This is a genomic window from Fructilactobacillus sp. X7R4C1 (assembly GCF_059901115.1).
Window position 1 is genome coordinate 57,672 of sequence record NZ_JBWXVD010000001.1, and the last position, 57,671, is coordinate 115,342.

58 protein-coding genes, 9 tRNA genes and 3 riboswitches (2 of these 70 cut by a window edge) are annotated in these 57,671 nt (G+C 39.5%); of the genes, 8 read left to right on the forward strand and 59 right to left on the reverse strand.

Features of this window, described 5'->3' with window-relative positions; genetic code table 11:
- From rpsE to rpsL, 22 genes are all read right to left on the reverse strand, one after another.
- Nucleotides 1-371 carry the 5' portion of a 30S ribosomal protein S5 gene (rpsE, locus tag AC6UC9_RS00290; RefSeq protein ID WP_500693554.1) on the reverse strand. The gene continues 133 nt to the left of window position 1, outside the view, so the window shows 371 of its 504 coding nt (coding positions 1-371); it begins with the start codon at nucleotides 369-371; its stop codon lies off the left edge, out of view.
- A 21-nt stretch (nucleotides 372-392) separates the two neighbouring features.
- A complete protein-coding gene (gene rplR, locus AC6UC9_RS00295) occupies nucleotides 393-749 on the reverse strand; it encodes a 50S ribosomal protein L18 (RefSeq protein WP_500693553.1) in 357 nt (118 codons plus the stop codon).
- 32 nt (nucleotides 750-781) lie between these two features.
- Nucleotides 782-1,321: a 50S ribosomal protein L6 gene (gene rplF / locus AC6UC9_RS00300; protein ID WP_500693552.1), complete on the reverse strand. Its 540-nt coding sequence runs from the start codon at nucleotides 1,319-1,321 to the stop codon at nucleotides 782-784.
- Nucleotides 1,322-1,349: 28 nt separating this feature from the next.
- Nucleotides 1,350-1,748: a 30S ribosomal protein S8 gene (gene rpsH, locus AC6UC9_RS00305; RefSeq protein WP_010022729.1), complete on the reverse strand. Its 399-nt coding sequence runs from the start codon at nucleotides 1,746-1,748 to the stop codon at nucleotides 1,350-1,352.
- A gap of 32 nt (nucleotides 1,749-1,780) precedes the next feature.
- On the reverse strand, nucleotides 1,781-1,966 hold the full coding sequence (locus AC6UC9_RS00310) for a type Z 30S ribosomal protein S14 (protein WP_010022727.1): 186 nt from the start codon (nucleotides 1,964-1,966) through the stop codon (nucleotides 1,781-1,783).
- Between the two features lie 11 nt (nucleotides 1,967-1,977).
- Nucleotides 1,978-2,520 (reverse strand): 50S ribosomal protein L5, encoded by a 543-nt coding sequence (rplE, locus tag AC6UC9_RS00315; RefSeq protein WP_500693551.1) that lies wholly within the window; start codon nucleotides 2,518-2,520, stop codon nucleotides 1,978-1,980.
- A gap of 30 nt (nucleotides 2,521-2,550) precedes the next feature.
- Nucleotides 2,551-2,859, reverse strand: a complete 309-nt coding sequence (rplX, locus tag AC6UC9_RS00320) for a 50S ribosomal protein L24 (protein ID WP_500693550.1) — start codon at nucleotides 2,857-2,859, stop codon at nucleotides 2,551-2,553.
- Between the two features lie 31 nt (nucleotides 2,860-2,890).
- On the reverse strand, nucleotides 2,891-3,259 hold the full coding sequence (rplN, locus tag AC6UC9_RS00325; protein ID WP_039144780.1) for a 50S ribosomal protein L14: 369 nt from the start codon (nucleotides 3,257-3,259) through the stop codon (nucleotides 2,891-2,893).
- Nucleotides 3,260-3,309: 50 nt separating this feature from the next.
- A complete protein-coding gene (gene rpsQ / locus AC6UC9_RS00330) occupies nucleotides 3,310-3,576 on the reverse strand; it encodes a 30S ribosomal protein S17 (protein WP_039144781.1) in 267 nt (88 codons plus the stop codon).
- 29 nt (nucleotides 3,577-3,605) lie between these two features.
- Nucleotides 3,606-3,800 carry a 50S ribosomal protein L29 gene (rpmC, locus tag AC6UC9_RS00335; RefSeq protein WP_010022719.1) on the reverse strand — a complete coding sequence of 65 codons (195 nt, stop codon included), beginning with the start codon at nucleotides 3,798-3,800 and terminating at the stop codon, nucleotides 3,606-3,608.
- Nucleotides 3,790-4,224, reverse strand: coding sequence for a 50S ribosomal protein L16 (rplP, locus tag AC6UC9_RS00340; RefSeq protein WP_500693549.1), 435 nt, complete (start codon nucleotides 4,222-4,224; stop codon nucleotides 3,790-3,792). Before rplP ends, rpmC begins: the two co-directional genes overlap by 11 nt.
- Before the next feature lie 2 nt (nucleotides 4,225-4,226).
- Nucleotides 4,227-4,892, reverse strand: coding sequence for a 30S ribosomal protein S3 (rpsC, locus tag AC6UC9_RS00345; RefSeq protein WP_500700797.1), 666 nt, complete (start codon nucleotides 4,890-4,892; stop codon nucleotides 4,227-4,229).
- Between the two features lie 11 nt (nucleotides 4,893-4,903).
- Nucleotides 4,904-5,254: a 50S ribosomal protein L22 gene (rplV, locus tag AC6UC9_RS00350; RefSeq protein ID WP_500700798.1), complete on the reverse strand. Its 351-nt coding sequence runs from the start codon at nucleotides 5,252-5,254 to the stop codon at nucleotides 4,904-4,906.
- A 16-nt stretch (nucleotides 5,255-5,270) separates the two neighbouring features.
- Nucleotides 5,271-5,552 carry a 30S ribosomal protein S19 gene (rpsS, locus tag AC6UC9_RS00355; RefSeq protein ID WP_010022714.1) on the reverse strand — a complete coding sequence of 94 codons (282 nt, stop codon included), beginning with the start codon at nucleotides 5,550-5,552 and terminating at the stop codon, nucleotides 5,271-5,273.
- Between the two features lie 44 nt (nucleotides 5,553-5,596).
- Nucleotides 5,597-6,436, reverse strand: coding sequence for a 50S ribosomal protein L2 (rplB, locus tag AC6UC9_RS00360; RefSeq protein ID WP_500693547.1), 840 nt, complete (start codon nucleotides 6,434-6,436; stop codon nucleotides 5,597-5,599).
- Between the two features lie 23 nt (nucleotides 6,437-6,459).
- The gene (rplW, locus tag AC6UC9_RS00365; protein ID WP_500693546.1) at nucleotides 6,460-6,747 is read right to left on the reverse strand and encodes a 50S ribosomal protein L23; all 288 of its coding nucleotides are present in this window, start codon (nucleotides 6,745-6,747) and stop codon (nucleotides 6,460-6,462) included.
- Nucleotides 6,747-7,370: a 50S ribosomal protein L4 gene (gene rplD, locus AC6UC9_RS00370; RefSeq protein ID WP_500693545.1), complete on the reverse strand. Its 624-nt coding sequence runs from the start codon at nucleotides 7,368-7,370 to the stop codon at nucleotides 6,747-6,749. Before rplD ends, rplW begins: the two co-directional genes overlap by 1 nt.
- Nucleotides 7,371-7,387: 17 nt before the next feature.
- The gene (rplC, locus tag AC6UC9_RS00375) at nucleotides 7,388-8,023 is read right to left on the reverse strand and encodes a 50S ribosomal protein L3 (RefSeq protein ID WP_500693544.1); all 636 of its coding nucleotides are present in this window, start codon (nucleotides 8,021-8,023) and stop codon (nucleotides 7,388-7,390) included.
- Nucleotides 8,024-8,050: 27 nt separating this feature from the next.
- Nucleotides 8,051-8,359 carry a 30S ribosomal protein S10 gene (rpsJ, locus tag AC6UC9_RS00380; protein WP_500693543.1) on the reverse strand — a complete coding sequence of 103 codons (309 nt, stop codon included), beginning with the start codon at nucleotides 8,357-8,359 and terminating at the stop codon, nucleotides 8,051-8,053.
- A 263-nt stretch (nucleotides 8,360-8,622) separates the two neighbouring features.
- On the reverse strand, nucleotides 8,623-10,728 hold the full coding sequence (gene fusA / locus AC6UC9_RS00385; protein ID WP_500693542.1) for an elongation factor G: 2,106 nt from the start codon (nucleotides 10,726-10,728) through the stop codon (nucleotides 8,623-8,625).
- Between the two features lie 95 nt (nucleotides 10,729-10,823).
- On the reverse strand, nucleotides 10,824-11,294 hold the full coding sequence (gene rpsG / locus AC6UC9_RS00390; RefSeq protein ID WP_500693541.1) for a 30S ribosomal protein S7: 471 nt from the start codon (nucleotides 11,292-11,294) through the stop codon (nucleotides 10,824-10,826).
- A 36-nt stretch (nucleotides 11,295-11,330) separates the two neighbouring features.
- Nucleotides 11,331-11,744, reverse strand: coding sequence for a 30S ribosomal protein S12 (rpsL, locus tag AC6UC9_RS00395; RefSeq protein ID WP_010022704.1), 414 nt, complete (start codon nucleotides 11,742-11,744; stop codon nucleotides 11,331-11,333).
- A 183-nt stretch (nucleotides 11,745-11,927) separates the two neighbouring features.
- Here rpsL and AC6UC9_RS00400 point away from each other — a divergent pair, with 183 nt between their 5' ends.
- Together AC6UC9_RS00400 and AC6UC9_RS00405 are read left to right on the forward strand one after the other, a co-directional pair.
- On the forward strand, nucleotides 11,928-12,590 hold the full coding sequence (locus AC6UC9_RS00400) for a prepilin peptidase (RefSeq protein WP_500700799.1): 663 nt from the start codon (nucleotides 11,928-11,930) through the stop codon (nucleotides 12,588-12,590).
- A gap of 21 nt (nucleotides 12,591-12,611) precedes the next feature.
- A riboswitch (purine riboswitch) is annotated at nucleotides 12,612-12,707 on the forward strand.
- A 40-nt stretch (nucleotides 12,708-12,747) separates the two neighbouring features.
- Nucleotides 12,748-13,323, forward strand: a complete 576-nt coding sequence (locus tag AC6UC9_RS00405; protein WP_500700800.1) for a xanthine phosphoribosyltransferase — start codon at nucleotides 12,748-12,750, stop codon at nucleotides 13,321-13,323.
- Nucleotides 13,324-13,382: 59 nt separating this feature from the next.
- On the opposite strand, the gene rpoC is transcribed toward AC6UC9_RS00405, so the two are convergent.
- The 19 genes from rpoC to AC6UC9_RS00500 form a co-directional block, all read right to left on the reverse strand.
- Nucleotides 13,383-17,033: a DNA-directed RNA polymerase subunit beta' gene (gene rpoC / locus AC6UC9_RS00410; protein ID WP_500700801.1), complete on the reverse strand. Its 3,651-nt coding sequence runs from the start codon at nucleotides 17,031-17,033 to the stop codon at nucleotides 13,383-13,385.
- Nucleotides 17,034-17,050: 17 nt separating this feature from the next.
- Nucleotides 17,051-20,689, reverse strand: coding sequence for a DNA-directed RNA polymerase subunit beta (rpoB, locus tag AC6UC9_RS00415; RefSeq protein ID WP_500699272.1), 3,639 nt, complete (start codon nucleotides 20,687-20,689; stop codon nucleotides 17,051-17,053).
- Between the two features lie 258 nt (nucleotides 20,690-20,947).
- Complete coding sequence (locus AC6UC9_RS00420) at nucleotides 20,948-23,446, reverse strand: ATP-dependent Clp protease ATP-binding subunit (protein ID WP_500693536.1); 2,499 nt, start codon at nucleotides 23,444-23,446, stop codon at nucleotides 20,948-20,950.
- A 47-nt stretch (nucleotides 23,447-23,493) separates the two neighbouring features.
- Complete coding sequence (locus AC6UC9_RS00425; RefSeq protein ID WP_500693535.1) at nucleotides 23,494-23,967, reverse strand: CtsR family transcriptional regulator; 474 nt, start codon at nucleotides 23,965-23,967, stop codon at nucleotides 23,494-23,496.
- A 97-nt stretch (nucleotides 23,968-24,064) separates the two neighbouring features.
- Nucleotides 24,065-24,138: transfer RNA gene (locus tag AC6UC9_RS00430), tRNA-Pro, on the reverse strand.
- Between the two features lie 29 nt (nucleotides 24,139-24,167).
- Nucleotides 24,168-24,241, reverse strand: a tRNA-Pro gene (locus AC6UC9_RS00435).
- 5 nt (nucleotides 24,242-24,246) lie between these two features.
- Nucleotides 24,247-24,320 (reverse strand) — tRNA-Arg (locus tag AC6UC9_RS00440).
- Between the two features lie 109 nt (nucleotides 24,321-24,429).
- Nucleotides 24,430-26,634: a polyphosphate kinase 1 gene (gene ppk1 / locus AC6UC9_RS00445; RefSeq protein WP_500700802.1), complete on the reverse strand. Its 2,205-nt coding sequence runs from the start codon at nucleotides 26,632-26,634 to the stop codon at nucleotides 24,430-24,432.
- A 1-nt stretch (nucleotide 26,635) separates the two neighbouring features.
- Nucleotides 26,636-28,030 carry a DUF2252 domain-containing protein gene (locus tag AC6UC9_RS00450; protein ID WP_500693533.1) on the reverse strand — a complete coding sequence of 465 codons (1,395 nt, stop codon included), beginning with the start codon at nucleotides 28,028-28,030 and terminating at the stop codon, nucleotides 26,636-26,638.
- A gap of 204 nt (nucleotides 28,031-28,234) precedes the next feature.
- Nucleotides 28,235-28,320, reverse strand: a tRNA-Leu gene (locus tag AC6UC9_RS00455).
- A 17-nt stretch (nucleotides 28,321-28,337) separates the two neighbouring features.
- A tRNA-Gly gene (locus AC6UC9_RS00460) sits at nucleotides 28,338-28,409 on the reverse strand.
- Between the two features lie 3 nt (nucleotides 28,410-28,412).
- Nucleotides 28,413-28,486: transfer RNA gene (locus AC6UC9_RS00465), tRNA-Thr, on the reverse strand.
- A gap of 10 nt (nucleotides 28,487-28,496) precedes the next feature.
- A tRNA-Leu gene (locus tag AC6UC9_RS00470) sits at nucleotides 28,497-28,578 on the reverse strand.
- A gap of 21 nt (nucleotides 28,579-28,599) precedes the next feature.
- Nucleotides 28,600-28,672, reverse strand: a tRNA-Lys gene (locus tag AC6UC9_RS00475).
- Between the two features lie 3 nt (nucleotides 28,673-28,675).
- A tRNA-Val gene (locus tag AC6UC9_RS00480) sits at nucleotides 28,676-28,748 on the reverse strand.
- A 170-nt stretch (nucleotides 28,749-28,918) separates the two neighbouring features.
- Nucleotides 28,919-30,208 carry a serine--tRNA ligase gene (gene serS / locus AC6UC9_RS00485; RefSeq protein WP_500693532.1) on the reverse strand — a complete coding sequence of 430 codons (1,290 nt, stop codon included), beginning with the start codon at nucleotides 30,206-30,208 and terminating at the stop codon, nucleotides 28,919-28,921.
- A 252-nt stretch (nucleotides 30,209-30,460) separates the two neighbouring features.
- A complete protein-coding gene (locus tag AC6UC9_RS00490; RefSeq protein WP_500700803.1) occupies nucleotides 30,461-31,099 on the reverse strand; it encodes a deoxynucleoside kinase in 639 nt (212 codons plus the stop codon).
- Between the two features lie 74 nt (nucleotides 31,100-31,173).
- Entirely contained in the window at nucleotides 31,174-32,649 is a 1,476-nt protein-coding gene (locus tag AC6UC9_RS00495) for an amino acid permease (protein ID WP_500693530.1), read from the reverse strand.
- 106 nt (nucleotides 32,650-32,755) lie between these two features.
- Nucleotides 32,756-32,925, reverse strand: a riboswitch (Lysine riboswitch).
- 63 nt (nucleotides 32,926-32,988) lie between these two features.
- The gene (locus tag AC6UC9_RS00500) at nucleotides 32,989-33,654 is read right to left on the reverse strand and encodes a phosphatase PAP2 family protein (protein WP_500695236.1); all 666 of its coding nucleotides are present in this window, start codon (nucleotides 33,652-33,654) and stop codon (nucleotides 32,989-32,991) included.
- 135 nt (nucleotides 33,655-33,789) lie between these two features.
- Between AC6UC9_RS00500 and AC6UC9_RS00505 the strand changes: the two genes are divergently transcribed.
- Together AC6UC9_RS00505 and AC6UC9_RS00510 are read left to right on the forward strand one after the other, a co-directional pair.
- Entirely contained in the window at nucleotides 33,790-34,641 is an 852-nt protein-coding gene (locus AC6UC9_RS00505; RefSeq protein ID WP_500700804.1) for a sulfite exporter TauE/SafE family protein, read from the forward strand.
- Nucleotides 34,638-35,039, forward strand: a complete 402-nt coding sequence (locus AC6UC9_RS00510; protein WP_500693527.1) for a DUF1634 domain-containing protein — start codon at nucleotides 34,638-34,640, stop codon at nucleotides 35,037-35,039. Before AC6UC9_RS00505 ends, AC6UC9_RS00510 begins: the two co-directional genes overlap by 4 nt.
- Nucleotides 35,040-35,099: 60 nt before the next feature.
- Here the strand turns inward: AC6UC9_RS00510 and AC6UC9_RS00515 are convergent, their stop codons facing one another.
- From AC6UC9_RS00515 to lysA, 7 genes are read right to left on the reverse strand one after another with little or no spacing between them, the layout of a single operon-like run.
- Nucleotides 35,100-36,272 (reverse strand): aminotransferase class I/II-fold pyridoxal phosphate-dependent enzyme, encoded by a 1,173-nt coding sequence (locus AC6UC9_RS00515; RefSeq protein WP_500700805.1) that lies wholly within the window; start codon nucleotides 36,270-36,272, stop codon nucleotides 35,100-35,102.
- A 39-nt stretch (nucleotides 36,273-36,311) separates the two neighbouring features.
- A complete protein-coding gene (locus tag AC6UC9_RS00520; protein ID WP_500700806.1) occupies nucleotides 36,312-37,364 on the reverse strand; it encodes an aspartate-semialdehyde dehydrogenase in 1,053 nt (350 codons plus the stop codon).
- Between the two features lie 14 nt (nucleotides 37,365-37,378).
- Nucleotides 37,379-38,158: a 4-hydroxy-tetrahydrodipicolinate reductase gene (gene dapB / locus AC6UC9_RS00525; RefSeq protein WP_500693524.1), complete on the reverse strand. Its 780-nt coding sequence runs from the start codon at nucleotides 38,156-38,158 to the stop codon at nucleotides 37,379-37,381.
- Nucleotides 38,151-39,047: a 4-hydroxy-tetrahydrodipicolinate synthase gene (gene dapA / locus AC6UC9_RS00530; RefSeq protein WP_500700807.1), complete on the reverse strand. Its 897-nt coding sequence runs from the start codon at nucleotides 39,045-39,047 to the stop codon at nucleotides 38,151-38,153. The genes dapB and dapA overlap by 8 nt, the downstream gene beginning before the upstream one ends.
- 14 nt (nucleotides 39,048-39,061) lie before the next feature.
- Nucleotides 39,062-40,246: an N-acetyldiaminopimelate deacetylase gene (locus AC6UC9_RS00535; RefSeq protein WP_500700808.1), complete on the reverse strand. Its 1,185-nt coding sequence runs from the start codon at nucleotides 40,244-40,246 to the stop codon at nucleotides 39,062-39,064.
- A complete protein-coding gene (gene dapD / locus AC6UC9_RS00540) occupies nucleotides 40,246-40,953 on the reverse strand; it encodes a 2,3,4,5-tetrahydropyridine-2,6-dicarboxylate N-acetyltransferase (protein WP_500693521.1) in 708 nt (235 codons plus the stop codon). The genes AC6UC9_RS00535 and dapD overlap by 1 nt, the downstream gene beginning before the upstream one ends.
- A gap of 3 nt (nucleotides 40,954-40,956) precedes the next feature.
- Nucleotides 40,957-42,267, reverse strand: coding sequence for a diaminopimelate decarboxylase (gene lysA / locus AC6UC9_RS00545; protein ID WP_500700809.1), 1,311 nt, complete (start codon nucleotides 42,265-42,267; stop codon nucleotides 40,957-40,959).
- A 98-nt stretch (nucleotides 42,268-42,365) separates the two neighbouring features.
- Nucleotides 42,366-42,539, reverse strand: a riboswitch (Lysine riboswitch).
- A 147-nt stretch (nucleotides 42,540-42,686) separates the two neighbouring features.
- On the opposite strand from lysA, the gene AC6UC9_RS00550 reads away from it, so the two are divergent.
- Together AC6UC9_RS00550 and dapF are read left to right on the forward strand one after the other, a co-directional pair.
- A complete protein-coding gene (locus AC6UC9_RS00550) occupies nucleotides 42,687-44,057 on the forward strand; it encodes an aspartate kinase (RefSeq protein WP_500700810.1) in 1,371 nt (456 codons plus the stop codon).
- Nucleotides 44,058-44,068: 11 nt separating this feature from the next.
- Complete coding sequence (gene dapF / locus AC6UC9_RS00555; protein ID WP_500700811.1) at nucleotides 44,069-45,046, forward strand: diaminopimelate epimerase; 978 nt, start codon at nucleotides 44,069-44,071, stop codon at nucleotides 45,044-45,046.
- 41 nt (nucleotides 45,047-45,087) lie between these two features.
- On the opposite strand, the gene AC6UC9_RS00560 is transcribed toward dapF, so the two are convergent.
- Together AC6UC9_RS00560 and AC6UC9_RS00565 are read right to left on the reverse strand one after the other, a co-directional pair.
- Complete coding sequence (locus AC6UC9_RS00560; RefSeq protein ID WP_500693517.1) at nucleotides 45,088-45,543, reverse strand: threonine/serine exporter family protein; 456 nt, start codon at nucleotides 45,541-45,543, stop codon at nucleotides 45,088-45,090.
- A gap of 8 nt (nucleotides 45,544-45,551) precedes the next feature.
- Complete coding sequence (locus AC6UC9_RS00565) at nucleotides 45,552-46,337, reverse strand: threonine/serine exporter family protein (protein WP_500693516.1); 786 nt, start codon at nucleotides 46,335-46,337, stop codon at nucleotides 45,552-45,554.
- A gap of 152 nt (nucleotides 46,338-46,489) precedes the next feature.
- Between AC6UC9_RS00565 and AC6UC9_RS00570 the strand changes: the two genes are divergently transcribed.
- Entirely contained in the window at nucleotides 46,490-46,840 is a 351-nt protein-coding gene (locus AC6UC9_RS00570; RefSeq protein WP_500695246.1) for a hypothetical protein, read from the forward strand.
- Between the two features lie 57 nt (nucleotides 46,841-46,897).
- On the opposite strand, the gene AC6UC9_RS00575 is transcribed toward AC6UC9_RS00570, so the two are convergent.
- The 9 genes from AC6UC9_RS00575 to helD all read right to left on the reverse strand — a co-directional run bounded on the left by AC6UC9_RS00575 (nucleotide 46,898) and on the right by helD (nucleotide 56,958).
- Complete coding sequence (locus AC6UC9_RS00575; RefSeq protein ID WP_500693514.1) at nucleotides 46,898-47,791, reverse strand: cation diffusion facilitator family transporter; 894 nt, start codon at nucleotides 47,789-47,791, stop codon at nucleotides 46,898-46,900.
- 22 nt (nucleotides 47,792-47,813) lie between these two features.
- The gene (locus AC6UC9_RS00580) at nucleotides 47,814-48,254 is read right to left on the reverse strand and encodes a nucleoside 2-deoxyribosyltransferase (RefSeq protein ID WP_500693513.1); all 441 of its coding nucleotides are present in this window, start codon (nucleotides 48,252-48,254) and stop codon (nucleotides 47,814-47,816) included.
- 21 nt (nucleotides 48,255-48,275) lie between these two features.
- Nucleotides 48,276-48,677, reverse strand: coding sequence for a hypothetical protein (locus tag AC6UC9_RS00585; RefSeq protein WP_500693512.1), 402 nt, complete (start codon nucleotides 48,675-48,677; stop codon nucleotides 48,276-48,278).
- A 57-nt stretch (nucleotides 48,678-48,734) separates the two neighbouring features.
- Nucleotides 48,735-49,619, reverse strand: a complete 885-nt coding sequence (locus tag AC6UC9_RS00590) for an RluA family pseudouridine synthase (protein ID WP_500700812.1) — start codon at nucleotides 49,617-49,619, stop codon at nucleotides 48,735-48,737.
- Between the two features lie 54 nt (nucleotides 49,620-49,673).
- Complete coding sequence (locus AC6UC9_RS00595; protein WP_500693510.1) at nucleotides 49,674-50,861, reverse strand: MFS transporter; 1,188 nt, start codon at nucleotides 50,859-50,861, stop codon at nucleotides 49,674-49,676.
- A gap of 106 nt (nucleotides 50,862-50,967) precedes the next feature.
- The gene (locus tag AC6UC9_RS00600) at nucleotides 50,968-53,130 is read right to left on the reverse strand and encodes a heavy metal translocating P-type ATPase (protein WP_500700813.1); all 2,163 of its coding nucleotides are present in this window, start codon (nucleotides 53,128-53,130) and stop codon (nucleotides 50,968-50,970) included.
- A gap of 14 nt (nucleotides 53,131-53,144) precedes the next feature.
- Nucleotides 53,145-53,588: a CopY/TcrY family copper transport repressor gene (locus AC6UC9_RS00605; protein WP_500700814.1), complete on the reverse strand. Its 444-nt coding sequence runs from the start codon at nucleotides 53,586-53,588 to the stop codon at nucleotides 53,145-53,147.
- Between the two features lie 144 nt (nucleotides 53,589-53,732).
- Nucleotides 53,733-54,647, reverse strand: a complete 915-nt coding sequence (gene coaA / locus AC6UC9_RS00610) for a type I pantothenate kinase (RefSeq protein ID WP_500693508.1) — start codon at nucleotides 54,645-54,647, stop codon at nucleotides 53,733-53,735.
- 10 nt (nucleotides 54,648-54,657) lie between these two features.
- Nucleotides 54,658-56,958, reverse strand: a complete 2,301-nt coding sequence (gene helD / locus AC6UC9_RS00615; RefSeq protein ID WP_500700815.1) for an RNA polymerase recycling motor HelD — start codon at nucleotides 56,956-56,958, stop codon at nucleotides 54,658-54,660.
- Nucleotides 56,959-57,048: 90 nt separating this feature from the next.
- Between helD and AC6UC9_RS00620 the strand changes: the two genes are divergently transcribed.
- Nucleotides 57,049-57,671, forward strand: partial view of a cation:proton antiporter domain-containing protein gene (locus AC6UC9_RS00620; RefSeq protein ID WP_500693506.1) — the beginning only. 1,243 nt of this gene lie beyond the right edge of the window; only the first 623 of its 1,866 coding nucleotides appear in the window; the start codon lies at nucleotides 57,049-57,051; the stop codon falls past the right edge of the window.

Here is a 57,671-nt window from a genome sequence, read left to right on the forward strand (position 1 = left end):
ACATCGTTTACACCAGCTAATTCCATAACTGAGCGAACGGCACCACCGGCAGCAACTCCGGAACCTTCTTCAGCAGGCTTCAACATAATCTTTCCACCGCCGAAACGACCGATAACTTCGTGAGGGATAGTAGTTCCAACGATTGGAACTTCAATTAAGTTCTTTTGGGCACTATCAACGGCTTTTCTGATCGCTTCAGGAACTTCTTGAGCTTTACCAGTACCAAAGCCAACGTGGCCATTCTTGTCACCAACAACAACTAATGCAGCAAAACGTAGTCGACGACCACCCTTAACAACCTTAGTAATTCGGTTGATAGCAACAACGTTATCTTCTAAGTCCAGTTTGTCTGGATTAATAAACTTTGCCATGTGCGTTATATTCCTCCTTTTTTAAAATTCAAGTCCATTTTCACGTGCTGCATCTGCAAGGGCTTGTACACGTCCGTGATATAAGTATCCACCACGATCAAAAACAACATTCTTAACATTCTTTTCAACTGCACGCTTAGCAACTAAAGCACCAACGCTTGCGGCTTGTTCTGATTTGTTGTCTCCGGAAACTTCCTTGTCAACAGTTGAGGCACTAGCTAGCGTTACACCCTTTACGTCATCAATAACTTGAGCGTAAATGTTTTTATTAGAACGGAAAACGTTCAAACGTGGGCACTCAGCAGTACCAGAAATTTTACTTCTAACACGATTATGACGAACTTTACGTGTTTTATTCTTGTCTGGTTTGGAAATCAAAATAGTCACCTCTTATTTTTTATATTGTTAAATTACTTACCAGTCTTACCTTCCTTGAGGGTAATATGTTCATTTTCATATCTAATTCCTTTACCCTTGTAAGGTTCTGGTGAACGGTATGAACGAACTTCGGCAGCAAAATCACCAACATGTTGCTTGTTGATCCCACTAATGTTAATAGTAGTGTTATCTGGAACAGCTACGGTAAGATCTTCTGGAACTTGAACTTCAACGGGGTTTGAGTAACCAACGTTTAGAGTCAAAGTACTACCTTTTAATTGAGCACGATATCCAACTCCAACTAGCTTAAGTGTCTTGTGGAATCCATTTGTAACACCTTCAACCATGTTATTGAAGTTAGCACGTGTTGTACCGTGTAGGGCACGTTCTTTGTTGTCATACTTACCAGTTGGAGTAAAGTTCACTTCGTTACCTTTAACTTGCATTTTAATTTCTGGTGAAATTGTAGCATTTAAAGTACCCTTTGGTCCTTTAACAGTTACGTTAGTACCTCTATGATTTACTTCAACACCGTCTGGAAGATCAACAGTTTTATAACCAATTCTACTCATATTAACACCTCCAATTCTTTTTTAATTTTTACCAAACGTATGCTAATACTTCGCCACCGACTTTTTTGTCTCTAGCTTCTTTATCAGTAATAACACCATCTGAAGTTGAAATGATAGCAATTCCTAAACCGTTTAAAACTTTAGGAACATCATCTGATTTAACATATGAACGTAATCCTGGCTTTGAAATTCGCTTCAAACCAGTGATTACACGTTGATTATCTTTTCCATACTTAAGGTATACACGGATAACACCTTGTTTATCGTCATCGATGTATTCCACATCGCGTACAAAGCCTTCACGCTTCAAAATTTCGGCAATGTTTCTTTTGATTTTTGATGCAGGAACGTCAACTGAATCGTGTCTTGCCATATTGGCATTACGAATTCGAGTTAAAAAGTCTGCAATTGGATCTGTCATGGACATAAACGTGAAACCTCCTTTTCAGTTTTATTATTTTACCAACTAGCTTTTTTCATGCCAGGAATTTGACCCTTATGGGCAAGTTGTCTTAAACAAATTCGGCATAAGTGAAACTTTTGGTAAACCGCACGAGGTCGACCACAACGTTCACAACGAGTGTAATTCTGTGTTGAGAACTTAGCTGGACGTTCACTTTTTTTAATTAATGATTTTTTAGCCAATATTAAACCTCCTATTTAGCGAATGGCATTCCGAATTGAGCTAACAATTCATGTGATTCTTCATCCGTATTAGCGGTTGTTACAAGTACGATATCTAAACCTCTAACACGGTTAACATCATCGTAATTAATTTCTGGGAAAATTAGTTGTTCTTTGATACCCAATGTGTAATTTCCACGACCATCAAATGATTTGTTGCTTACACCGTGGAAATCTCGAACACGTGGCAATGAAACATTAACTAACTTATCCAAGAAGTCATACATTCTTTCTCCTCTTAATGTAACTTTGGCACCAATTGGCATTCCTTCTCTAAGACGGAAACCGGCAATTGATTTTTTGGCCTTAGTTACGATAGGCTTTTGTCCAGAAATTAAACTTAATTCATGAACCGCCTCATCAAGGTTTTTAGAATTTGTTACAGCATCACCAACACCCATGTTTAAAACGATCTTGTCAAGTTTTGGGGCTTCCATAACTGATGAGTAATCAAATTTCTTAACGAGCGTTGGGAGAATATCTTCTTTGTATCTTTCTTCTAAGCGAGCTGCCATGCGATTAATTTCCTCCTTTCAATTCCAATCCTAATCGATTGGTTTTTGTGATTTTTTTGAAATACGAACTTTTTTACCATCTTTAACCACGAAGCTTACTTTTGTAGGCTCATTGGTAGATGGGTCGATTAACATTACATTTGAAGCATCAATTGGAGCATCAACGTCAGCAATTCCACCTTGGGGATTGTCTTGTGAAGCTTTTTGATGTTTCTTGATCTTGTTGATTCCTTCAACAACTACACGGTTCTTAGCAGCAATGGTTTTAACGACTTTGCCGTCTTTACCCTTGTCTTTACCACTAATAACACGAACTTTGTCACCAGTTTTCAAGAACATAATCCTGGCACCTCCTTGTTTTCCAATAGTATTAAAGTACTTCAGGCGCTAATGAAACGATCTTCATAAAATTATTACTACGTAATTCACGAGCTACCGGACCGAAAATACGGGTACCTTTAGGACTCTTATCATCGTTAATCAAAACAGCGGCATTTTCGTCGAAACGAATATATGAACCGTCAGTTCTATGTGCAGCAGACTTAGTTCTAACTACAACGGCTTTAACGACGTCTCCCTTTTTGACAACGCCACCTGGTGTTGCTTGTTTAACAGTAGCAACAATCACATCACCGATACCTGCATATCTAACTCTTGAACCACCTAAAACTTTGATAGTCAAAAGTTCACGTGCACCAGAGTTATCAGCAACTTTTAAACGACTCTCTTGTTGGATCATGGTTAGTGTCCTCCCTTCAACTTAAAATCAGAATACGATAGATAAAAAAGCTAGATAATAACTGCCTTTTCAACAACGTCTACTAGACGGAAGCGCTTAGTCTTAGACAATGGACGAGTTTCCATGATGTCAACAATATCGTTAACTTTTGCTTCGTTATTTTCATCTTGAACTTTATATTTCTTAGAATATTTAATACGTTTCCCGTAAGTTGGATGAGTCTTGTAAGTTTCAACGACAACAGTAATGGTTTTGTCCATCTTATCTGAAACCACACGACCTCTGTAACTTTTACGTTCGTTACGTTCTTCGCTCATAAAGTATTAACCTTCCTTTCTATCGTATTCTATTTCTTCAGTTCTTGTTGTCTAAGTGCTGTCTTGATTCTAGCGATTGTCTTTCTGACAGTCTTCAATCTAGCAGTATTTTCCAATTGACCAGTGGCTAATTGAAAACGAAGATTAAACAATTCTTTCTTGTAATCTTGTTCCTTAGCCCGCATTTCATCAGTGGTTAATTCATTAATTTCTTTAGCCTTCATTTGATTCGCCACCTACTTCCTCACGTTTAATAACTCGGGTTCTAACAGGTAACTTCATTGAAGCTAAACGTAAAGCTTCTTCAGCAGTTTCTTTGGAAACACCACCAACTTCGAAAAGAACCTTTCCGCGCTTGACAGTTGAAACCCAACCAGCTGGGGTACCTTTACCTTTACCCATTCGAACACCGATACCTTTTTCAGTATATGATTTTTGAGGGAAAATTTTGATCCAAACTTTTCCACCACGTTTCATATAACGAGTCATGGCAACACGGCAAGCTTCGATTTGTCGGTTACTGATCCAATGTGAATCAAGTGCTTGCAAACCATAATCACCAAAAGTAACAGTGTTTCCACCCTTTGAGTGACCACGCAACTTACCTCTGTGCTGTCTTCTGAACTTAACACGTTTAGGTACTAGCATGCTTATTTCCCTCCTTTTTCAGTTTTTTCCTCCGGTTTATCGGGCAAAACTTCACCACGGTTGATCCAAGTCTTAACACCGATTTTACCGTAAGTAGTATCTGCTTCATTCCATGAATAGTCAATATCAGCTCTAAGTGTATGAAGTGGAACACTTCCGTCTGAATATCTTTCAATTCGTGTCATATCAGCACCATTTAAACGACCTGAAGATTGAACTTTAACACCCTTAGCTCCAGAACGCATAACTCTTTGCATTGCCTGACGCATTGCACGACGGAATGCTACCCGACCTTCAAGCTGACTTGCAACGTTTTCACCAACAAGATCAGCTTCTAAATCAGTTTTTTTAACTTCAACAATATTGACATGAACCCGACGTCCCGTCAATTTGTTTAATTCTTTACGAAGACTTTCAACTTCTGCTCCACCTTTACCGATAACCATTCCTGGCTTGGCAGTATGGATAGAAACATTAACACGTTTTGCAGCACGCTCAATGTCAACACTTGATACAGAAGCATCAGCGAGTCTCTTTGCTAGATAGTTACGAATTTTTAAATCTTCGTTTAAGTATGAAGCGAATTTATCGTCGTTAGCATACCATTTAGCTTGCCAACCACGGTTAACGCCAATTCGTAAACCATTTGGATTAATTTTTTGACCCACGTTTATCCCTCCTACTTTTCTGACACTACAATTGTAATGTGACTAGTTCTTTTGTTGATTGGTGAAGCAGAACCTTTAGCACGGGGACGGAAACGTTTTAAAGTTGGTCCTTCGTTAACATATGCTTCACTAACAACTAGATCTTGACGATCTAAATCAAAATTATTTTCTGCATTTGCTACAGCTGACATCAAAACCTTTTCTACAATTGGTGAAGCACCTCTAGGGGTGAATTTCAAAATTGCAGTAGCTTCTGATACGCTTTTACCTCTAATAAGATCTACAACAAGGCGAACCTTACGAGCGGCGATACGAACAGTCTTTGCAGTAGCTTTTGCTGATGTAACTTGTTGTTCAGCCATTGGTTATCCTCCTTGCTTAAACTGTTTTTTTATCTGCGTCGCCATTTCCATGTCCATGGAAAGTACGCGTAGGTACGAATTCTCCGAGCTTGTGGCCCACCATGTCTTCTTGAATGTAAACTGGGACATGTTTTCTACCATTGTAAACAGCAATGGTGTATCCAATAAAACTTGGGAAAATGGTTGAACGACGTGACCATGTTTTAATTACCGATTTTTTATCTTGATCTTTTTGTGCATCGATCTTTTTTAATAATGATTGATCGGCAAAAGGTCCCTTTTTTAAACTTCGACTCATTATGAAACCTCCTCTGCGATTACTCAATAAATAAATAATTCAGACTACATCTTTGAACCTTTACGGTGTCTAACAATAAACTTGTTTGAACGTGCTTTCTTTGATCTAGTCTTCTTACCAGTTGTCTTCTTATGCCATGGAGACAATGGACTTGGGTAACCAACTGGAGCTTTACCTTCACCACCACCATGTGGGTGATCGTTAGGGTTCATAACAGATCCACGTACGTGAGGTCTTTGACCACGGTAACGAGTTCTACCAGCTTTACCCCATACAACTAATCCATGTTCATCATTACCAACGCTACCAATAGTAGCTCGGCAAACTGAAAGTACCATTCTAACTTCACCAGATGGTAATTTAACTAATGCATACTTGCCTTCGTTACCAAGTAACTGTGCTGAAGCTCCAGCAGAACGAACAAGTTGTCCACCCTTGCCAGGTTTCAATTCAATGTTGAAGATGGTTGAACCAACAGGAATATCAGCTAATTGAAGGGTGTTACCAGCCTTAATATCAGCATCCTTACCAGATTCAACAACGTCTCCGACTTTTAATCCTTTAGGTGCAATGATGTATGATTTAATTCCGTCTTCATAAACGATTAAAGCAATATTTGCAGTTCTATTTGGATCATATTCGATGGTTTTAACGGTTGCAGGAACACCATCATGATCACGTTTGAAATCAATAAGACGGTATCGATGCTTGTTTCCACCACCACGATGTCTAACAGTCATCTTACCTTGGCTATTACGACCACCGCTATGAGCATTTGACTCAACTAAACTTTTTTCTGGCACGTTAGTAGTAATTTCACTATAGTCAATACTAGTCATATTACGACGGCCATTAGTAGTTGGTTTGTACTTTTTTAGAGCCACGTTATTTCCCTCCTATTCAAAGATTATTCTTCTGAGAAAATCTTGATTTCATCAGAATCGTTGGACAAAGTAACAATAGCCTTACGACGTTTCTTAGTACGTCCAACATATTGACCTTGTCGCTTTTTCTTACCTTTTACATTCATAATATTAACTTTAACAACTTTAACGTTAAAAATCTCTTCAACAGCATTCTTAACTTGAGTCTTAGTTGCTCGTACATCAACATCAAAAGTATATTTTTTGTCGTCCATTACATCAGTTGAAGCTTCAGTAACTACCGGACGTAAAATGATATCTCGTGCTTCCATTATGCGAGCACCTCCTCTACTTGAGAAAGAGCAGCTTTTGTAATAACAACCTTATTGTTGTTTAATACATCAAGTGTGTTAACACCTTTAGCATTAATAACTTGCACATTTTCGATGTTTCTTGCAGAACGTGCAGCATTTTCATTGTTATCTTCCAAAACTACTAATGTTTTAGTTGATGCGTCAAGTTTCTTCAAAAGATCTGATAAATCTTTAGTTTTTGGAGCCTTGTAGTCTAATGAATCTACTACTACTAAATCACCATTAGCAACTTTTTCAGAAAGAACTGACTTAACAGCTAATCTAGTAACCTTCTTTGGAAGGTGATATGCATATGAACGAGTAGTTGGGCCGAAGACAACTCCACCGCCAACCCATTGTGGGGCACGGATAGAACCTTGACGAGCACGACCAGTACCCTTTTGACGCCATGGTTTCTTACCACCACCACGTACTTTACCTCTAGATTTAACACCATTAGTACCTTGGCGTTGTGATGCTCTTTGCATTACGACAGTGTCATAAACAACGTTTTCATTTGGTTCAACGGCAAAAACAGCATCGTTTAAATCAACTGTTCCTTGTTTACTACCATCTTGTTTGTATAATGTTACGCTTGCCATCTACGGTTCCTCCTTTCTTATTTTCTTGATTCAATAACAGATGTTTTAACTGTTACTAATGATTTGTTTGCACCAGGAACGTTACCCTTGATTAATAGTACGTTGTTATCAACGTCAGCATTAACGATTTCAAGGTCTTGAATGGTAACGCGATTGTTACCCATTCGTCCTGGTAATTTCATTCCTTTAACAACTCGGTTAATAATGACACCTAATGAACCGGGACGACGGTGATATCTTGATCCGTGGGTTTCAGGTCCACGACGTTGTCCATTTTTGTGGATGTTACCTTGGTAACCATGACCTTTAGTAGTACCCGTTACGTCAACGACGTCACCTGGTTGAAATACGTCAGCTTTAACTTCGTCTCCAACTTTGTAATCTCCCAAGTCAACATCTCTGATTTCACGAATGAAGCGCTTAGGAGTAGTTTTTGCTTTTTTAACATGACCTTGTTCAGGTTTGTTGCTTAATACTGGACGCTTGTCATCGAATCCAAGTTGAATTGCATCGTAACCATCTGATTTGCTGTTCTTAACCTGTAAGACAACATTAGGAGTTACATCAACAACAGTAACTGGAACGAGTTCTCCGTTATCAGTAAAAACTTGAGTCATTCCGACTTTTTTACCTAAGATTCCTTTTTTAGCCATGAGTACACCTCCGATATTCTGTAATTATTATAGTTTGATCTCGATGTCAACACCACTTGGCAAGTCTAACTTCATTAATGAATCAACAGTTTTAGGTGTTGGATTCAAAATATCAATCAAACGCTTGTGAGTTAACATTTCAAATTGTTCTTGAGCTTTACTGTACTTAAATGGTGATGCCAATACGGTATATAGAGTTCTGTCCGTTGGTAATGGAATTGGACCAGAAATAGTAGCACCAGTACGTTGTGCGGTTGCCACAATCTTGTCAGCAGCTTGATCTAAAATACGGTGTTCATAAGCTTTCAAACGAATACGAATCTTCTCTTTTGCCATGTTTTTCCCTCCTTCGTCTATTTTCAAAATAAGACTAGCTCCGTGGAAATTACCGGCACATCCTCGCATGGCAAAGCGGCCGGGTGTGTCGCAACCTCCCACATCAAAGCTAAATGTTGTACTAATTTTGGACAGTCTATCCCCCCAAAACCGAGTACTTAACTATCATACCCGATATTCTCTTATTTTTCAAGGCTTCTCATCACATTAAGTATAAAAAAAGTTCCAGAAACTTTTTCAATTTCTAGAACTTTTACAAAAAATTACTTTTCTTCTTTACTATTTCCACCATTTTTCTTAATGATGTCTTCTTGGATGCTCTTAGGAACAGCACTGTAATGATCAAAACTCATAACAAATGTTCCACGTCCCTGAGAAGCAGAACGTAAATCGGTAGCATAACCAAACATTTCTGATAGTGGAACCATTGCATGAATGTTTTGTGCCTTGTCTTGAGCTTCCATACCTTCAACGTTTCCACGTCGTGCGGTAACTTGTCCCATGACGTCACCCATGTATTCTTCTGGAACACGAATATCAACTTTCATGATTGGTTCAAGAATAACTGGATCAGCCTTCTTAGCAGCTTCCCTCAAAGCAATGGAAGCAGCGATCTTAAAGGCAGCTTCACTTGAATCGACTTCATGATAACTACCATCATATAATTTAGCTTTCAAATCAATCAATGGATATCCGGCTAATACACCATTTTCCATGGCTTCTTTTAGACCTTGTTCAACTGAAGGAATGAATTCTCTTGGAACAACTCCACCAACGATGGCGTCTTCAAATTCGAATCCTTTTCCTTCGTCATTTGGTGTAAATTCAATCCAAACATCACCATATTGACCTTTACCACCAGACTGACGAATAAACTTACCTTCGGCCTTAACTGGTTTAGTAAATGCTTCACGGTAGGCAACTTGGGGAGCACCAATGTTAGCTTCAACATTAAATTCACGTCTCATCCGTTCAATCAAAATGTTTAACTGAAGTTCACCCATTCCGGCAATCAAAGTTTGGCCAGTTTCTGGATTAGTTTCAGCTCTAAAAGTTGGATCTTCTTCAGATAACTTTTGCAAAGCATCATTCATCTTATCCTGATCAGCCTTAGTCTTAGGTTCAACGGCAACTTGGATAACTGGTTCTGGGAATTCCATTGATTCAAGACGTAATGGATGGTCTGGATCGGTTAAAGAATCACCAGTAGTGGTATTCTTCAAACCAATTGCAGCTGCAATATCACCTGAGAATACTTCTGGGATTTCTTGACGATTATTGGAGTGCATTTGTAGTAAACGACCAACACGTTCACGTTTGCCATTCGTAGCATTCAAAACGTATGAACCAGCCTTTAAGGTACCACGATAGACACGGATATAAGTTAAACGACCAACGTATGGATCGGTAGCAATCTTAAATGCTAATGAAGCAAATGGTTCCTTATCGTTAGCACGGATGTCAACTTGTTTGTCGTCATCATCTGGGTCAGTAGCAGTGTAAGGACGAACATCAAGTGGTGATGGTAAGTAGTCAACCACTCCATCCATCAACATCTGAACACCCTTGTTCTTGAAAGCTGAACCAGCAAAGACTGGGTAGAAATCAAGATTTAAAGTGGCACGACGAATTCCAGCTTTAAGATCTTCTTGTGAAATTTCTTTACCATCAAGGAACTTCTCCATTACGGCGTCATCAACGTCTGCAACGGCTTCAATCAAAGCATCATGACGCTTTTGAGCTTCCTCTTGCATGTCAGCTGGAATCTCATCAACATCCCATTCTGAACCTTCTTTATCTTCATCATAAACATAGGCTTGCATGGTAATTAAATCAATTACACCAGCAAAGTCAGCTTCAGCACCAATTGGCATCTGAACGGCCTGGGCGTTAGCACCTAAACGGTCATGCAAACTTTTAACTGACATATCAAAGTCAGCACCAACTTTATCCATCTTATTAATGAAGACAATTCGTGGAACAGCAAAGTCTGATGACTGACGCCATACGGTTTCAGTCTGTGGTTCAACACCGGCTTGACCATCCAAAACAACAATACCACCATCTAGCACACGTAATGAACGTTCAACTTCGGCAGTAAAATCAACGTGTCCTGGGGTATCAATGATGTTAACACGGTAACCCTTCCATTCAGCAGTGGTAGCAGCTGAAGTAATAGTAATTCCACGTTCTTTTTCTTCTTCCATCCAGTCCATTTGTGAATCCCCTTCATGGGTTTCACCAATTTTGTGGATACGACCGGTATAGTACAAGATACGTTCAGTAGTAGTAGTTTTACCGGCATCAATATGGGCAACAATACCAATATTACGAGTTTTGTCTAACGGAAATTCTCGCTTGTTAGCCATTATTTAACTCCTCTCAATCATTCACAATTTCATTATTTTAAAAAAGTGGCTAAATCGCTTTAGCCACCCACTTACAGTTAAAAACTAAAAGCTGATTACCAACGATAATGCGCAAAGGCACGGTTAGCTTCGGCCATTTTGTGAGTATCCTCACGCTTCTTAACTGCTGCACCGGTGTTATTTGAAGCATCGATGATTTCTTTTGCAAGACGTTCAGTCATGGTGTGTTCACCACGAAGTCTTGCATAGTTAACAATCCAACGTAAGCCTAAAGTAGTTCTTCGATCAGGACGAACTTCAATTGGAACTTGGTAGTTAGATCCACCAACACGACGGGCCTTAACTTCAAGAACTGGCATAACATTTTTCATTGCTTCTTCAAATACATCAACTGGATCGTTACCAGTTTGTTCTTTGATCATATCAAAGGCACCATATAAAATTTCTGATGCAGTCCCTCTTTTACCATCTAACATCAAATGGTTAATTAATTTAGAAACCAATTTTGAGTTGTAGATTGGATCAGGAAGGATTTCTCTTTTTTGCACTTTTCCTTTTCTAGGCATGTAAAAGTCCTCCTCAATAATAACTTAATTAATTGTCTATTCCTTAGGTTTCTTAGTACCGTATTTAGAACGACCTTGGCGACGATCACTTACACCCGCAGTATCTAATGCACCACGAACAACATGATATCTAACACCAGGCAAATCCTTAACACGTCCACCACGAATTAAAACAACACTATGTTCTTGCAAGTTATGTCCAATTCCGGGAATGTATGCAGTAACTTCAATCAAGTTAGAAAGTCTAACACGAGCATACTTACGTAAAGCTGAGTTAGGCTTTTTAGGAGTCATAGTACCAACACGGGTTGCAACTCCACGTTTCTGAGGTGCAGGGTTCTGTGTGTTTTTCTTTTTGTAACTGTTATATCCGAAGCCTAAAGCTGGGGATTTTGATTTAGAAGTTCTAGATTTACGACCTTTACGAACCAATTGGTTAATTGTAGGCATCTAAAAAGTCCTCCCTTTCCTAATATAATATAATTTTTAAGTCCACACATCCAGGCGGTTCTTTTTTGAAGTTAAAAAAATCGCTTAGTTGTTTATAAGCACAATAAGTAGAATACCACGTAGAAAAAGACGTGTCAATAAGACTTCAATTAATTTCCGTACTTTTTGGTGGAGGTTTTGTTGATGATAATTTATTGGTTTATTGTAGGGAGCATCGTTGGATCTTTTATAAACGTTATGGTTGATCGAACCATTACGCACGAAAACTTTGTCTTCGGTCATTCTAAATGTAGTAACTGTGGCAAGTTTCTAAAGTGGTACGAACTCATTCCAATCATAAGTTACACGATTCAATTCGGAAGGTGTCGGGCTTGTTCAACTCGATTACCACTTTATTTACTGTATTTTGAAGTAACCGGGGCCACCGCTTTTACTATATTTCCACCCGTTTGTTTGGATAACCTCGAAAATTTATCGCTACTTTTAGTCATGCAGGTCATGGCAACCTTTGACTTGTTAACCTACCATTTTCCTGCGGCATATTCACTTATTGCAGTAGTGATAGCTCTTATAATTTCTAATCCTTTAACAACGATGACTGGAACTTATATCATTGGGTATTTAATATTGGTAATAATAAATCATTACTTCCATTTCATTGGTAACGGAGATTTGGATCTCTTTTTGGTCCTTTTAATTGCGTACGGAATTACGTTTACCAATCTTGTTGTTTTAACCGGATCAATCATAGCAATCATTTACGCCATTTTATTTAAAAAACGTGCGATTGCTTTTATTCCATTCATATACATTGCCACTCTAATTACATTAATTTGGTTTGCTTAAAGTTAAAAATTAAATTATGATTAACGTAATAAGTAAAGTTCTAATATATAGTCGTAATGGGTCGACAGTCTCTACTTGGAACCATAATTCCAAACTATTAGGAAAAAGACCCCAAACTTCTATGTTAGGGTCTTTTTGAATAGGAGATTATATTATTATGAAAGAATTAGAAAAAGCAATCAAGGAGAAAGGACAGGTTCTTCCTGGAAATATCTTAAAGGTCAATTCGTTTTTAAATCATCAAATTGATCCCAATCTGATGTACTCCGTTGGTAAAGAATTTGTCAAACGTTTCTCAAACGATAATATTACTAAAGTCATCACGGTTGAATCATCTGGAATTGCCCCAGCCGTTATGACTGGCCTAGTATTAGGTGTTCCCGTGGTTTTTGCTCGAAAGAAAAAGCCATCAACTTTAAACGATGCAGCCTATTCGGCTGACGTATATTCATACACCAAGCAAAAAACTAATCGCATCTTTATTGAGAAAAAGTTTCTCTCACCTGAAGATAATGTCTTAATCATTGATGATTTCTTAGCAAACGGCGAAGCCACAAAAGGGATGATTAAGATCGTTGAAGCTGCTCAAGCCAACTTAGTTGGAGTGGGAATCGTGATTGAAAAATCATTTCAACCGGGCGCTAAGTGGATCAAGGATCATGGCATCCACTTGGAATCGCTTGCTCGTATTTCATCCCTTGATAATAACGAGGTAAGCTTTAAAAAAGATTGATTAATATGTATCAAAAAAGGGAGTTCATCGTATGATGAACTCCCTTTTTAGTTTAACAACTAGTTTTTACTTGAATCTTTTTGTTGCATTTCTTTTTCGACATCACTTAATGAAGTAACACCCTTGGTCTCAGTCTTACCCTCTTCTTCTGGTTCGATGTTTTCATACTTTCCAACACCAGTTCCAGCAGGTAACAACTTACCAATGATAACATTTTCCTTCAAACCAACTAATGGATCAACCTTGCCACGAATTGCGGCATCAGTAAGAACACGAGTGGTTTCCTGGAATGATGCAGCTGACAAGAAACTGTTAGTTTCAAGGGCCGCCTTGGTAATTCCGAGTAATACAGGACGAGCCGTTGCAGGTGTTTTACCACTAATCACAGCATCCTTATTACGATCCTTGAAATCATCAATATCCATCAAAGTACCAGGGAGAATGTCAGTGTCACCTGGGTCCATGACACGAACCTTACGTAACATCTGTCTTACCATGATCTCAGCGTGCTTATCGTTAACTTCAACACCCTGTCTTCTATAAACTTCTTGAACCGCAGTTAACAAGTAAGTCTCAGTTGACAAAACGTCTCGAACTTTAAGCAATTCCTTTGGATCAATTGAACCTTCATTTAAAGCATCACCACGACGAACCTGATCGCCTTCTGAAACTTTCATACGGGCCTTAATTGGAACCTTGTACTTCCGGGTATCAGACTTACCTTTAATGGTAACCTCTTTGATGCCTTCAGCAGGATCTTCTTCAATTAATTCAACCGTACCGGTAACTTCACTGATAATTGCTTTACCTTTAGGATTACGTGCTTCCATAATTTCCTGAACACGAGGAAGTCCCTGGGTAATATCTGAACTACTTGCAACACCACCGGTATGGAAAGTACGAAGAGTTAACTGAGTACCTGGTTCACCAATTGATTGGGCCGCAATGGTACCAACAGCTTCACCAACCTCAACTTCGTCACCAGTAGCAAGGTTTCGACCATAACACTTCTCACAAACACCATGAGCAGTATTACATGTGAATGCGGAACGAATTTCAACTGAATCAATTCCAGCGTCCACAATTTCTTGAGCAACGTCTTCATCGATCATTTCATTCTTTTTAACAATCACTTTACCAGTCTTAGGGTTCTTAACGGTCTTCATTGCGTTACGACCAAGGATTCGGTCATACAATGGTTCGATCATTTCGTCCCCTTCGGTAATGGCACGAACAACAAGACCACGGTCAGTTCCACAGTCTTCTTCTCTAACAATGACATCTTGGGCAACATCAACAAGTCGACGAGTCAAGTAACCAGAGTTAGCAGTCTTAAGTGCCGTATCGGTCATACCCTTACGAGCACCGTGGGTTGAAATGAACATTTCCAAGACTGAAAGTCCTTCTTTAAAGTTAGAGGTAATTGGAAGTTCCATGATTTCACCATTAGGTGAAGCCATCAAACCACGCATCCCAGCTAACTGAGTAAAGTTCGAAATGTTACCACGAGCACCAGAGTCACTCATCATAAAGATTGGGTTCTGGGGATCGAAGTTTTTCATTAATTTGTTTTGAATTTCGTCTTTGGCATCATTCCAAACACTAACAACTCGTTCATAACGTTCTTGGTTAGTAATTAAACCACGACGGAATTGTTTAGTGATGGTATCAACTTTCTTATGTGCATTAGCAACAATTTCTGGCTTTTCCTTTAAATCAGTAATGTCAGAAATACCAACCGTCAAACCAGACTTAGTTGATTTATCATTACCTAAATCTTTGATTCGATCGAGAAGTTCTGAAGTTTCAGTAACTTGGTATTGACTGTAAACTTCAGCAATGATGTCACTTAAAAAGCCCTTCTTAAACGGTTTAACCAATTCAGCGTTCTTCAAGTGTTCATGAATGTCTTCACCAGGCTTCAAGAAATACTTGTCAGGAACGTATCCGTGCAAGTTAGTTGAAGTTGGTTCGTTCAAATAGGTAAATTTCTTTGGAAGAATCCCATTGAAAATAACCTTTCCAACCGTCGTTACTAAAATTTTATCCTTTTGATCGTCAGTAAACGGTTTGTCTGGGAAGGCGCTCGCTGGGATACCAATTCTGGTATGCCAATGAACCTTTCCATCACGGTAAGCTAATTCAACTTCATCAGGATCGTTGAATACCATTCCTTCACCTTCAGCCCCTGCTTCTTCAAGGGTTAAATAGTAGTTACCAATAACCATATCCTGTGAAGGAGTAACAACTGGTTTACCATCTTTAGGAGCCAAAATGTGTCCAGCAGCAGCCATCAATAATCTTGATTCAGCTTGAGCTTCATCAGATAGTGGAACATGAATGGCCATTTGGTCACCATCAAAGTCAGCATTATACGCAGCACAAACTAATGGATGCAAACGCATTGATTTCCCACTAACCAGAACTGGTTCAAAAGCCTGAATTCCAAGTCGATGCAAGGTAGGAGCACGGTTCAAAAGAACTGGATGTTCCTTAATGACATCAGGGAGAACTTCAAAGACAGCATCGTCTTGACGTTCGATCTGACGTTTAGCATTTTTAATGTTAGAAGCTAGACCACGTTTTACTAGCGCATGCATAATGAAGGGTTTAAATAATTCCAATGCCATTGATACTGGAAGCCCCATCTGACTTAGTTTTAAATTAGGACCAACGTCAATAACTGAACGACCAGAATAATCAACACGCTTACCTAACAAGTTCTGTCTGAATCGACCTTGTTTACCCTTTAATAGGTGAGAAAGTGATTTAAGGGGACGGTTACCAGGTCCTGCAACAGGACGACCACGACGACCATTATCAATCAAAGCGTCGACAGCTTCCTGGAGCATTCTCTTTTCGTTTTGAACAATAATGCCAGGAGCGTTCAGGTCTAACAATCGTTTTAATCGGTTATTTCGGTTAATAACCCGACGATATAAATCATTTAAATCAGAAGTAGCAAAACGACCACCTTCAAGTTGAACCATTGGTCGTAAGTCAGGCGGCATAACTGGAATTGCATCCATTACCATCCATGACAACTGATTGCCAGAAGTAGCAAAGGCCTCAAGAATATCTAGGCGACGAACGGCACGAGTTCGCTTTTGTCCCGTTGCTTTCTTAAGCGTATCTTTTAACTCTTTGACTTCTTTATCGATGTCAACGTCATTTAATAAAGTTCTGATGGCTTCCGCACCAATTTCAGCGTGGAAACGATTGCCGTATTCACGCTTTTTGTCACGGTATTCTTGTTCTGAAAGCAACTGCTTCTTCTCCATTGGTGTGTTACCTGGGTCGGTAACAACATATGAAGCAAAGTAGATGATTTCTTCAAGAGCCCGTGGACTCATGTCAAGGACTAGTCCCATTCGACTAGGGATTCCCTTGAAATACCAAATGTGGGTTACAGGAGCTGCTAATTCGATGTGTCCCATTCGTTCACGTCTAACTTTTGAACGAGTGACTTCAACACCACAGCGATCACAAACGATGCCCTTATATCTGACACCCTTGTATTTTCCACAGGCACATTTCCAGTCCTTAGTTGGACCAAAAATTCTTTCATCAAACAATCCATCCTTTTCAGGCTTTAAAGTTCGATAGTTAATCGTTTCTGGTTTTTTAACTTCTCCATATGACCAACTACGAATGGTCTCAGGTGAAGCTAAACCAATTTGCATACTTTTGAATTTATTAACATCAACCATTGGCGTACCCTCCTTTATTATTTATTGTCGTCATTTGTATCATTTTTTGAGTCGGCATCAGATGAAGTTGGAGTTTGTTTCTCATTTTCATCTTTCTTTTCTTTATCCTTCTCATTTTTATCATCTTGTTTTTGAGCAAACTTACTCAATGCGTTCACGTTAACAACGTCTTCGTCATCGTCCATGTCACGCAAATCAATTTGTTTGTTTTCGGCATCGAGAACCTTCATGTCCAGTCCCAATGCTTGTAATTCTTTAACTAATACTCGGAATGACTCAGGAACACCTGGTTTAGGAATTGGATCACCTTTGACAATTGCTTCGTAGGTCTTAACCCGTCCGACAACATCATCTGACTTGTAAGTCAAGATTTCTTGGAGGGTGTGTGCGGCACCATAAGCTTCAAGAGCCCAAACTTCCATTTCACCAAAACGCTGTCCACCAAACTGAGCTTTACCACCAAGTGGTTGTTGCGTAACTAGTGAGTAAGGTCCAATGGCTCTTGCATGAATCTTGTCTTCAGCCATATGGTTAAGTTTCAAGTAACCCATAACTCCAACAGCAATTCGTTTGTCAAATGGTTCACCGGTTCTACCATCATACAGAACCGTCTTACCATCAGCTGGCATACCAGCTTCCTTTAAAGCGTCGGTAATATCTTCACTACGAGCACCATCAAAGACTGGGGTGGCAACGTGAATTCCAAGCTTCTTAGCAGCCATTCCAAGATGCAATTCAAGCACCTGTCCAATGTTCATCCGTGATGGAACACCCATGGGGCTCAATAAGATGTCGATTGGGGTACCATCTGGCATATATGGCATGTCTTCTTCAGGAATAATGACGGAAACAGTACCTTTATTACCATGTTTTCCAGCCATCTTATCTCCAACTTGAAGTTTACGTTTCTGGGCAATGTAAACTCGAACCATCTTGTTTACACCGGGCTTTAATTCATCGCCGTTTTCCCTAGTAAAGACTTTAACGTCTTGAACAATTCCACCGGCACCATGAGGTACTCGAAGTGACGTGTCACGAACTTCTCGAGCCTTTTCACCAAAGATAGCGTGAAGTAGTCGCTCTTCAGAAGATAATTCAGTAACACCCTTAGGGGTTACCTTACCAACCAAAATATCGTTGTCATGAACTTCGGCACCGACTCTAATAATTCCGTCTTCGTCAAGATCCTTTAGTGCATCTTCACCAACGTTAGGAATTTCTCTAGTCATTTCTTCAGGTCCCAGTTTTGTATCTCTAGTTTCTGACTCATACTCTTCAATATGAATTGAAGTGTAAGCATCATCTTTAACTAGTCGTTCGGAAATGGCAATGGCATCTTCAAAGTTATAACCCTGCCATGTCATAAAGGCAACGGTTGGGTTTTGACCTAAGGCCAATTCACCATTTTCCATTGCTGGGCCATCAGCGATAATTTCATCGGCATCAACATGATCTCCAATTTTTACAATTGGAGTTTGGTTATAGTTTTTACCACCGTTAGAACGCATAAACTTCATCAATTTGTACGTATCTAAAGTGCCATTATCACGTCTTACCCGAATTTCTCTTGCATCAACATATTCAACGGTTCCAGGATACTTAGCAATCTTAGCAACTCCAGAATCATGAGCAGCTTGATATTCCATCCCAGTTCCAACAAGTGGTGCGTGTGGTCTGATCAAAGGAACAGCCTGACGCTGCATGTTAGCACCCATTAGGGCCCGGTTTGAGTCATCATTTTCTAGGAACGGAATACATGCCGTTGCCACCGCAACAACTTGCTTTGGTGAAACGTCCATGTAGTCAACGTTCTTTGAATTAGTTTCAACGTATTGGGACTTATCACGTGCCATAACCTGATCGTCTTGAAAGGTTGCGTCTTCATTTAATGGAGAGTTCGCCTGTGCAATCACGTATTTATCTTCATCGTTAGCAGTTAGGTAATCAATCTTGTCGGTAACCTTATGAGTAGTCCAATCAACACGACGGTATGGGGTTTCGATAAATCCATACTTGTTAACCCGAGCATAACTTGAAAGTGAGTTAATCAATCCAATGTTAGGACCTTCGGGAGTTTCAATTGGACAAATTCGACCATAGTGAGTGTAGTTAACATCACGAACTTCATATCCAGCACGGTCTCTAGTAATACCGCCAGGTCCTAAAGCAGATAATCGACGTTTATGGGTCAATTCACCTAACGGGTTCGTTTGATCCATGAATTGTGAAAGTTGTGATGAACCAAAGAATTCTTTAACAGAGGCCACCACTGGTCTAATATTAATTAGTTGTTGTGGTGTTACCGTTGAAGCATCCTGAATGGACATTCTTTCTCTAACAACTCGTTCCATCCGTGAAAGACCAATTCGGAATTGGTTTTGCAGTAATTCACCAACTGATCGAACACGACGGTTCCCCAAGTGGTCAATATCATCAACAGATCCAATTCCTTCTTGAAGATCCAAGAAGTAATTGATTTCAGCCAAGATATCAGCTGGGGTAATGTGTTTATAGTCCAGATCGATATTGTCATTACCAATCACTGGCACAACTTTGTCTGGATCTGTATTTGAATATACTTTAATTACTTGAACAGTAACTGGATCAGTTACGACAGCTTGATCGGAAGGATTAAAGGTGTAAGCCTTAAAATCTTTGTTAGCCAAGTACGGCTTCAACTTTTCCATCAATTCTTTGTCAATCACATCACCCTTGTTAGCGATGATTTCACCAGTATCTGGGTCAGCTAGGGTCTCGGCCAAAGCTAATCCCATTAAACGAGTCTTCATGCTCAATTTTTGGTTTGTCTTGTAACGACCAACCGGTGCCATGTCGTAACGTTTTGGATCAAAGAATCTTTGGGTTAACAAGTTTCTTGCTGACTCAGCTGTCTTTGGTTCACCAGGACGCAAGCGTTCGTAAATATCCTTTAATGATTCCTCAACACGAGAATCATCGGCATCCTTATGAACGTCTTTTTCAAGGGTAAGTGAGAGACTATCATTAGTATTTCCAAAAATATCAGTAATTTCATCATCTGAGCCAAAACCAAGGGCACGAACTAATTCAGTCAAAGGAATCTTTCTAGTACGATCAATTCGAACGTATGAAATATTCTTCGCATCAGTTTCAAATTCCATCCAAGCACCACGGTTGGGGATCACAGTTGAACTGTAAATTTCACGACCATTTTTGTCGAGATCTTTATGGTAATAAACACCTGGTGATCGCACTAATTGAGAAACGATAACACGCTCTGCACCGTTAATGATGAAAGTTCCTTGGTCAGTCATAAGTGGAAAGTCACCAAAGAAAACATCTTGAGTCTTAATCTCACCGGTTTCATGGTTGGTTAACTTGAGAGTAACGTGTAATGGGGCTGAATAATTTGCCTCATGAGCACGTGCTTCATCAACCGTGTACTTAGGTTCCAATAGTTTATAATCAACGAAATCTAGTGAAAGCTTTCCTTGAAAATCCTCAATTGGCATAATATCTTTAAACATTTGACGCAAACCTTCGTCTAAGAACCAGTTATAAGAATTTGTTTGAATCTCAATCAAATTTGGAAGATCCAATACCTTCTTAATTCTGGAATAACTTCTACGGGTCCTGTGTTTTCCATACTTTACAATGTGTCCTGCCAAGTTATTCACCTCTCCCTAAAATTCCACGAAAAAGAAATGTTACGCTTTTGTTACAAAAAGCCATATTGCTGGTTTTTGAGCAAAAAAAATCCAAAAATAAGATCTAAATCTTACTTTTGGTTCTTATAAACGCCATCACGGACAATAGATCGCAACGACTCATTTCAATTCCCAGTTACATACTCTACATATAATACAAAGAATCAAAGTAAAAGTCAATCAATATGCACAAAAACTCACAGTAAAATTTTACTGTGAGTTTTAACGTTATTTACTTAGAATTTCTTCTTTGGGATTCTTAACTTCACGTCTATTAATCGTAATCTTGTTTTTATGCGCACCGATCGTAATCTGATCACCGGGTTTGAACTTGCCCGCTAATAAGTCTTCACTCAATGGATCTTCAACTTTATCCTGCAAAGCTCTTCGAATTGGTCGAGCACCATAGGTTGGATTGTAGCCAACTTCAGCAACTAAATCAATGGCAGCTGGAGTCATTCTAACTTTGTAACCCAATCCATTGGCACGATCAATCAGTTCTTGTGACATTAACTTAACGATTCGGTGTAATTCCGACTTAGTCAAGGAATGGAAGATCACCGTATCATCAATTCGGTTCAAGAATTCTGGTTTAAAGAATTTCTTCAACTGTTCTTGAATCGTGGCCTTCATAGCATCGTAATTATCATCATTACCGGATTTTTCAGCGGCAAATCCAACGGTGTTCTTGTATTGCAGCTCTGTAGCACCAATGTTGGAAGTCATAATGATGACAGTATTTCGAAAGTCTACTTTTCGGCCCTTGGCATCGGTTAAGTACCCATCATCTAGAACTTGAAGTAGCAAGTTAAAGACGTCAGGATGAGCCTTTTCAACTTCATCAAGTAAAACAACTGAATATGGATGCTTTCGAACTTTTTCGGTCAGTTGACCACCTTCATCGTAGCCAACGTAACCAGGTGCAGAACCGACCATTCGGCTAGTCGAATACTTCTCCATGAATTCACTCATGTCAACTCTGATCATGTCATCTTCTGAGCCAAACATTGCTTTTGCCAAATCTTTGGCAAGTTCAGTTTTACCAACTCCAGTTGGACCAAGAAACATGAACGATCCAATGGGACGATTGGGATCTTTAAGTCCACTTCGTGCCCGACGAATTGCTCTTGCAACCGCTGAGACAGCTTCATCTTGTCCCACAACTCGTTCGTGTAAAATCTTTTCTAAGTTTACTAAACGCTTCTTGTCAGATTGTTTCAAATGAGTAACTGGAATTCCAGTCCATTCGGAAACAATTTGAGCAATGTCTTCAGCATTTTCTTTTAATTGATAATTGTGAGTCTTGTTAGCATCATTTTCTTTAATGCGTTGTTTTTGGGTTAAATCCGCAATCTCTTTTTGTAACTTTTGTTCTTGCTTACGAATTGAAACCGCATCTTCAAAGCGCTGTTCCTCAATGGCTTTGTCCTTATCATTTTTAACGGAACTAAGTTTTGATTCAGCGCTTGCTAACTTGTCATCTTTTCCAGTTGAATCCAGTCTAACTTTAGCTGCACCTTCATCCATCAAGTCAATTGCCTTGTCAGGAAGGTAACGATCACTAATGTAACGACTAGATAAATCAACGGCTGCATTAATGGCATCATCGGTGATTTGAACGTGATGGTGTTCTTCGTATTTGGGACGTAATCCCTTAAGAATCTTCCGTGATTCATCCTTACTTGGTTCTTCAACTTCAACCGTTGCAAAACGACGTTCTAATGCTTCATCAGATTCAATGTACTTCTGATATTCATCTAAGGTAGTAGCACCAATAACTTGAACCTGACCACGAGCAAGAGATGGCTTTAAAATATTTGAAGCATCAACTGATCCCTCAGTTCCACCAGCACCAATCAAGGTATGCAACTCATCAATAAAGAGAATGACATTGCCACTATCTTCGACTTCCTTTAAGACCTTCTTTAAACGATCTTCAAATTGGCCACGATACTTAGTGCCAGCAACCAGTGATCCCATGTCTAATTCCATTACCCGCTTATTTTGCATATCCGCAGGAACAGATTTATTCACAATTTTTTCCGCTAAACCTTCAGCAATGGCAGTCTTACCAACACCGGGTTCACCAATTAAAACTGGATTATTTTTAGTTCTTCGGCTTAAAACCTGGATGACACGACGAACTTCAGCGGTGCGTCCAACCACTGGATCGAGCTGATTATCTCGAGCAGCTTTAGTCAAATCACGTGCCAGTGAATCTAAAGTTGGAGTTTCGCTTTGTTCTGACTCACCATTCGAATTATTTTCAGAAGCCATATTAGTATCTGCAACCCCCATCTTTCGGATCGTTACTTTTCGGACTTGTTCTGGGCTAACTCCCAAGTTAGTCAAAATTCTTGAAGAGAGCATCGCATCATCACTAGTTAAAGCTAGCAAAATGTGCTCAGTACCCACTTTAGTTGATCCATACTGCTTGGCAATCTTTCCAGCTAAAGCTAAAATTTCTTTCATCTTTGGAGAATACGGCAGATACGTGTTTCCATCGACCTTTAAATTACCGTATCCAGCCAACTGCTCAATTTCTTCTCTAACGTCCGCCTCGCTGACGGCAAGTTGTTGGAGAGTTTGATAAGCAATCCCATTCTTCTCAATGGTAAGTGCCAGTAACATGTGTTCGGTTCCGACAGCTTGATGCTGGAAACTCTTAGCTTGTTCTTGGGCAATTACCAAAACGTTTTTTGCACTAGGGGTAAATAAATTATGCATATGCAAATCTCCCTTCATTTCTCTTTAAATCATAATCCATAATCAAACTAACACTCATATTTAAGCCGGTAAAGTAAAGCCTCTAAAACACTCGCTCTAACCTGATATTCCATTGCTTGATCAGGTAGTCTAATTGCCTCTTTCTTTAAAATAGCAGCAATCATGTTCTCCTCTTTCTCGGTAATGACTCCATTAGCATATAAGGTGGTTAAAATTGATTCTTCATCCTTTTCGGAAATTTCATCACCAATTGAATCAATCAAACTGTCTAGGACATCCGAATTATCCATTAAGTTGATTTTTTCAATCCTGATGTAACCACCACCACCACGTTTGCTCTCAACTAAATAACCATTACGCAACGTAAAACGTGTTTTAATTACATAGTTAATTTGCGAGGGCACCACGTCAAAATGATTGGCAATGTCCGATCGACGAATTTCGACTCGTTCTTGATCATTATCACCTAGCATATCCTTCAAATAATCTTCAATAATGTCCGATATATTACGGCTTGCCATAAACTCATCTCATCTCTGACTAATGTTGACTATTATTATACAAAGAAGATTTGTAAATTCCAAGTAAATACTCTTGGAAACCAAGGTAATAAAAAAATCGGGAAAACAAGATTCGAACTTGCGACCTCCACGTCCCGAACGTGGCGCTCTACCAAGCTGAGCTATTTCCCGATGCTTAAATATTAAAAAGTATATAAAAATCGGGAAGACAGGATTCGAACCTGCGACCCCCTGGTCCCAAACCAGGTGCTCTACCAAGCTGAGCTACTTCCCGATGAATGCACCTAGTAGGAGTCGAACCTACAACCTTCTGATTCGTAGTCAGACACTCTATCCAATTGCGCTATAGGTGCATATAAGCATTAAACGTTCAAATTCATCAGCGAACATATATTATTATACCAGAAGTATCCGATTTTGGAAAAGAAAAATAAAAAAATAACCAGAAACATCTGGTTATTTTCACCACCACAATAGCACGCCCACTACTACGATAATCGTAACGACTAGAATCGAAACATAAAACCACTCGTTTTTTAATTTGGAATCGTTTTTAACGTTAATCCGAATGTCATGACGTTTAGAAACGTGCTTTTTATTATTTAATTTGGGATCATCGATAATCTTTAAGAAGGTCTGTTGGGCGGACTTCCCTTTGGGATGCTTGAATTTAAAGTACTCCCCATCAGGCTTTAAAAAGCTCCCATCCACATCATCTTGAGCGTAAATGTCGATGATGTTTAAAAGCTGTTGTTTTAGTTTTGGATCGAGAATTGGTGCCGCTAGCTCGACACGGTTATCCATGTTTCTTGTCATTAAATCAGCAGAAGATATCCACAATTTAGAATCATCCTGAGTGAAGAATCCATAAATTCGACTATGTTCCAAAAACTCACCAACAATGCTTGAAACCACGATTTTTTCTTTTTTCCCGCAAATTCCAAGTTTAAGACAGCAAGCTCCTCTAACAACGAGCCTAAATGGTACACCCACTCTGGCCGCATCATAAATGGCTGAAATCACTTCTACATCAGTCAACGAGTTAATCTTTAAAAAGACTGCTCCTTTGCCGGTTCTTAAATAACTTTCTTTAACTTCCTGGATCCCATCAATCACTTGATCTTGAATTTGATGGGGAGAAGCTGATAAAACTTGATAACTGGGTTGAGCGGCATCTAGAGCTTGCAAGTAATCGAAAAATTTTGATAGGTCTTGAACATAATCGTCCTTACTGGTAAAGAAACTTAGATCAACAAATCCCTTCGCGGTTTGCATGTTGTAGTTTCCCGTTCCAACCTGGATATAGCCCTTGGGGTGATTGCCCTCTTTTGTTAACACCAAACAAGTTTTACTATGAACTTTCATGTCTTTTTTCCCAAAAATAACATGAACACCAGCATTCTTCAGTTTTTCAGTTACTTTCAAGTTGTTCTTTTCATCAAAACGAGCTCTTAATTCAACCACAACGGTGGTTTTAATTCCCTTTTGAGCGGCTTTTGCTAGTAAATCAACCACTTCAGAGTGTTTTGAAACCCGATACAGGGTTTGTTTAATCGCAACAGTTTTAGGATTTTCGACCGATTCTTTTAAGAACTGCAAAAACTGAGTAAACGAATCATATGGATATTGGATAAGGAGATCCTTTTGATCCAAGTACGAAAGGATTGAGGCGGAAGTCGGCCAAGTTCGAGGATTAAATTTTGCGTAACAATATTCTGGATAATCAGGCGAATACTTACTGACGATCTCAAATAGATAAGTTAAATCAACGGGACCAGGAATTTTAAAAATAGCATTCTTTTCAATCTTAAATTTATCAATAAAATCATTTAAGAAATCATCGTCAGTATTACCATCAAATTCCTCAACTTCAAATCGAGTTACCTTTCCTTTTTCCCGGTCAACAAGATACTGACGCATCCGAGAGATTGTTTCAAAATTATTATCCTCTTTTTCAACATCTAAGGTGGCATCAAGGTCTCTCGTGACTCTAAAGACGACCGTTCCAGTAATTTCTTTTCCATTGAAGAGACGCTTGAGGTTATGATTAATCAAATCTTCAAGTAAGATATACGTATCAATCCCGTTCGATTTAACCGAAAGTAAGCGGTCAAACTTAGAAGGAAGGGGAATAATCCGAATGGCTTTTTTATCATCACCCTTGACTAAGACGCCAATCGCAATTTGCTTGTTAGAAAGAAACTTTAAATCATAATTTTCATCAAACTCTTTAAAGGAAAGTGATGGTTGAATCTTCTTAATAAAGTATTGATTGACTTGATCCTTTTGTTTGTCATTAAGGTCTGCATACGACTCAATCGAACAAACATCTCTCTCCTTTAATTCTTGATTTAATTTATCGTAATCATTGTATTGGATCTTAAAATTTTCATCATTACGATCATGAATCTGATCCAGGATCTGGCTATAGTGAAGTCCAGACTTTTTTTCAATCCCATTATCACTAAGCTCCATTTGCCCTTGAACGCTTGGAACCCTGACACTATAAAACTCATCTAAATTATTTGACCCAATTGCTAAAAACTTCAGCTTTTCCAAAAACGGAGTGAACGATTCAGTGGCTAGATTAATCACTCTTCGATTAAATAAAGTCCAACTCAAATCCCGGTTATAGCACGAGTCAACATACTCTTCATTTCTCTTCATGTTATTTCAAATCCTTAATAAACGTATCATAATCAATCTCAACTTGTTTCATGTATTCATTGGCGAACTCAATGAATGACTTTTTGACCTTGTCGCTATTTTTTAGGTACCCGATAATCATCGGAAACGTTGGTGATTGACTGTGTGCCCGTGCAAGTAAGATCACACAAACTAACACGTAATCCTTAAAAGCGTCTAAATCCAACTTATTAAGATTTACGGAACCCTTCATATCCTTAAACTGACGCACGTAGTAACTCTTATTACTAGTATTAAACCATCCTAAAAATGGGTCCGATGCAGTTTGAAGAATCAGCTGACAATCAACAATATTTTCACCCAATGAATCATTTTTGTTCATACCAATAACATTGTTTTTATAAATTGGAAGGGCTTGCTTAATCTGCAAAACCAAGTAATTATTGTTAGCGTCCTCTAGTAAAACTAAAAAGCAAAGAGTGCCAACACTTCCCACTCCAACACTGTGTCTTACAATGTCGACAATCTGGAAGTTAGAGAGAAAGAAACGAATATCACTCTTGGTATGATTGTAGTAACGATCGAGTCCATCACTAATTTTTTGATAATCTTTTTTTCCTATGTGAACCGTAACCGGTTCATTATCAATAAAGCGCCGTTCCCCGTTTTTAAGAACGGTTGTATACTTTTCCACAGCGTAGTCAGAAGTACTTCTAAGGGCCTTGTTAATACTCTTAGCGGTAATTTTTTGAAACGATTTTTTAAAATGCTTCTCACCGTCTTTTAATGTACCAAAAATCTTAGAAATATTTCTGATGGAATTAGGCAATGTCAGTTTATCCATGGCTGGAATCTCCGTCATCCTGACCAAGGCACTACGATAAGCCTCCAAGACATCCCTTAAAAACGGATTAACTTCATTTGTGATGTCAAATCCTTGTTGCTTCGCGACCAATAAAGCACTTACTAGAAAACGTAATAAGTCATCTTCAAAGTGACCTACGTGAGATTCGTCAAAATCATTTAAATCGAACAAAAGTTGATGCTCTGGAGAACCATAAAAACCAAAGTTGCCAAGGTGAGCATCACCCGCAATCAACAGATTGATATCACTCATGGGAATGGTACCTAAATCATGATTCATTAGCTCAACGCTTCCCCGATAAAAAGAAAATGGATTTTTGGCCATTCGTTCTCGTTTTAATCCTAGAAGTCCACTAAGTAGCAGTGAATCACGCTCAGTCAAAATTGGTTTAATGTCCCGCTTTCTAGCTTTGAAATTCCGCATGGCTTCCATGTTGGCATCATTACTCATCTTCTCACCAACATGAATTAATTGATCATCATTCATTGAAACGTCATTAAGTAAAGCACTTACGTTATTAAGCCCATAAGGCGATTTTTTCTCGAGTTTCATATCGCTTCTCCTTTATTTGATCAATCATACCGTTATCGTAATTCTAACTTGTCATGTAAATGGAAATCAACTTATTACCCACATCACAACATCAATTTAACTCTATGATAGCGCTGTCGGACCCGTATTTCTACCTTGAATCAATATTTTAAATAAAAAAGAGAGTCCTAGTAATAGGACTCTCTTACTGTTTTAAATTTTAAATGCCGGGGACCGGGATCGAACCGGTACGGTCATCACTGACCGCAGGATTTTAAGTCCTGTGCGTCTGCCAATTCCGCCACTCCGGCAGTATGATAACAAAAAAAGCGGAAGACGGGATTCGAACCCGCGACCTCCACCATGGCAAGGTGGCGTTCTACCACTGAACTACTTCCGCATATGCCGACTATAGGATTCGAACCTACGACCTCTTCATTACTAGTGAAGCGCTCTAGCCAACTGAGCTAAGTCGGCGAAAAATCAATGCGGGCGAAGGGATTCGAACCCCCACGTCCTAAGACACTAGAACCTAAATCTAGCGCGTCTGCCAGTTCCGCCACGCCCGCATAATAATGTGTTACTGGCAATGAGCCGTGGCGGGTTCGAACCGCCGACCCTCTGATTAAAAGTCAGATGCTCTACCAACTGAGCTAACGGCTCAAATGGAGGATACAGGGATCGAACCTGTGACCTCCTGCTTGTAAGGCAGATGCTCTCCCAGCTGAGCTAATCCTCCATTGATAGATATCATTGCGATAAAGCGCAACGACAACTATTAAATAATATCATTTTGATGTTTAAGCGTCAAGAACAAATTGGTTACGCCTCAACGATCAATTCTTCTCAAACCAGTCATACAACAAATATTATTATACCGGAATGTCTTATTGATTTCTACTATTTTTGTTAAAATTTTTCATTTTTTACAATCTTCTTCATCCCATGCATATAAGGTTGAAGAACTTCGGGCACATTCACCGTTCCATCTTCATTTTGATAGTTTTCAAGGATAGCTGCAACCGTTCTACCAACGGCTAAGCCAGAACCATTTAACGTATGAACGTACTGCAATTTGCCGTTCTCATCTCTGTACTGAATGTGAGCCCGTCTTGCCTGAAAATCAAGCGTGTTAGAACAACTTGAAATTTCGCGGTACCGATTTTGAGCTGGCATCCATACTTCAAGATCATGAGTTTCAGCGGCAGTGAAGCTCATGTCACTTGACGTTAGCGTGATGACATGATAAGGCAGACCGAGTTTCTGAAGTAATGTCTCTGCTTGATGCGTAATTTCCTTTAAAGCATCCCAAGACTCCTCGGGCTTGGTAAACTGAACCATTTCAACTTTGTTAAACTGATGCAATCGAATTAAGCCCCGGGTATCTTTTCCGGCACTTCCTGCTTCTGATCTAAACGCTGGGGTCAAGGCGGTGAATTTTACTGGTAACTTCTCTTCAGAAATGACTTCGTCGCGATAGAAATTAACCAGTGGAACTTCAGCAGTCGGAATCATGGTCAAGTCACTATCTTTAATCTCAAATCCAGCCTTATTTTCTAGGAATTTAGGAAACTGACCGGTCCCAAACATTGAATCAGAATTAACCATGTATGGGGGTAAGACTTCGGTGTAACCAGCATCGGTGTTTTGATCCAAATAGAAATTATATACCGCACGTTCTAATTTGGCTCCTGCACCTAGATAGTATACGAAACGACTTCCTGATACCTTAGCACTTCGCTTGAAATCTAAAATATCTAAGTCTTCGCCAATTTCCCAGTGGGGTTTAGGGGTGAAATCAAACTTCCGTGGTTCACCAATTCGTCTTAACTCTTTTGAACCCTCTTCGGTGAGACTAACGGGAACTTCATCAGCAGGAACATTGGGTAAATGAGCCTCAATATCATGTTGTTCGGCTTTGATAGTTTCTAGCTTTTCATCCAGCGCTTTGATCTCTTTTCCAACTTCACGCATTCTGGTAATTTGATCATTTGCGTCCTCTTTATTGCGCTTGAGCTGTGAAATTTTCTCAGATACCTCATTTCGTTCCGCTTTAAGCGACTCACTTTTAACGATTAGATCACGCCGTTCTGAATCTTTTCTAAGTAAATTGTCAATCACTTCGCCAGGCACATTTCGCTCGGCTAGCTTTCCTTTATACCAGTCCGGATTACTTCTAATCAACTTCATATCTAACATTTTAATTTCCTCCCTTAAAAGACACAAAAAGACCCTCGTCATGTTGGGACGAAAGTCTTTTCGCGGTACCACCCAAGTTCCAATTAAGGCACTCGATTAATTAATAACGATAATTGCCGTGCGGGATTGGCCGCCCGAAATACGTGCTGGAATTTTCAAATGACAATTTTCACCAACATTGTCTCTCTGTGATTCTACTTAATGGGCACGTCACGTTTACTTGTTGCGTCAATTATACAATAATCTCTTAAATTATCCTAATACTTCTTGAATTTTGTCAGAAAGTCTCTTTAATACTTTGGTTCTCGCATCCGCATCTTCGACAAAATCATACTTATCCCCGTTAATCCTAATTTTGGGAGACAAGTTATAATCCTCGTACCATTTTGAATATCTCTGGTTTAATTCACGATAATATTCATACAAACTACCGTCATTATCGATTTGTTCGTATTTTCTTCCACGCTTTTTAATTCTTTTAAGCATCGTATCAAAAGAAATATCAATATAAATCAGTAGGTCCGGTATTTTCTTATATTTACCGTTAGGGATCGGTTCCATCATGTTCTTTAATAAAGAATCATAAATTTGAACTTCTGTTTCAGTTGCTCGACCAAGGTCAGCATTTAGATGAAACAGTAATGAATCTTCAAAGATTGAACGATCCATCACACTGTACTTATCAGAAGAAGCTTCCTTAATGCTGTCCAAACGTTTATTTAAAAAATAAATCTGAAGCAAAAAAGCATACTTTTTTGGGTCTTTGTAAAACAACGGAAGAATCTTATTATCATCAACGGACTCGTAATAGGATGGTGAGTTTAATTTCTCAGCCAATAATGTCGTTAACGTGGTCTTCCCTGCTCCAATAGTTCCTGATAATACAATCATTTATTTGATCCCCTTAGACTAATTTAAAGAATTTGCAATTGTAATTGTACCATTTAAAAATCATGAATTTAAGACTAGCTTTCATTCTTTTTAATTTCATCCGTATAATCTTCTGAAGGCGAGACATCCACTTGATCGAGGGGAATGATATGGGTATGATGAACAAATTTGTACCCAAAATACAAGATGATAACCAACGGAACACTCATATACGTGACCGCAATCTCAAATAAGTTGAAGTGAGCAAAGGCACCAATATCTTGACCACAAATAACAACGATACACAGGATTAAAGTGATAATTGGACCGACCGGGAACCAAGTCGCATGGTATTTAAGTTCTGAAACTTTGTGTCCTTGTTTTATAAACGCCCTTCTAAACCGATAATGTGAAAGAGCAATCCCGAACCAAGCAATAAATCCAGTCAACCCGGAAGCAGCCACTAACCACATGTAAATCTTAGATCCAAAGATACTTGTCATAAAAGTCAACAACGAAATCACCATGGTTGCTAAGAGCGCTAACACCGGAATTCCACGCTTAGATACTTTGCCAAAAACTTTTGGAGCATAACCTTCATCGGCCATCGAATACAACATTCGCGTTGAGGCATACATCCCAGAGTTGGCTGAAGAAATCACGGAGGTCAAGATGACCGCGTTCATAATACTTGCAGCTCCAGCTAATCCGGCACGTTCAAACACAATCGTGAACGGACTAATGGCAACATCTGAAGCACTTGATCCCAACAAATCGGGACTAGTATATGGAATAATTGCAGCGATCACAACAATTGCCAGAATATAGAATAAAATGATGCGCCAAAATACTTCATGAATTGCTTTTGGGACCGTCTCCCGTGGGTTTTCTGACTCTCCAGCTGTAATTCCAACTAACTCAGTTCCTTGAAATGAGAATCCAGCAATTACGAAAACACTCAGAATGCCGGGAATCCCGTTTACGAAGGGAGCCTGCTTATAGGTAAAGTTCCTCATTCCAATAAAGTGACCACCCATAATTCCAAAAATGGTCAAAATTCCGACGGCTAGAAAGATAAAAATCGTGATCACTTTGATCAAAGACATCCAGAACTCAGTTTCTCCAAACGCCTTGACGGATAAGATGTTAATCAACAAAATCAGTGACAGAGCCGCTAAACTCCAAATCCAACTCGGAAAATGTGGCAGCCAGAATTGCATGACGATTGCCACCGTACTAACGTCAACCGCCACTGTAATTGCCCAGTTAAACCAGTAGTTCCAACCCATTGCAAACCCTAAAGCTGGATCAACGTACTTAGCTGAATATGTAGCAAATGATCCAGAGACTGGCATATTAGTGGCCATTTCTCCCAAACTAGTCATCAAAAAATAAACCATGATTCCCATACATACATATGCTACTAACGCACCACCGGGACCAGCATTGTGAATTGCTCCACCACTAGTCACAAAAAGACCGGTTCCAATACAACCACCAAGGGCGATCATAGACACATGACGAGACTTTAATCCCCGCTTCACCTGTCCGTTTCCATTTTTTTCAGACATAAATTCTCCTCCTAAATAATTAAGAAGAAACCCAATAACAAAACGACAAAGAAAAAGACCCTCTTGAATAACTTCCAAAAGAGTCCACAAATTCTTACTAATCGTAATCTTAGAAAGCTCTCCGTGCAACACACGACAGTCCTTGACTTATTAAATCAAAACCCAACCAATCATTTACCACGTGATCAGTTTCGGCAACTTTCCCTTTCATAAGCCCTCATCGATTAAGTGAATCTCTGGCAAATTACTGATAAAAGTCGCGCCTCTTCTTAGAATTCATATTTCATTATAAGTAAAGTATAAGTGATAAGTTAACGATTATCAATCACTTTCATGAAATTAGTAAATTGTATTCTGAAAAATCTTTGTTGTACTTAGCTCCTTGGCCCACTTTACGTACCCATATTCACAAACTTGAAGCCATGTGTAAGCAATTAAGGCGGCACCAACGGTATCTGAAGGAAAATGGGCATTCAGATAAACCCGTGAGATCATCACTAGGAAAAGAACAATTGCTAAAATAGTTCTAATAATCCATTTAGTTGATTGTCGATTAATCATTGGAACCACTATGATCCACAGAACGCTAATCACTAGAAAAGCTCCTAAAACATGTCCACTAGGATAACTAAAGCCAGTGTCACCCGGCAAATGCATTGAAGGACGAGGCTTGGCTACGATGTGTTTAATCACAAATCCAATGGCATCTCCACCAAAAACCAGTACCAACGAAAAGAATGCCGGTATTTTATACTTAAACCACCACAACAAAACAGCAATTATAAGTATCCACACAATATCCATCTTGGGACTCGCGACAAAACTAATCATTGAGAAAATGGTTTCTTCAAATGAAGACGGGTACCCTTGAATGGTTCCAATTATCATTGAATCTAAAAAGTCAACGTAGCCAAAACTCATTTTGACTCCAATCGTCAGGATTAACGATAAGAGAAACGCAATTGTTAATTTGTACGGACGACTAACGTCCCTTCCAATCATCATAAATGCCATACCTCCAAGAATTCATATAAAAAAAGTATAACATAATATCGATTAATCGATTGAGAGAAGCGCCAAAATCGCCGTGATTAGTGTGATATAATTGCACCATGAATTTTACAGATTGGAGTTTTATTAATGATTCATAACCTTATTATCATGTTACTGGTAGGAGTTTTTGCGGGTGTTTTGGGTTCAATCCTAGGAATCGGTGGTGGGATGATCATTACACCGGTTTTAACCATCGGATTTAATCTCGACATTAAGTATGCGATTGGTGCAAGTATCATTGCCGTGATTGCTACCAGTTCAGGAGCAACGATCGCCTATCTAAAAGACAACGTCTTAAACTTACGGGTAGCCATGTTTCTAGAAATTGCTACTTCCATTGGGGCCGTTGCTGGTGCTTTACTAACTGGAGTGATCAATCCAATCTTTCTCTACATTTTATTTGGCCTGTTACTCTTCTTTTCCGGTCTAAATATGGTTAAAAAGATTTGGGGCAAACAGGTTCAAACGAATACAACCAGTGAAGATAAAATTGCAAAAGAACTCAAGCTAAATGGTTCTTACTACGATAAAAACCTAAAAAAGCAGATTGACTATAAGGTAACAAACGTTCCAGCTGGTTTAACCGTAATGTTTGGCGCCGGAATTGCCAGTGGCTTACTGGGAATTGGATCCGGTGCCTTTAAGGTAATTGCGATGGATACTTTCATGAAGATGCCACTCAAACCATCGAGTTCCACCAGTAATTTAATGATGGGAGTCACGGCAGCAGCCAGTGCCACCATTTACTTTTTTAACGGATCAATTTTGCCTCAGATCGCCGTTCCACTGGCGCTTGGAATTATCGTTGGAGCCACCGTCGGGTCACGTGTAATGCAAATCATGCCTTCCAAGTTAATTCGAATTATTTTTATTCCCATCCTAATTTACCTTGGCGTTCAAATGATTCTTAAAGGATTTGGGGTGAACTTCTTATCATGAGCACTCAAAATAATGTAAATCAAAGTGAAAAAAATCAAGAAGCTGAAAATATTCGAATCGAAAAACTTATCGGAAAAATCATGCGTATTGGGGTGATTGTTTCTGTCATCATCATGATCTTTGGACTTTTCTTGTACCTTGTTACCGGAACAACGGGGTTTGGTAGTCACTATTACCTAACCTCCTTTGGTCAACTGCTAAAGGGAATCATTCAATTAAAACCCTATTCCATCATGATGTTAGGCGTTTTTGCTTTAATCTTAACGCCGGTTCTAAGGGTGGTCGTATCAATCTATTCATTTTATAAAGAACACGATAAAATGTACGTCATCATTACTACCATCGTCTTCATCATCTTGATGATTAGTTTTTTCCTTGGAACTTACCTGCATCTTTAAACAATTTTAAACAAAAGCGGAATTAGACATTTGTCTAATTCCGCTTTTTTAATAATTACATTAACTTAAATAATTTTCCATCCGACTTAGTGCTTCCTTTAAATCGTCACTAGAAGCAGCGTAGGAAATCCGAACGTGGCCTTTACCACCGTCACCAAACGCTGATCCGGGAATTACCCCAACTTTAGCGTTTTGCGCTAAATCCTTGGCAAAACGAACGTCATCATTTCCATAATTTGCTGGAATTTTTACGAAAATATAAAACGCTCCGGTAGGATCAATCGGATCAAGCCCCATCTTCTTTAGCCGGAAAATGGCCTCATCCCGATTCTTTTGGTATTCATCTCGCATCGAAAAAGCATCATCCATCCCATTCTTAAGTGCCTCAAGTGCACCATACTGAGCAGGGTCTGATGGTGAAGAAACTAAATAACCATGCATCTTATTAGCCTGAGTGATAAATTCAGCGGGTCCAACCGTGAACCCCAGTCGATAACCAGTCATTGCGTGAGATTTAGACACTCCATTAATTACAATCGTTTGATCAGGTAAATACTCTGCCAGTGAATGATGTTTAATACCATAGGTTAACTCACTATAGATCTCATCGGTAATCACAAAGAGTGAATGTTGTTTCAGAATTGGGACAAGGGCTTTTAACTGCTCTGGTGTGTATTCAACCCCCGTTGGATTATTTGGATAATTTAAGATCAACGCTTTAGCACTGGGATGATTTGAGAGTACCTCATCCAATTCTTTAGGTGTTAAAACAAAATCAGAAGTGGACGTATCAATAAACACGGGTTTCCCACCAGCAAAACGTACTAATGACTCGTATAGGGGATAGAAAGGTGCTGGAATCAAAACTTCATCATCAGGATTAACCGTGGAAAGAATCGACGAAGCAAGCGCTTCGGTTGCTCCCATATTAACCATTACTTCAGTATCAGGATCATACTTTAAATTATATTTCTTTGCCATAAAGTTGCTGATGGCATCTCTTAAAGATTTGATTCCTTTATGAGGAGAATAATGCGAGTGATTATCTTCAATACTCTTCATCATTGCTTTTTTAACGTGTTCAGGGGTGTTAAATCCTGGTTCTCCCACTGATAGCATAATCAACCCGTCAATATCAGATATCGACTCCGAAAAAGCTCGAATTGCTGATGGTTGCAGTTGAGTTAAATTCTTGTTAAACCGATTTTGCAAGTTTTCATTTAAAGTAGGCATGTTAATCCTCTTCCCTATCATCATCAAGAAATTCAATCATTAAATCAAATCTCTTTTAACTAATTCTTCGCCAATTTCGACCGTATTTAGTGCAGCACCCTTTAATAAATTGTCGGCTACCACCCACATATTATAGGCATCACCATTTTCTTGGTCCGGTCGAACTCTTCCGACATATGTATCTTCTTTGCCAGCAGCGTCGATTGGTTGTGGGTAGAGTTGTTTTTTGGGATCATCTTTAAGAGTTACTCCCGGAGCATCATTTAAAATCCTTTGGATCTTTTCACGACTGGCGGCTTTTTCATCCTTGACCGTGAAATAAACTGACTCACCGTGACAAATCTCCACTGGAACTCTGACACAGGTAGCAGTCACCTTAATATCTCCAGAATCCATATCATTCAGCATGATTTTCTTCGTTTCGTGAATCATCTTCCACTCTTCGTGAGTATAACCGTCTTTTTCAAACACATCGATTTGGGGTAAAAGGTTAAACGCTAGCGGATAATGTTCCTTTTCACCTTTGACTGGGAAAATGTGAGCATCCATCTTTTTGCCATCAAGGTGTTCTTGCGCTTCATCTTTTAATTCATCAAGTCCACTCTGACCGGCACCTGAAGCAGCTTGATAAGTAGAAACAATAATTTGTTTCAACCCAAACTGCTTTCTAATCGGCTCTAACGCCACTACCATTTGAATGGTGGAACAGTTTGGATTGGCAATGATCCCATGATGATTCTCTAAAGCATCTGGGTTCACTTCTGGCACAACCAGGGGAACATCCGGGTCCATTCGAAACGCACTCGTGTTGTCAACCGCAACGGCACCACGCTTCACGGCTTCTGGTAACAATTTTTTGGAAACCGAACCGCCAGCTGAAGCAAGGACTAAATCAACACCGTTAAATGAGTCGGGAGTAGCCTCTTCGACGGTTAACTCGTCACCTTGATACTCGAGCTTTTTCCCAGCGGATCTTTTAGAAGCCAACAATTTCAGACTTTTAACCGGGATACTTGATTCAGCTAACTTATCCATGAGACGTGTTCCAACGGCGCCAGTGGCACCTAAAATTGCGACATTATACTCTTTCATTACTACTTGCCCCTCTATAAAATATTTTCTAATCCAACAACTAACCCATCTAAACCGTCAACTCTCTCAATGGCAACCCTTAAACCATTCATAAATGAATCACGATCAAAGGAATCTTGACGAATGGTGAGTGCTTCACCATCTCCGCCAAACAGCACCTGTTCATGAGCAACATATCCAGGAAGCCGAACGGAATGAATCGGAACTCCATCATACTCGGCTCCACGAGCACCCTTTAGGGTTTCCTCAGTGGATAAAGCTTTGGGTCGTTTCTTTCTTCCCTCACTGATTAACTTGGCCGTATTAATGGCGGTCCCAGACGGAGCATCCTTTTTATCCTGATGATGCATCTCGATCACCTCTGCATTAGGGAAATACTGAGCTGCCTCTTTAGCAAATTTCATTAACAATACCGCTGAAATTCCAAAGTTCGGTGCAATAATCCCACTCACATTTTCATTGTCCGCTAATTTTTGCAATTCAGCTAGTTGATCATCACTTAACCCACTGGTTCCAATAACCGGATGAATCCCATGATCCAAGGCAAATTTAGTGTTTGGATAAGCTGCTTTTGGAACCGTAAAATCAACCCAAACGTCTACATCTGGTCCCTTAATCTGATCAAAATCGTTATAAACTTTTACGTCTTTTGGTAAATCATAACTTTCAGGACTCAAATCGTTCGCTTTCGGGTCATATACGCCTATCAAATTAAAATCACCATTCTTTTCAATCATCTTAACGGCCTTTTGGCCCATTGAGCCACGAAAGCCTGCTACTAATACTTTAATCATTTAAAATGTCTCCTAAAGAATCAACGTCTAGTGCTTTTGCCAATTCTTTTTTCTCATCTTGATTTAGGGTTGCAATTGGTAAACGACAACCACCCACATTTAAACCATTAGCATTTAAAGCTGCTTTAGTCGGTGATGGTGAAGGATACATAAATAGCGCCTGCATCTTTGGTGTTAACCAACGTTGAAGCTTGCCAGCTGCTTTGTAATCCCCCTGATCTAAATCATCGTACATTCCCCTTAATTGCTTACCATAGACATGGGAAGCAACCGAAATCACTCCATCACCACCAAGCATCTTAGTTGCTAGTGCTTGTGGATCTTCACCACTGTAAACCAGAAAATCATCTGGAGTGTTGGAAATGATGTATTCCATATCAGGAAGTGAGCCACACTGCTTAATTCCAGCAATGTTATTGTATTCGGATAATTCCACGACCGTTTCCTTATCCATGTTCACGCCCGTTCGTCCAGGAATGTTATAGATGATGATTGGTTTATCTGAATGATCGGCAACGTACTTAAAGTGTTCCTTCATGCCCCGTTGGTCGGGTTTGTTGTAATAAGGCACAACCACCAAGCCATAATCAATCCCATCTAATTGCATCACTTTCTGGTTAAACTCAGCCGTTTGTCGGGTATTGTTTGAACCAGTCCCTGCAATTACCGGATACTGATCGCCCACAATCTTGCCAAATTCACCGTACAGTTTTAATTTTTCGTCTTCAGATAATGTCGGAGTTTCACCAGTCGTTCCGCCGACCACAAATCCATTGGTCCCCGTATCAACCAAATGTTTAATCAGCTTCTTAAGCTGTGTAATATCAACCTCACCGTCATTGCCAAACGGGGTGACGATGGCCGTTAATAAATCTGCTTTTTCTACCATGATTATGATCTCCCCTATTTTTTTGTTCCTTGTTGCATTCGATAATTCAAAAATCCGATAATGGCTCTACTTCCAATCGCAATTGCCTTTGTATTGGGGGTAAGCGTCGCCTCATGAAGCTGAGACTTTGGGTCATCAATTCCCAACCAAAACATTGTTCCGGGGATTTTTGACAACAAATAACCAAAATCTTCTCCCGTCATTGCGGGCATCGTGTTAATAAAATCAACGTTTTTTTGTTTTTCCATGTAATCAATAAAATTACTGGTTAACTTCGGATTATTCTCGACTGGCAAATAACCGCCCTGATTCAGGTTGAGTTTAACCTGGCAGTCGTAACTCACTGAAATCCCATTAGCGACTTCTTTTAACCGCTTATCAATCAACTCAATCATTTTCTGGGTCAGACCCCGAATCGTTCCTTCAATTCGAGCATGACCAGCGATCACATTTCGAATGGTACCGGCTTCCATTTTTCCAAAGGTAACAACCCCGCCTTCAATCGGATCAACACTCCTTGATACAATCGTCTGAACCTGATTAATAAACTGACTGGCGGCCACAATCATGTCGTTTGCATCCTGCGGATAAGCAGCATGACCACTTTTTCCGATCAGGTCAACGTTGACCTCGGTTGTCCCAGCGAACAGTGTACCCATCCGACAACCGATTGCCCCAACCGGAAGCTGGGGGTTGTCATGTAGACCATAAAATTCATCTGGATGCCACTTCCCGGTAAAAATACCATCCTCGTATGCCACCTTACCGCCATTTTCACTTTCTTCAGCTGGTTGAAAAAAAACTAACAAATTATCTTGGGGTTGATGAGCAGCATAGTAATTCAAGATACTCAACGCAACCGTCATGTGGATATCATGACCACACGCATGCATCACACCATCATTTTTTGACACAAACGTTAAATTCGTTTTTTCCTTAACTGGTAACGCATCAATATCCGTTCGGTATCCAATGGTGCGCTTGGGATCAGTTCCATGGACCAGCACCAAAATCGCCGTTGGTAACTTTTCTGGTACATTAACTTCCATGTAGTCCGTTTTAAACTTATCAATGACTTCTTTTAGATATTCATGGGTCTGAAATTCATGCATCGCTAATTCTGGAATTTGGTGAAGATGACGATAAATTTCAAGGAGATCATCGTCACTCAACTTGGTCGGGTTATTTGACACATTCATCACTTCCTTAAGTCGTCTTCAAGTTTAGTCTTAGACTTGGTCTGAGTGTCGATGTCCTTGATCTTTTTAGCAGGAACCCCGGCTACCATGGTATTAGGTTCAACATCATGCAAAACCACTGAGCCAGCAGCAATCACTGCACCCTCACCAACATGAACGCCTTCAATCACAACCGCATTAGCACCAACTAAGACGTTATCGTCAATTCGAACCGGTTTAGCACTAGCTGGTTCAATCACACCGGCCAAAACAGCACCAGCACCGATGTGACAATGCTTTCCAACGATCGCACGACCACCCAGGATGGTCCCCATGTCAATCATAGAATCATCACCAATCTCAGCTCCAATGTTGATTAAAGCTCCCATCATTATGACAACATGCTTTCCAATTGAGACCTGATCACGAATAATAGCACCAGGTTCGATCCGAGCGTCTAGGTTCTTGGTATCAAGTAATGGAACGGCAGAATTTCGTGCATCACTTTCAATTTCATAACTACTGATTAATTTTTTATTCTTTTTAAGAAATTTAGAAACGTTAGCCCAGTCGCCAAAAATGACACCAGTTTTGTTAGTGGTAAAATTCTCAATTCCCTTAGGAAATTTGATTTTTCCTAACTTACCTTTCAAATAAACCTTGACTGGGGTCTTTTTGTCTGAGTTAGAAATAAATTTAATGATTGACTGTGCATCTAATTGTGCCATCTTCTAGTTCTCCTTTAATTTCTTATCTAAGTGGGTCAGGTCCGCATAACTCTCACGTTGGACCGCTAACTGTGCTTTACCATCTTCAACAAACACAACGGCTGGCCGTGGATTTCGATTATAGTTGGAAGCCATTGAGTATCCGTAAGCCCCGGTGTTGAAGATTACAAAAATGTCTCCCGGTTGGCTCTTTGGGAGCGGTTGATTCTTAATCAAGATATCACCTGATTCACAGTATTTCCCGGCAATTCGGACGGTTTCAACCGGCTTTCCATCAACATTGCCTGCAAGAGCGCCTTCATAGTCTGCTTCATATAAAGCTGGCCGAATGTTATCACCCATCCCACCATCAACGGAAACGTACGACTTAATCCCGGGGACATCTTTTCTGGAACCAATTGTGTACAAACTATAACCTGCTGAACCGACGATTGAACGGCCCGGTTCAATCCAAATTGATGGAGTTGGTAAATCAGCCTCAGTCGTTTTTTCTTTAATCTCATCCACAATGGCTGAAACGAAGTCCTCTGGGGCGACGGGATGTTCTTCGTCGGTGTATTGAATACCAAAACCACCACCAACGTTGATTACTTTCGCCGTGTAATCAAAATCGTCATGCCAGTGCTTCATTACATCAACAAGTTTATCGGCAGCTCCCACAAAGCCTTCGGGTGAAAAAATCTGAGACCCAATGTGAGCATGAACCCCTTTCATATTCATTCGCTTCTCAGAAAGGACCTTTTGTAAAGCTTCATCAGCTTGTCCTGATGCCAGATCGAATCCAAACTTACTGTCGACCTGACCCGTTTGGATGTACTCATGAGTATGAGCTGAAATACCAGGGGTAATCCGTAACATCACGTCGATGTTTTTATCTTGCTCTTCTAGCACGTCGTGGAGTAACTCAATTTCATGGAAATTATCCAACATAATCGTTCCCACTCCGTTTTTGACAGCCATCGTTAGTTCGTCTTTTGATTTATTGTTGCCGTGAAAACTGACCCGTGCCATCGGAAAGTCAGCTTGAAGTGCAGTGTACAACTCGCCACCGGAAACTACGTCAATTCCAGCTCCCTCTTGCTTCACAATTTGATACATTCCAACCGTGGCAAACGCCTTACTAGCATAATTAACCGAGTATTTAACTTTACGGTCCTCAAAAACCCGTTTAAATTTTTCAATTTGACTCCTGATCTTACTAACGTCATAAACCTCTAGGGGTGTTCCATATTCTTTTGCTAAATCACTGGCCTTAATCCCACCAATGTACAAATCATGATTTCTTATATCTTGCTTATCAATAACCGACTTCATCTCGCACCTCTTAAATAATTTATAAAAAAAGATCTTTTTGCTCAGGAGTTGAACAAAAAGATCTAAAAATAATTAATTTGACATTATTTGATCAAATATTCTTGAATAGCTCCCCGCAGAATATCTGCGACAGTCCGCGATTTATTAAATCACGTCCCAGCACCAGTGCCACTACTCTGACAGAGTGCTTCGGCAAACAACCCTTTCACTAACTTCTTCGACGAGTAAATCTCCATTAGCTAATCTTGTTACCTGCAACCTCTATTTAAATTTGTTAAAAATATAACCCATTTTGACTTGTTCGTCAATTAATATCATCTAAATTAATAACTATTTCACATATTTTGGATTCCAAGATTGATAAATTAAAAATTAATGCTACAATTCAATTTAATTAAATTCTTAAGGATGAATAATTCATGAAAGTAACCAAATTCGGTGGGAGCTCACTAGCTAACGGAGCCCAATTTCAAAAGGTAATTAATATCATCAAATCAGATCCAGATCGGAAGGCAGTCGTTGTTTCTGCTCCCGGAACTCGCTTCAAAGGTGACGTGAAAGTTACCGACTTATTAATCGAGTATGCTAACAAAGTTCTTAACCATGAAGACTTTTCTGACATTCTTAATCAAATTATTGATCGCTATCAAGAAATTGGTGAATCATTTAACGTTCAGACGAAACAGATTACTCAAATTGTCTCACAGTTAAGAGAATTACCTAATCAATCGTTTCCGGATTCTGCTCATCTAATGAGTACCTTTAAAGCTCAGGGAGAATATCTCAACGCGCAAATGTTGACGATGATTCTAAACCAACTTAAAATTCCCGCAAGGTTTATGGATCCAAAAGAAATTGGTTTTAAAGTCACCGGCGACGTTGCCGATGCGCAAATCAATCCAGTTACCTACGGAAACATCAGAAGATTTCGTGACGTTAAAGAAAAAATGATCTTTCCAGGATTTTTTGGGGTCAATGATGATAATCAAATCGCTACCTTTTCAAGAGGTGGTTCCGATATTACCGGCTCAATCGTAGCTCGTGGGCTTCAAGCTGATCTATACGAAAACTTTACCGATGTCAACGCAATCTATTCGGTTGACCCGAGGGTGGTTAAAAACCCGAAAGCTATCGACGTAATGACTTATAGAGAAATGAGAGAACTCTCGTATGCTGGTTTCTCAGTCTTTCATGATGAAGCCATCATTCCAGCAATTCAGGTCGGAATTCCGATCAACGTGAAAAATACATCGGCCCCTGATTTACCCGGAACCCTGATTGTTCCTGAAAATAAATTTCAACCAACTCGCGTAATTACTGGGGTAGCCAGTGCCAAGCACTTCTCAGCACTGTACATTCATCGCTATCTGCTTAACAAACAAGTAGGTTTTACCCTTAAGATTCTCAAAATTCTGTACAAATACAACGTGTCGTACGAACACATGCCTTCTGGAATTGATGACCTGACCATTATCTTTGATAAGGCCCAACTAAATGACCATATCGTCAAAGAAATTACAAGAGAAATCAAAGATGCCCTTCATCCCGATCAAATTCGTTGGATTAATGACTATGCCATCATCATGATCGTTGGGGAGGGAATGCAGTCTGATAATCACACCATTGAAAAAATCATTCGACCACTAACCGACAATGGCATCTCCATTCACATGATTAATCAAGGAGCTTCCAAGATTTCTGTGATGCTTGGAACTGACATTAAAGATTCAGATAAAGCCGTCAAGCTAATTTACAGAAACTTCTTTGACAACAACCGACTAATTTATTAGGAGACTAAATTATGACTAAATTACTTAAAGTACATGGATCCGAAAATCAATTCTTTATTTTGGATCAAACCGAATTAGACCAAAAACTAACTGACTCGGAACTTAAAAAACTTGCTCAAACCATTTCAGACCCCAAAAATCACATTTTAAACGGCGCCGATGGGGTCTTGGTAGTTGATTCATCAAACCACCCCAATGCACTGGGGAAAATGCGAGTCTTTAACGCCGATGGCAGTGAAGCTTCAATGTGTGGAAACGGACTTCGGACCGTTTCTCGGTACTTGTCACAAAAGTTTGGTCAGGATGCTTTCAAGGTTGAAACCAACGATGCAGATCTAGATGTGACAAAAGAGAGTGACATTGCACCTGGAGTTCCCGCCTTTAGTGTTCAGATCTCACCAATCTCATTTGACGCTAAGAGTCTGCCCCTTGAAAATATCAAAACACCACTGTTAGATCAGCCAGTCAATGATTTCATTTCTGGACTAGATTATTCAGCGGTCGCAGTGCCTAATCCTCATCTCATTAGTTTTATGAGTATGGATCAAGTTAAATCAGACGATTTAGTTAAGCTAGGCAAAATGCTAAACGGAAAAAACAAGTACTTTACGGACGGCGTCAACGTTAATTTTGCTAACGTTATGGATCAAAATGAACTTTTCGTTCGAACCTTCGAACGGGGTGTAGGTCTTACAAATGCCTGTGGGACTGGAATGACGGCCACTAGTCTAATTTATGAAATCTTAACTCATGATTCGGACTTTGACGAAACCGTCAATATTTATAATCCAGGTGGTATGGTAAAAACTCACATAAAACGCAGTGGGGTTCACTACGATCTTCATTTGATTGGAAATGCGACTTTTACTAATGAGTTAAATATTAGTGAAGGTGACCTAAGAAACGCCAACCTCGATAATATTCAAATCACCGATACCGGTGAGGAGCAGGATTATCAAGACTTTGTCAAACAGCTTCAAACTAACTAAAAACCACATTGGTCGCTTGTCAATGTGGTTTTTACTTTCAATTAAGATACGATTCCTTTCAAAAGATGGGTGATGTGAAAGAACAGTTGAATCGCCAACTCGGCTAGTAAGAACCCAATCGCCAACGCTCCTGCAATCATCGCGACTTGCATTAAGTAAACAAACGCTAAGTGCGTGTTGCCCGTTGCAATGTATTTCATAACTTCATACGCCTGTCCACCGGGAACAAGCGGAACTAACGCTGGAATGTTAAAAACGATGATTGGCATTTTTTTGTACCGAGCTGCCAGCATTCCCAAGATCCCAATCGTAAACGCTCCAAAGACGTTTCCACCAACGTAACCACCAAAAATCGAATTGTAGGTTAGGTACACTAAATAGCTGGCAACCCCCACCAATCCACCTAGATTAAGAGCACGCGGTGGCACGTTGATCAAAATTGCAAAACAAAGGGTGGCAACGTAAACTCCAATTATTTTCACTAAAATTTCAATCATAAACACCCCTATCCAAACCACTTCAAAGCAAGTGCCACTCCAAATCCTAAAGCACACGCTCCCATAATGGCTTCCATTGCTCTAGCTGGTCCACTAACAAGGTTGCCAGACATTAAATCTCGGACCGCATTAGTAATTTGGACGCCAGGAACAAGCGGCATCACACTCCCAATAATCATATTATCCACACCACTTCCAAGTCCCAACTTTCGGGCTAGCATGGCTAACATGCCAATTGAAATGGCCGCAGTAAATTCGTTTATAAACTCAACTTTCACGATACGATTCAAATAGTCAAAAATAATCCAACCTAACATCCCAATCAGACAGGTAATAAAGAATACCGAATAATCACCACGAAAAACCACTTCAATGGATCCTGAAAGGACCGCAGCCGCTAACATTTTCATCCAGTACGGAAAATAAGTATCCAGATCACTAACGTGTTGCAATTCTTGATAGAACTGCTCTAACGTTGTCTTGTGTTCCGCAAAGCGTCGCGATAAATCGTTCACAGCCGTGATTTTTCTTAAGTCAAAAGCCCGCTTATCAATCTCAGTAATCTGAGTTTCTGAATTATCATTAACGGAAATCATAATTCCAGTAATCGTAATGTAAGTCTTCAAGTTTGGCATCCCAGCATTTCGTGCGATTCGCTTAATGGTGTCATTAACTCGTGTCATTTCTGACCCATTTTCAATCATGATTTTACCCGCCAACATACAGGTCTTAATGACCAAATCACTATAATTACGAAAACGCGAATCCGGATCCAGTTGATTCTTCCCAAACATGCGACTCACCCCTTTTCTTTAATATTTCTAGCATATCAAAATATAAGTAAAAAATCTCATTGAGTTTTCGTTACAAAAAACTATTTTACGAATGGTATCCAGACAGATATAATTAAATTAGATTTGTAACGGTATCATACAGGAGGAAAAATATGAGTGACAATGTAAAGTTTAGTGATTTAAGTGAGCAGGGCCAAAAAAAGGTTGTTAACGATTTTGTTCCTTTCTACATCAAACTATTTAGGAACAACAACCTGGAAGTTATGAGTACTTTTGACGGTGAATCTGGTGTAATTGCTGATTTAAACCGTGAAATCGTCACTCTGAGTAATAATAGTCCACGAGACGTTGTCGCTGACATCATTGAACTTGACTATGGTGATTTCGCAATCCTTTTAAGTAAATTAAGTCAGACTTACTTTGAAAACGGTAACCCCACCACTGATTGGTCAGAATGGTATGTTAACGAAACCAATAAATTAGATCCAGACAGCACTTTATAGATCACTTTAAAATCACAAAAAAACAGTTTCTTTCTCTAGTAGAAAGAAACTGTTTTTTTATATGTCTTTGCCGTTATCGTAAAATAAATCATCATGTCTTCCCCGGTCAACTTCTGGTTGAATCGTGACATGGTCAATGTGATACTTACTCTTCAATAATTTATTAATCTTATCGTAAATTAATTGGACCTGATCTAAGGGCATATTTTTCATATTAACGTGAGCCGAAAAAACGATGCTGTTTTCATCCACCATCATCGCATGCACGTGGTGAACACCAGTCACCCCATCAATTTTTAATAGATCTTTTTTAATGGCAGCGTAATTCAGTTTGGGTGCACTTTCCATCAAAATCCCCACCGTTTTCCTAATGATGGGCCAACTCTCCCACATAATGTAAAGTGCCACTAGGATGGTCACAATTGGATCCACAATTGTCCAATTCAAGAAAGCAATTAAGATTCCACCAATAATAATTCCAAGCGATGACAACGAATCACTCAACAAGTGGAGGTAGGTGGCTCTCATGTTCAAGTTGTGCTTAGCGCCTTTATTTAACAAAAAAGCAGAAAAGAAGTTGGCCACAGTTCCGACAACTGCAACCACCAGCATTACTGGCCCATTAATTGTTTCTGGATGTGAAATTCGCTTAACAGCTTCAATAATCAAAAAAAGCGAAATTAAAATCAAAAACAATGAATTCAAGAACGCCGAAATAATTTCAGCTCGTTTAAAGCCATAAGTGTTCTGTTTGGTTTGTTGTTTTTTACTTATTCGATGAGCAATATAGCTCAATACAATTGAAATGGAATCCCCCAAATTATGGAAGGCGTCCGAAAGAAGTGACAAACTTCCCGAAAAGATCCCACCCAAAAATTCAAGAATCGTAATGACTGCATTTAATACCGTTACTTCGAAAAATCTCATTCCAGATAATTGATCATTATTCATAATCTTTCTCCTTTAATTCGACTTAAAAAATGTTCCCTGTATAGTGACTCTCTGGCATCTTAGTAAAATCATAAGCCTGGAGTTGCTCGCCGTTTTTCAGGTAAGCATGCAAACTTTCTGAGATCATTAGGTTAAGTGGTTCATCCTTTTGCTGAAAGACCACAACGGGCTTTCCCATTTGAACCCCCGCACCAATCTCATACGCAGTACCACTATCAACATTACTACCACCAAAATCAACCACAGCCACCACTGCTTTAGCTGCTTCTAGATTTTCCATGTCACGATGATAGATCTCGTTCGCCCATGGAAGGGTAAACTGTTCATTTTCAGCGTCCTGATGTTTACGTGGTGAATAAAAATCAGTCACCGTTGGATTTGCCTCTAATGCGTGTTCAACAACTTCAATTCTTTGAATTTGTTCGTTACTAAAAAATGGACTTGCTAAATAAATTTGGGCCATGTTAACTCTCCTATTTTCTGTTTAGTCTTCTACCATTCGCCATTCACCCTCACCAGCTTTTGAAATTAAATTCAAAAAGTGAAGAGCTTCTTTCGCTTGGTCCTGATCGTGTTTATATAATTCGTTTAATCCGGCACCCGTATTAACTGGTCGTGACAGATCAAACTGACCTTTTTTACCAGACTGACCAGTTGCCATTGCTACCACAATCTCGCCACTATTAACCCTGGTAACAATGAAGAAAATGGTAAAATCATCGTCTTTTTTCATGTAAGCAGGCATTGCCCAAATGTCGTCAGCAATTTGCTGCATCTCATAATCTTTGAACTTATAGTCAAGGTGATTCTTCTCATTCACCGGTTTATTAAGTACAAACATCATTTTATCAAAGGATTTTTCACCTAACTGGATGTTATCTTCCACGGAACATTCTCCTTACTTTACTAACTTTATTGTAGCAAATTTTAAAAAATTTACATACTAATTTTTGGAAATTACCTTTTCCATATCATCAGGCAACTTGGCTTCAAAATTTAACTGCCGTCCTTGAAACGGATCAAAGAAAGAAAGCGTAAAAGCATGTAACGCCTGGCGTTTAATTCCCCGATCAAGTGGACCATGATAAAGTTCATCACCAAGCAGCCGGTGACCAATCGATGTCATGTGAACCCGAATCTGATGGGTACGCCCAGTGTGAAGTTTAATTTCTAATAGTGATGCATCACTTAAGTCTTTTTTAACCCAGTATTCCGTCTGTGCGGCCTTTCCCGACGTAGTCACTTGTCTCGCAAAGTTATCACCAATTCGCCCAATTGGCTGGTCAATGAGCCCGTGCTTTTGTGTCATTTTGCCAGAAACGATTGCTAGGTATCGCTTATCAATTTCATGACGATTCAGCTCTTCATTGGCATAACTATTTGCCAAACGATTTTTAGCAACTAAGACCACTCCACTAGTAAACCGATCCAAACGTGTAATAATGTGCGGTCGTAAATTTGCGGCCTCTTCGTTTATTAAATAGCCCTTAATCCGATTCACCAGTGTATCGGATTGGTTGCTTGGGCCTGGAACAGACGTTAACCCAGCTTCTTTATTAACCACTAGCCAATTCTCATCTTCGTAAATTACATTAATTGGTTCAAAACTAACCGCAATTCGTGGATCAGATAATTCATTTGGGAGAAAGACAGAGACGACATCATCAAAAGCAACGTTAACCGATGGCTTGACGGTCTTAGCATTAATCTTAAAAGCATTTTTCGCTCGCTTTAAGTCTGCATACATCCGATGACTAATCCCATGTTGACTCAAAAAGGCCTTGAGCGATATGGGACTAGTATGAGAACTTTTAAAATTAACTTTCATGGTTTTTTGCTCCTTTGACCAAAATAAATAAGGCGATGCATCAAATGCACTGCCCTAATTAAATATTTTTCTGCGTAAAAATTTAATATCCCATACACCAACGGCTCCCATAGCTAGTAGAATAATTCCACAAACCACAAAGGTTAATGCGGGCTTATTGGAACTAAATACCGAATCAATCCCACCTAAAGCAATCGGTGCTAAAAAGATTCCACAATTACTACCAATCAACAAGATGGAAGTGGTTAAGTTCAGAGTTCCTTTGGATGAAATTTCAGTCGCAATGTTTAAAATGTAGGAAACCACAATCGCATCAAGAAAAGTTACTAGGAAAAAGCCAAGCGCCGCACTAAAGAACGAGTGTGATAACCCAATCCATAGCTGACAAAATCCACTAGCAATAATTCCGACGGGCAATAAATATTTCTTCAACTTCATCAGTGCCATACTGAAGACTATACCACCAACTAAACCAAAGATTGGCGCAATACTGATAACAACCGCTGACTGTTGTGTGGAACCAATCCCGGTTCCTTCAATAAATTCAGCAATTCGAACGGTGGCACCCACATACGTAATTTGATATCCAGCAAGTAGCATGGTCCAGAAAAGAACATCAGTATTAATCTTTGGAAAGTATTTGTTTTTTCGTTCCGCTTGATAATGTTCCACTTTTGGTGGTGACGGAACAAAGAAGAAAAACAAGATGGCAACCGGAAATGCCAAGGTATAAATTAGAAAAGCACTATGCCAACCAAAATCAACCAGTAATGCACCAGCAACGTACGCTGAAATGGCATTACCCAACATCTCAAATCCACTTCTAACTCCCATCAGTTGATTCTTTTCTTTTCCCTTAAAGAAGGTTCCAATCAGACTAACGGCCAGTCCATTCAACAAACCAAGTCCAATTCCAAAAGCAAATCGTGAAATAAGCATTACATAATAATTAGTAACAAAAATAGGAATCACTCCAGCGATTCCGCTGACCAGCAACCCGAGTATAACGGTTCTTTTGGCACCAATCTTTTTAGCAATCCAACTACTTCCAAGCAGGAAGATGATCACTGCTAAAGCTGGCATGGTGGCAATTAACTCAATACTTGAATATGAATGCCCTGGAAATGCACGCTGCCATTGTGGTACTTCCGCTGAAACTGACAGTGATGACGCTAAAACTAACGAAACCGCCAACAACGAAAACTTCATCATCGGGGAATACTTTTTCTTTTGTTGATCCATGAACACCCACCATCCCTTGTTACTTAATTTATTACTTAATGGATCGATTATACAAAAAAAGAGTGGCAAATGAAAGCCACTCTTGCTTAATCGACTAATTAATTGTTTATTCTTTAATCTTTCCCATATGAAGGGTGAAAGCATTCACAGCCACAATGATGGTTGAAGCTGACATAATCAAGGCCCCAACGGCTGGCGAAAGGATAATTCCAATTGGAGCTAAGATCCCAGCAGCAAGTGGCATTGCAATGATATTGTAGCCAGCTCCCCACCAGAGGTTCTCAACCATTTTCCGGTTAGTTGCTCTGGCAAGGTCTAAGAAGTCAATGATATCTTCTGGATCACTTCTAACCAGTACAACGTCAGCCGATTCGATGGCAATGTCGGTTCCAGCACCGATGGCCACTCCAATGTTAGCACGTGATAAACTCGGAGCATCGTTGATACCGTCACCAACCATCATGACATCATTACCCTTATTCTGATACTCTTTGATGATTTCTTCCTTATTTTGTGGAAGTAGTTCGGACCGATAATCAATATCACCCAATTGATGAGCAACTCGTTTAGCAGCCAAGTCATTATCACCAGTGAGCATTACGGGGGTAATGTTCATTCTTCTAAGTGCCTTAATTAAGTCGATTGACTTAGGACGAAGAACATCTCCTTGGGCAATCACCCCAAGTACCTTATCATCACTTACCAAGTAACTAATCGAATTACCTTGACTAGCAAGATTATCAAATTGTTTATGATCGTAGTCCATGTGATTATCAGTTAGATACTTAGCCGTCACAATCTTATACTCTTTTCCGTCAATTTGTCCCGTTAGTCCAACTCCCTGAATGGCTTGGACGTTCTTGGCTGGGACGACGGAAACTTGCTCCTTTTTAGCCTTGGCTAGAATTCCAGCTGCTAGAGGATGACTAGAATTAGCTTCAAGATCAGCAAATTTAGTCAAAAGTTCTTCGTTACTCATATCGGAATCAGAGATTACATCATTGACTTGAAAGACTCCTTCAGTCAGAGTCCCAGTCTTATCCATAAAGACGTAATCCAAACGTTTAACCTCTTCAATTGACTGACGATTTCTGATTAACAGTCCATTCTGAGCGGCAATTGAGGTACTTCTAGCTACGACTAGTGGGATGGCTAAACCTAAAGCATGGGGACATGCGATAACCAGGACCGTAATCATTCGTTGCAGTCCATAACTTAATCCGCTTAAAATCGTCCAAACGACCAATGCTAAAATTCCAATGATCAGGGCGCCATAGAACAACCAGCGCGAAACCTTGTCAGCTAACGTCTCCGCTTTTGATTTTTCCTTTTGAGCAGCTTGCACCATTTTAATAACTTGAGCTAGGTATCCATCTTTAGCAGTGGCGGTAACTTTGACTTGCATACTACCATCACCGTTGACGGATCCACCAATTACTTTACTTCCCTTTTTCTTAGTCACTGCCTTCGATTCACCAGTTACTAAGGCTTCGTTTACAGCACTAGTTCCAGAATCAACCACGCCGTCAGCTGGAACTTTTTCACCCGGTTGAACCAAAACAATGTCGCCAGCTTTTAACTGGTCTAGTTGAATATCCTTAGTTTCTCCGTTAGATTTAACCAAATGGGCTGTGCTTGGAAGTAGTGCAGCCATCTTTTTAAGAGCATCGCCAGCATTCATGACCGCATCCATTTCAATCCAGTGACCTAGTAGCATAATGACAATCAAGCTTGCTAGTTCCCAGAAGAAATTCATCACATGACCGTTTGGATTAATGAAGGTATTCATAATAAAAGCATACAAACTATAAAAGTACGAAGCTGAAATACCTAGTGTAATCAACGTCATCATTGCTGGAGCATGACTTTTCAACTCATTTTTGGCTCCACTAAAGAATGGTTGACCACCATAAAAGAACAGAATGGTTGAAAGAATCATTACAATCCAATCAGACCCCGGAAAGGTAATCTGAAACGGCAACTTCATCCCCATAAACGGAGAAAGTAATAAGATGGGAATCGTAATAATCAATGAAATCCAAAAGCGCCGTTTGAAGTTTCCCATGTTCATCATGTGGCCGCCGCCCATATCCATTGAACCGTTTCCCATGTTCATAGAACCATGATCCATTTTCATTTTAGAATTACCCTTCATGTTCATTTGACTATTATCATTGTCTTTGGGGTTCATATTTTTCATATTATGGTTATCATGATTCATATTCATTTTCCCCATTGAATCATGTTTTCCATTGTCCATATCCTTCATTAAAAAGCTCCTCTCTATTGACAATCCATACTCATATCGCCTGGTAAACAGTTACAATCCACTTTATCGGGGGCGGTTTTTAGCTTTTGTCTCAAAACTTCACCCAACTTGTGAATATCACTCTTACTAATCTTACTTTGGTTAATCAAATCCATAATGGTCTGGCCCTTACGCATGTCGCACATTTGTTCAAAAAGTTCTTCAGCACTTAGATTCATCGCATTCTGTTCGTTAACAGTGGGCGAATAAACGAAATAGCGTCCTTTTTTAAACCGAGTCAACAATCCCTTCTTAACCAATCGACTAAGTAACGTTTTAATCGTTGACTCTTTCCAATCACGTTTTTTCGCAATCGTATCAATTATTTTTCGTGATGAACTATCTCCCATCGTCCAAATCAACCGCATAATTTGCCATTCAGCGGGCGTAATTTCTTCAATTTTTTTGGTTTGATCCAAATAATTCACCTCCAATTCATGGTTTACATCTGTAAATTCAATTTTAATCATAATCTACATTTGTAAACTTTGCAACCATTTAATCTATTTCTCAATAAAAAATCGCTCAATCATTGAATTATAACGATCGAGCGATTTTTTATTTTAATATTTCCTAAGATAAACTTTATCAACGATGTGCCCTACACCCTTATGAATAATAAGGTTGGCTCTTTCACGTGTTGGTAAAATGTACTCCTTTAAGTTCGGTAAATTGACGGTTTTCCAAACGTTTCCCGCCATTTTAACCGCCTGTTCTGGCTCCTCTTTTGCGTACTTATAGTAATAATTAGTTGGATCCTGAAAAGCCGTTTTCATTAACTTCTTAAAGCGATTAAGGTACCAAGTCTCAATCAGATCTGGATTAGCATCGATATAGATCGAAAAATCAGTAAAATCACCAATATAGAGTTTTTGATGATCAGGAATTTGAAGCGTGTTAATTCCTTCAATGATTAAAATGTCGGGATTAGTGATGACATCATAACGATGAGGAATAATGTCATACGTTTGATGAGAGTAAACTGGTGCTTTTACTTCTTTCACGCCGGCTTTAATCTTAACCAAAAACTGAATCAATGATTCCATGTCATAGCTTTCAGGAAACCCCTTACGATCAAGAATGCCCTTTTCTTTTAAGACCTTAGTTGGATACAAAAAACCATCAGTCGTGATTAGTTGCGTTTTCATTTCTGGTAATAAATCGGTAAAAAGGTATTGAAGCAAACGCGCTGCGGTTGATTTCCCCACAGCCACACTTCCCGAAATTCCGATGATAAATGGAATTTTAGGCGTTTTACGTTTTAGAAAATCACTTTCAGTAAGCTCCCAATCTTGGTAATGCTTAGAAGCCAGTTCTAATAAGCGTACCAATGGCATGTAAATATCAGAAACATCGTCAAGTGAGATCTGATCATTAAAGGCCTTTAATCTTTCCAAATTAGCCTGTGTAATTGGAGCAGATTCATTTGGATAAAACTGTTTCCATTCATTTTTACTAAATTCATAGAAATCCTTCAACAAAACTCACCTACTTGGTTACTAAATCATACTCATCTTTTGGGACGTCCTTAAACGTTGGTGATAACTCCCCAACTGAAATCACGTCCAGGCGGTGCATAGCACGACTACAAATTGTGTACACTAACTGGTCATCACGCTCCGTTGGATATTCTTCTTTAGAACCATTCCACATTACAACGGCGTCAAACTCAAGTCCCTTAGCTAGATAGGCCGGAACAACAATAACACCCTTGACCAACCGCTGATTTTCGGTTTGAATCAACGTGGATTTAATCCCATCTTTTTTTAGCTCATCATGAACTCGTCGACACTCGTCTAACGATTTAGCAATGACGGCCGTGGTATCACTCGCCTGATCATTTACCTGAATCGTATTCTTTAAAACGTTTATTCCCTTATTAAAATCTTTGACAACGTTAACTTTAGGAAGTTCACCACTTCTAGCAAACGACTGGATCTTACTGCCATCTGGGATCAAATGCTTGGTAAAATCAGTGATTTGTTCAGTTGAACGATAAGACTTATTAAGTTCGATTACCTTGGTCTTCTCAGGATCAAACATCGTCTTCATTTCCCGCAAAAGGCTGTTACTACTCTCATGCGTGAAGATCGCTTGGTTGAGGTCTCCCAGTAAAGTAAACTTAGCCCTTGGAAAATTAAACTTGAGGTAAGCCAACTGAAAGGGGGTATAGTCTTGAACTTCATCGACAAACAAATAACGCATGTGAATATCAGGACGTTTCCCAGATATTAAATCATACAAATAAAGATAAATTGAAATATCAGCATCACTAATTTTGCCATTCTTTAATCGTTCAATTGATTTTTCAACCCCGTCATTCCATTCTTGTTCATCAATTCCATACTTGCTCAAGTCGGTAATTCTAGGAACGTTTCTGATTAGATTAACGAACTGACGATTGATACTAACAAATCGACCGCGAGTAATGGCCTTTCTAACGTTTCTAAAAGCGTTTTGGACAATCTTTTTAGCCAAAAAGTTATATTCCTTATCGGGATTATCCATACTTTCGCCATATTTAGCGTAAATTGCCTGAAGTTGTTGGTGGTCAAGTCCTTCAATGGTTTCTTCGACCCACTTCTTTTTCATCTCACTCCCAATGTGACGATTTAAAATCTTATTAAGTTCTTCCTTGGTAGCTTCCAAACGATTCCGTAAGTTATAGTTTTCGTTAAAACGATAGTAGATTTCACTAATATCTTCCTTTGAAATAAAGACATTATCTTCAAATTTAATGTCTTTAAACTGAAAGTTTTCCTTATTTAAATGGTGAGCGTACTTTCCAACTAGATCAAAGAAATCCAAGCTATTTTTGAAGTTAACCACCTTTTGTTGGTGTTTTTCATGAGTTTCGACAAAACGTTCACCAATGGTTTCAACCTCCAAGTGGGGAACTCGTCGGTTGGTGTATTGATAGTACGTCATCTGAACCATATTTTGTTCCCCCAACTCGGGTAAGACTTCATTAATGTAGTCATTAAAAAGTTGGTTGGGGGAAAATAAAATTACCTGTCCAGAATTCAAATTACCACGATAACGATAAAGTAAGTATGCAATTCGTTGCAAAACAGCAGCCGTTTTTCCTGACCCGGCCGCTCCTTGAACAAAAAGCAAATCAGAATCAGTATCACGAATGATCTGGTTCTGCTCTTTTTGAATCGTGGTAACGATGCTCTTCATTTTGGTATCAGACTGATGACTGAGATTTTCTAGAAGTAAGTTGTCTCCAAGGGCTTCGTCTGTATCAAAGATGGTTTCAATCTTACCGTTCTTGATCTCAATCTGTCGCTTTAACTTGACGTCAACCTTTTGGGGACCAGCCGGTGAATCATACGTCATTTCACCAATTCCACTATCATAGTAAATACTGGAAATAGGTGCCCGCCAGTCGTACACCAGATAATCGTCAGGATTATCGGTAAATGACGCTAGGCCAATGTAAATGGTTTCAGTGTGTTTCTCGCCTTCTTCGTGAAAATCAATTCGAGCAAAGTAGGGATTTTGATCCAGCCGTTTTAGCGTATCAAGATCCCTTGCGGCGTTCTTCCAGCGATTCTCACGTTCCGAAAGTAATTGCTGTTGCTGTCTAACCGAGACACCCGTCTCCATCTGTCCACTATATGTACTTGTCTTTAAACGAACATCGTTAAAAAAGTTCTTTTGGATTTCCGATTGGTCACCCTTCGCTTTTTTAATTTTTTTAGCAGCATCGACCTCTGCCATTTCAATTTTGCTTTCAACAAAATCAAGGTGTTTCTGTTCTTCATCTTTAATTGAATTTTCCAACGGATAATCCCTCCTGCTTGCTAAACTTGATTAAATATTCTAACATATTAACTCAACTGAACAAAATATATAAACCAAGGTGATCGTAATATGGACTCAATCTCATTAGTAATTGTTCTACTTGCGGCCCTAATAACTCCATTAGTGATGGCACGATTCCATATTTCAATGCTGCCAACCGCAGTCGTTGAAATTTTAGTTGGAATCATATTAGGACCCAGTTTATTCAACATCGTTTCCGACTCAAACATTTTATCCATTCTTTCCAAGATTGGTGTGATCGTTCTGCTGTTTTTGAGTGGAATGGAAATCGATTTTTCCTTATTTAAACCCAAAAACAAAAATCCCAGTGAACTAGAAAAAAAATCAAGCAAAACTGCTCCACGATTTTCATCCGTTCAACTAGCCTTTATGGGGTATGCAACGGTTATCATTCTAGCATTAATCCTAGGATACTTCTGTAAACTAACTGGACTATTCAGTGACTTCTGGTTAGCTTCAATCTTGTTTGCTACCATTTCACTTGGTGTTGTCATCGCAGCCTTAAAGGAAAAAGACGTCACTGGAAGCGCCTTTGGCCAAACCATCCTGTTAATTGCTGCCCTTGGTGAAGTTTTACCGATCTTCGCCCTGACGATCTACGCCTCGGTATTTGGATCCGACAGTAAGTCACTATGGCTCATCCTGATTCTATTTGTGGTAGCGGGCTTTTT

Bases quoted from the DNA above. Each gene is read 5' to 3' on its own strand.
- rplF (WP_500693552.1), bottom strand. From the start codon at position 1,321: ATGAGTAGAATTGGTTATAAAACTGTTGATCTTCCAGACGGTGTTGAA.
- rpsH (WP_010022729.1), bottom strand. From the start codon at position 1,748: ATGTCCATGACAGATCCAATTGCAGACTTTTTAACTCGAATTCGTAAT.
- rplE (WP_500693551.1), bottom strand. From the start codon at position 2,520: ATGGCAGCTCGCTTAGAAGAAAGATACAAAGAAGATATTCTCCCAACG.
- rplX (WP_500693550.1), bottom strand. From the start codon at position 2,859: ATGTTCTTGAAAACTGGTGACAAAGTTCGTGTTATTAGTGGTAAAGAC.
- rplN (WP_039144780.1), bottom strand. From the start codon at position 3,259: ATGATCCAACAAGAGAGTCGTTTAAAAGTTGCTGATAACTCTGGTGCA.
- rpsQ (WP_039144781.1), bottom strand. From the start codon at position 3,576: ATGAGCGAAGAACGTAACGAACGTAAAAGTTACAGAGGTCGTGTGGTT.
- rpmC (WP_010022719.1), bottom strand. From the start codon at position 3,800: ATGAAGGCTAAAGAAATTAATGAATTAACCACTGATGAAATGCGGGCT.
- rplP (WP_500693549.1), bottom strand. From the start codon at position 4,224: ATGCTAGTACCTAAACGTGTTAAGTTCAGAAGACAGCACAGAGGTAAG.
- rplV (WP_500700798.1), bottom strand. From the start codon at position 5,254: ATGGCTGAACAACAAGTTACATCAGCAAAAGCTACTGCAAAGACTGTT.
- rpsS (WP_010022714.1), bottom strand. From the start codon at position 5,552: ATGAGTCGAAGTTTAAAAAAGGGACCTTTTGCCGATCAATCATTATTA.
- rplW (WP_500693546.1), bottom strand. From the start codon at position 6,747: ATGGAAGCACGAGATATCATTTTACGTCCGGTAGTTACTGAAGCTTCA.
- rplD (WP_500693545.1), bottom strand. From the start codon at position 7,370: ATGGCAAGCGTAACATTATACAAACAAGATGGTAGTAAACAAGGAACA.
- rplC (WP_500693544.1), bottom strand. From the start codon at position 8,023: ATGGCTAAAAAAGGAATCTTAGGTAAAAAAGTCGGAATGACTCAAGTT.
- rpsJ (WP_500693543.1), bottom strand. From the start codon at position 8,359: ATGGCAAAAGAGAAGATTCGTATTCGTTTGAAAGCTTATGAACACCGT.
- fusA (WP_500693542.1), bottom strand. From the start codon at position 10,728: ATGGCTAACAAGCGAGAATTTCCGTTAGACAAAACTCGTAATATTGGT.
- rpsG (WP_500693541.1), bottom strand. From the start codon at position 11,294: ATGCCTAGAAAAGGAAAAGTGCAAAAAAGAGAAATCCTTCCTGATCCA.
- rpsL (WP_010022704.1), bottom strand. From the start codon at position 11,744: ATGCCTACAATTAACCAATTGGTTCGTAAAGGTCGTAAATCTAGAACT.
- AC6UC9_RS00400 (WP_500700799.1), top strand. From the start codon at position 11,928: ATGATAATTTATTGGTTTATTGTAGGGAGCATCGTTGGATCTTTTATA.
- AC6UC9_RS00405 (WP_500700800.1), top strand. From the start codon at position 12,748: ATGAAAGAATTAGAAAAAGCAATCAAGGAGAAAGGACAGGTTCTTCCT.
- rpoC (WP_500700801.1), bottom strand. From the start codon at position 17,033: ATGGTTGATGTTAATAAATTCAAAAGTATGCAAATTGGTTTAGCTTCA.
- AC6UC9_RS00420 (WP_500693536.1), bottom strand. From the start codon at position 23,446: ATGCATAATTTATTTACCCCTAGTGCAAAAAACGTTTTGGTAATTGCC.
- AC6UC9_RS00425 (WP_500693535.1), bottom strand. From the start codon at position 23,967: ATGGCAAGCCGTAATATATCGGACATTATTGAAGATTATTTGAAGGAT.
- ppk1 (WP_500700802.1), bottom strand. From the start codon at position 26,634: ATGAAGAGAAATGAAGAGTATGTTGACTCGTGCTATAACCGGGATTTG.
- AC6UC9_RS00450 (WP_500693533.1), bottom strand. From the start codon at position 28,030: ATGAAACTCGAGAAAAAATCGCCTTATGGGCTTAATAACGTAAGTGCT.
- serS (WP_500693532.1), bottom strand. From the start codon at position 30,208: ATGTTAGATATGAAGTTGATTAGAAGTAATCCGGACTGGTATAAAGGA.
- AC6UC9_RS00490 (WP_500700803.1), bottom strand. From the start codon at position 31,099: ATGATTGTATTATCAGGAACTATTGGAGCAGGGAAGACCACGTTAACG.
- AC6UC9_RS00495 (WP_500693530.1), bottom strand. From the start codon at position 32,649: ATGTCTGAAAAAAATGGAAACGGACAGGTGAAGCGGGGATTAAAGTCT.
- AC6UC9_RS00500 (WP_500695236.1), bottom strand. From the start codon at position 33,654: ATGATGATTGGAAGGGACGTTAGTCGTCCGTACAAATTAACAATTGCG.
- AC6UC9_RS00505 (WP_500700804.1), top strand. From the start codon at position 33,790: ATGATTCATAACCTTATTATCATGTTACTGGTAGGAGTTTTTGCGGGT.
- AC6UC9_RS00510 (WP_500693527.1), top strand. From the start codon at position 34,638: ATGAGCACTCAAAATAATGTAAATCAAAGTGAAAAAAATCAAGAAGCT.
- AC6UC9_RS00515 (WP_500700805.1), bottom strand. From the start codon at position 36,272: ATGCCTACTTTAAATGAAAACTTGCAAAATCGGTTTAACAAGAATTTA.
- AC6UC9_RS00520 (WP_500700806.1), bottom strand. From the start codon at position 37,364: ATGAAAGAGTATAATGTCGCAATTTTAGGTGCCACTGGCGCCGTTGGA.
- dapB (WP_500693524.1), bottom strand. From the start codon at position 38,158: ATGATTAAAGTATTAGTAGCAGGCTTTCGTGGCTCAATGGGCCAAAAG.
- dapA (WP_500700807.1), bottom strand. From the start codon at position 39,047: ATGGTAGAAAAAGCAGATTTATTAACGGCCATCGTCACCCCGTTTGGC.
- AC6UC9_RS00535 (WP_500700808.1), bottom strand. From the start codon at position 40,246: ATGAATGTGTCAAATAACCCGACCAAGTTGAGTGACGATGATCTCCTT.
- dapD (WP_500693521.1), bottom strand. From the start codon at position 40,953: ATGGCACAATTAGATGCACAGTCAATCATTAAATTTATTTCTAACTCA.
- lysA (WP_500700809.1), bottom strand. From the start codon at position 42,267: ATGAAGTCGGTTATTGATAAGCAAGATATAAGAAATCATGATTTGTAC.
- AC6UC9_RS00550 (WP_500700810.1), top strand. From the start codon at position 42,687: ATGAAAGTAACCAAATTCGGTGGGAGCTCACTAGCTAACGGAGCCCAA.
- dapF (WP_500700811.1), top strand. From the start codon at position 44,069: ATGACTAAATTACTTAAAGTACATGGATCCGAAAATCAATTCTTTATT.
- AC6UC9_RS00560 (WP_500693517.1), bottom strand. From the start codon at position 45,543: ATGATTGAAATTTTAGTGAAAATAATTGGAGTTTACGTTGCCACCCTT.
- AC6UC9_RS00565 (WP_500693516.1), bottom strand. From the start codon at position 46,337: ATGTTTGGGAAGAATCAACTGGATCCGGATTCGCGTTTTCGTAATTAT.
- AC6UC9_RS00570 (WP_500695246.1), top strand. From the start codon at position 46,490: ATGAGTGACAATGTAAAGTTTAGTGATTTAAGTGAGCAGGGCCAAAAA.
- AC6UC9_RS00575 (WP_500693514.1), bottom strand. From the start codon at position 47,791: ATGAATAATGATCAATTATCTGGAATGAGATTTTTCGAAGTAACGGTA.
- AC6UC9_RS00580 (WP_500693513.1), bottom strand. From the start codon at position 48,254: ATGGCCCAAATTTATTTAGCAAGTCCATTTTTTAGTAACGAACAAATT.
- AC6UC9_RS00590 (WP_500700812.1), bottom strand. From the start codon at position 49,619: ATGAAAGTTAATTTTAAAAGTTCTCATACTAGTCCCATATCGCTCAAG.
- AC6UC9_RS00595 (WP_500693510.1), bottom strand. From the start codon at position 50,861: ATGGATCAACAAAAGAAAAAGTATTCCCCGATGATGAAGTTTTCGTTG.
- AC6UC9_RS00600 (WP_500700813.1), bottom strand. From the start codon at position 53,130: ATGAAGGATATGGACAATGGAAAACATGATTCAATGGGGAAAATGAAT.